Source organism: Rhizobium sp. BR 317 (assembly GCF_047445835.1).
In the GTDB taxonomy this organism is placed as follows: Bacteria; Pseudomonadota; Alphaproteobacteria; order Rhizobiales; family Rhizobiaceae; genus Rhizobium; species Rhizobium paranaense.
In genome coordinates this window covers 1-57,671 of the sequence record NZ_JARWLB010000027.1, presented here as the reverse complement: position 1 = coordinate 57,671, position 57,671 = coordinate 1, and the positions used below count along the sequence as shown (strand labels likewise).

The following is a 57,671-nucleotide window of genomic DNA, read 5'->3' as shown; positions in this document are numbered from 1 at the left end:
AGGTGTTTGACCGGCAGGTGCCGTGGCGGAATTCTGTTGAGCACCCGCGTTGGCCGGCGCGGTCGCAACTGTCGCCGGCTGCTCTTGGGCCATGCCAGACGACGCATAAAGAGCGGATGACACCAGAATTGCGGATGCGAGATTCTTGGCGGAAAACACGTCATTCAAAACAACAAACGTCATGCGAAGCTTCCTAAAGGTCACAACTGCTCGATTGAGCAAGAGGCACTTGCTCACCGAAAAATCATCAAAATCATGAAAGAGCACCTAGACAGTGCGGCCGGTCATCGGCTTGACCTGTCCAATAGCAGACTTCATTCGACACACGGATAGTTAGAATTGCCGCAGCGTCGATTCGTGCTCGCTTTTGGTGAGCCGTGTGTATTTTTGCAACACAGACGCTTGTATTGGTTAACCAGCAGCATTCGAACGTGGCTACTTTTTCCTTACTCGCAAAAAATACACGTTATCATTGTCTTCCATATGGCTCTCGGCTAAGTTCGCGTCATTCGAGCAATGGCCATCAGAGCCTGGGGGAGGACGGAAATAGTCGACGATCAGTTTCAAAGGACGGTGACGTCGGGCGGGTTGCCCGCCAAAGTCACCATTGTCCTTTCTCCCGAGAACCGCGCGGATGCGGAAGTGATTGCGGAGAAATTCCGTCTCGAAACAGCGGAACCAAGCGGTCTGGTAACGTTCGGCCAGGAGGCCATCAGCGGCTTCGGCTCACGGCTGGACGAAATTCTGTCCCAGATAACGAACGCCCAGTCTCCCGTCCTTTTCGAATTGTTTCGAACGGTACGCGACGGGATCAACGACGCCGACCTGAAAACTCTCGAAAACAGCATCCGCGAAAAGCTCAAGGGCAGCTTTCTCGATAGAATATTGATCGCCATTGGATTGCGGGATCCGGCCAATAGATTGAAGCGCGTCACCGACGAGGTGCGCGGCATTCTGCAGAGCAAGACCAAATCTCTGAGCGACCTCATCAAGCCTATGGAAGCCCGGGTCAATCAGGAGAGCTCAAAGCTGGTCACCGACGTGTCACGCATGAGCCAGCTCGCCAATGGTTATCGGGATTCGATCGTGTCCCTCGGCAAGTTCGTCGAGGCTGGGCGGCTGATAATCGCAGAGGCCGAAGGCGATCTGATGCGACTTAAGGAAGAGGCCGCCGCCGGGGATCCACTGCGTATCCAGACGGCGCGTGAATTCGCACAGAAGCTGGATATTTTCCAGAACCGGGTTTTGGTGCTTGAAACGATCTATGCCAAGGCGCCGGCCAATCTCGACTCTATCGGCATCGCCCGCGGTGCCGCGCTTGCGACGCTTGCGGAAACGGTTTCGTCTGCAAACGCCGAGTTCAACGACATCAAATCGATCCTTATTCGACTACATGTGTTGTTCCAGATGCAGTCGATTCAGCAGATGAACGAAATGCGCCGGGAGCTTCGCTCTTCGCTCCAGCGGTATGGACTGCAGGTGTTGGAGGACGTGTCCGTGAACGCGGCGAAGGCTTCGGGCGAGACGCGCCTGGCGGATGCGGACCTGGTGCTTGAAACAGCGCAGCGCCTGCGCTCGATCGCCGACAAGGTGCTCGCCGAAGGCGAGCAGAACAAGCAGCGCTACTCCGCCGCCCGCGTAAAGCTGGAGCAGGCCCGGCAGCTCGTCACCGACCGCCCGATTTAAGACATGGAGTGAAGAACGCATGGCGACATTCAAGCTTGCGAAGGGTCAGTCGTTTCAGATTCACAAGGAGATGGAACTCGTCCATTCCGGACTTGTGTGGGATCCACCAGAAGGCTCCGGCCCGGCATTTGATCTCGACGTTCACTGCTTCGCGCTTATTCATCCGGGCGGCGACGCCAACCGTGCCCGGCTCTATAATGACGGTTCGCATGCGCTCTGCTACGCCTTCGTGCGCAGCCCCGGCAACCCCGAGGGCTCTCTCTTCAAGAATCCCGACGGCTCGTTCCAGACCGACGACGGCTCCATGTGGCACGAGCGCGACGACCGCACCGGTCGCGGTGGGCCTGTGCGGGCCGACGACGATGATGACAAGGAAGGCGGACACCACGGCGAAGGCTTCAGGGAGGAATTCAAGATCGTCCTCGCCAAGCTGCCGACCGACGTCGCCGAACTGGCGGTCTGGGCGACCATTCATGACGCCGAACGCAAACGCCAGGATTTCGGGAAGGTGAAGAACGCCTACATCGAGGTCTGCGACGCCATGGACGACGAACTCTGCCGATATCAGCTCACGGCCGAATTCGCGGGAAAGACGACAATACAGGTCGCGTCCTTTCTTAAACAATCAGACGGCTCGTGGAAGTTCCACGCCGTCGGTGCGGGGTCGAATGCCGGCCTGGGTGAAGTCATCAACGCCTATTTGGGATGAAGGAGCCGGATGCCGTGGGACCGGGGGACGACGACGGCGACCGGCATCGCAAAACGTCTCCCAAAATTCTCTTTGGGGAGCGCACGCCGACTGAGGAAGCAGGCCTCGAAAACTCGGGTGGAAAACCGCGCGTGCTCTTCGGCTCTCCTCATCAACCGGCGGCTAAGGGTACTTTCCCTCGCATCGTCGCGGATGGTGAGATACGTCGGCGCATCGAATGCACCATATCAGGATTGCGAGAGATCGAGCCGGACGCCGCGGAGGCAGTGCTTCGCAGCGCGATGCAGCTCATCGATGCGACGAACCTCGACGATCATCATTTCGACGATGTCGTGCGGTTCGGCGCATCGCTTCAGGAAAGGCACGGGAGACTCGCCGACGAACAACTCGCCCTCGCGGACGACGATACGCTCGCGACGGTCAAACGTCTCAGCGGCGATCTTCTGCAGCATCTCGACCAGCTCGACCCGGCACTCGTATTTGCGCAACAACGCGGCGTTGGCGGCATTCTGCGTGCCATCATGCGAGAAGACCCCGAGAGGCTCCTTGCGCGCCGCTATGGAGAAATGACGGAGATCACCAAGGGACTTAAGGCCCGGCTGCCGGAGATTTCAAGGCTGGCCGGCACGATCAATGCGCTGAGAAACAAGTACACATCCTTGGAAAACGGCCTCGCAGCTCATGTTGTCGCAGCACGCTTTCTTATGCGGCACATAGCTACGCATACCTATGAGGACAGTGTGACCGAGAAACATTACACATCCCAGGCCGATGCCCTTGAAGCACGAATTACCGCACTTTCGATGACGGCGGCGTCCGTTGCGGTCGGGCATCGAATGATTGAATCCATTCACACAATCGTTGCGGGGACCGAACGCTTTGCCTCCGACCTCGTCAATGAAGAACTGCCGGCTTGGAAAACCGCCTATTCGGCCGCGTTGATGGCGCGCGCATCAGATGCCCATGCCGCGGCCGACGGCCTCCCTCGCCTCAAGCAGCTCCACACCCGCTTACGAAACACACTCATAATGGAAGGATGACCCATGACGACATTCAGACTGCAAAAGCCCGAGGAGGAAGTCCGCCGGGTTGGCTTTGTGCTCCAGAAACAAGGCATCCACGAACGCATCCCGGCGCAGGTGGGACTGAACATCGACGTGTCAGGCTCCATGGCGGAGTTATTCTCATCCGGCATCGTGCAATCGGCGCTCGAGCGGGTGCTCCCGGTTGCCTTGTACTTCGACGATGACGGCCGTATCGACACATGGGTCTTTTCCGACACCGATAGAATCGCATCTATTACTCCGGCAACGGCTAACAATTATGCCGACTATGTCGAGCGCGAAATCACCGGCAACCCGCTGCTGAAACGCATCCTCTGGGGAGGCACGGACTATGCTCCGGTCATTCGCTCCAACCTGATGACCTACGGATTGCTCGAAGAGCATAACGCCGGCGGCCTTCTCGCAATGATCTTCGGCATGAAGCGCGACTCGCTTGGCGAGGAAACGCGCTCGGGCGTTCCAGCCATCAACTACTTCCTGACGGACGGGCAGAACTCGGACCACGAAGCCGCATGGCGTCTTCTTAGCGATGCCGAGCACGCGCAGTCGCAGATCTACTATGTCATGGTCGGGATCGGAGACGACGAGTTCAGCTTCCTCCGTGCGGCTGCAAAGGAATTTCCGAACGTGGGCTTTGTGAGCGCCAGGAACCTGGGCGCGTTTGTCGGCAGCGACGACGCTTACGAGAAGCTGCTGCCTGCCGAACTCTGCTCATGGCTGAAGCACGAGCACGAGGGAGATGACGATCATCACTAAGGCGCTTCGCGAACGCTTCCGGACAGAAGCAGTGGCGCCCCGTGCCCTGCGTCGTCAGCTTCGCTTCCCCGCCGGTCAGATGAGAGATTCAGTCTCTAAGTTCGATCCAGACCGGGGCGTGGTCGCTTGCATGAGGCAAAGCGCGGATCGACTTATCGACACCTGCCCGTAATAGATCGTCCGCCAATGGAGGACTGAGCAGGAGATGGTCTATGCGCAAACCCGCATTGCGGGCAAAGGCGTTGCGGAAATACTTCCAAAATGTGTAGACGCGCTGATCCGGGAATAGATGACGCAATGCATCGGTCCATCCTTGAGAGACGAGATCACGGTAGGCGGCTCGCACTTCCGGCCGAAACAGTGCATCATCGCGCCAGCGCTCAGGCGCATAGACATCGAGGTCGGTCGGCATGACGTTGAAGTCGCCGACGAGCGCGACAGGTATTTCCAACGCGAGCAGCTCTTCGGCATAAGCGGTGAGGCGCTGGAACCAGCGCAGCTTGTAATCGAACTTTGGCCCGGGCGCCGGATTGCCGTTCGGGAGATAAAGACAGCCGACAAGTATGCCGTTGACCGCTGCCTCGATGTAGCGGCTGTGCGTATCATCCAAATCGCCCGGAAGTCCGCGTCGCGTCTCTATCGGATCGTGTCCCCTTGCCAAAACGGCAACGCCGTTCCAGCTTTTCTGGCCATGCCAGATGGCACCATATCCAGCCTTTTCGATTGCGCGCCAAGGAAACTTCTCGTCGGGCGCCTTCAGTTCCTGAAGGCAGACCACATCCGGCGAGGCCTGCGCCAACCACCGGAGGAGAATGTCGAGGCGACCGTTGATGCCGTTGACGTTGAAACTTGCGAGCTTCAACGACGTCAGCGCCTCGAATTGCGGGCGCCGCGATCGCCTTCGCCAGGCTTGGCTCCGCACTTGGCCCGATAGAGACAATCTGGTGGAAGCGTCGGACCGATATCGGCACTCTGCTCGAATTGAGCCTTTTCGTTTCGGCGAACGTAGCGATTGTCGGCGCCGATATCGATGAGTTCACGCTTGCTCATGAGATGCGTCCTTCCAGCTTGCTTCGTCTGCAGAACGCAGGCGCAGGAAAAAAGATGCAGGTGCCGGAAGGTCCGTGTTAAGAGCGTCGGCAGGTCACACACTCCCAGCTTCGCGACTACCCATTGCTATCCGGCTAGAGGCGATTCTTGAGCATTTCCGCCGTGACGTTTCGGCCGCGCCGGAAAACACCCAGGTCCGTCACTTGGTCGCCTTCGACGATGAACGCGATAGACGCGCTGCGGCGGTAACCGGCAATCCCGCCACCGGCCCGTCGCGGACGGTCCCGGGCTCTGGAAGCGTCCTGAACCCGTCGATAAGTTCATAAATGCCACCGACATAGTTGCCGGCGATAATCGGCCCAGCCTCGGCGGTGATATCGTCAAAAATCTTGTCAAGCTCGGCCTCGGCCAGCTCGTGTAGTCGGACACGGTAATCCATCCGCTACTTGGCTTTTGCCAGCGCGTCCCGGTGCTTGTTTTCGAAGCGGGCTCGGGCATCCTCGAACGAAACCGCCTTGGACGGATGGCGCTGCAGCTCTGCGTACCGGCCCGGGATCTCGTCGTGGACCCAGCGCTCAAGACCATCTTCGAACTCTTCGAGCATGCGCAAGCCGGCATGGATGGCTTCATTGCGGTCATGGTAACGACCGGATTCGAGCTGACGCTGAATGAACCGCTCGTCATGCTCAGGTAGGTTTTGGCGGTTGCGCATCATGATCTCCTTGGCCTAATTATGGGGTGGCTGTAGACTTTCCGCAATGGCTTTGTCCGTGTTGCAAGGTCACAAGCGGTGAGAGCAATTCGGGCTTTCCGAGCAATACCGTTCATCCTAGTAGCGGTGTGGGCAAAATGCAGGTCATATCCGGCGCAACACCCATACGGCCAAAAGGTCGGGGATGTTAAGCCAAGTGACACCCTTGGTCTCACCTCATCATTCTTGCCTGCGACAGATGCTCCCCTATGTTGACGAGAATGGATGTACAGGAGAACAAAGTCTCGGCGAGTTCTATGGACGCGCCCACACAGATGCCACTCCAGGCGCCAAACCCTGTTATCATGGCCGAGGTAGAACTCTTTCTGAGAGGGCGAACCCGCGATATCAGGCTAAAAGGTGAGCTTTATCGCCTCTTTCAAGAACGCTCCTGGTTTCGAACGGCTAAGATCATTCGTTCCTGGATGATCTGGGTCGCGCTGATAGATGTGCTGACATTGGGCCTCAACGCCATCCTGCTTCCAAAGGCGATCGTGCTGTCGATGCTTGCGCCGGCCTGCATCCTCCCTCCGGCCGCTCTGGCCACTGCCTTCATCTGGAAAATCCCGCGCGCTTTTGAGCTCCAAAGGATCGTCTTGATTGTCGGTATGTTCTTTATCCTCCTCTCCGTAGCGCTCGTGGGCGTGAATGCGGGAGGTGAGTTCTACGAACGGCATTTGACCATCATGCTGTTCGTGGCCATTACCGCGATCATCATTTTTGCCATACCGCTGGTGTGGACGACGATGATCGCAGTCATGGCGCTTGGTCTCTATTTGTTTTTCCAGATGTACAACCCGAATGTCGAATTGGGAAGCTCGGAGGCCGCAACGCTGTTCTTCGCCAGCGGCATCGTCGCAACGGTGGTTGCCCGGCGCACCATGACGATTTTAGCCCAGAAGACCTTCCTTCTTGAACTGCGCGACAAGAGCCGAGTGGCGGAATTGGCGGATGCGAATGCTCGGCTCGAACTTCTTGCGAGAACGGATCCCCTGACCGGCATCGCCAACCGAAGGTGGATGATGGAAATGCTCAATCGTCTCTGGAGTGGGGATAGCCAACCTACAGAGGGGATTGCCATGCTGATGTGCGACATCGATCATTTCAAGCTGCTGAACGACAGTCTCGGCCATGGCGAGGGAGACCGTTGCCTTGTAAAAGTTGCCGGCATTATTCAAAGCAGCATGAGAGGAAATCGCGACCGTGTGTCACGCTATGGCGGCGAAGAGTTTCTGATTGTGCTTCCCGGTGTGAACGAGGAAGAGGCAATCGCTGTCGCCGAAAGAATTCGAGAAGGTGTAGAAACTGCCTCCCTTCCGAATCCTGCATCTGGAATGTCGTCGTGCGTCACCGTCAGCATCGGGGTCGTTTACATACCGCACATCAATACCGCCTCGCCGGAGCAGCTTCAGAACCGGGCTGACAAGGCCCTCTACATTGCCAAGCAGTCTGGCCGAAACCGTGTGGTGCTTTACAAGGCAAGCTCGCCGAACGCATAAGCTTTCGTTGCTTGCATCAACAGTCCGCGGCCAGACGGCTGGTGACGGCAGCCGCGTCGATCCGAGAGACGGTGCCAAACACGTCAATTCAAAGGTTTGATGGGCGCCGCAGCGAACGAGTCGATGCCTTCGAGTTCGACCGTCTGGAGGAATTGTTCAAACGCCTCCACGTCCGTGTCGAACACATCCATCCACACCGTGATATCGAGCCCTTCATCGATCACCTGAAGATTCCATCCACGGCTCTCACCGAACGGTCGAAAAATTTCGACGACCACACTTGTTCCCTCGGTAATATACGGCCGAGACAAGGGAGAATATTCAAAGTGCGGATTGCAATCACTATCCGCACTGGCTATCGCGTCCGCCATACATTTTCTCCCGACTAATGCCACGCCCGTAAATAGAGCAACTTGCGGAGCTGGCTTTGCTTGGTCACACCGATCTGAAACCAATGGACAAGCTCTCGCGCCGCCTCCTGGGCTTCCGCGCCCGCTTTCTCGCAACACCGATCCTCGCAGTAATCTCTCAGAAGAGCCTGCATCATCATAACGTCTTCCGGATAAAGCGGCGGCATCCAGCCGCCAGATGCCTGGAACATCCCGTCCTCCTATCAGAGGTCAAACTCCTTCATCAGACAGTAGGCAAAAAATCCGGCGCGCCAATTAACTTTGACATAGGGACCGCGATTTTCGCAAGGAGGACGCTTACTGCGACCGAACGAGCTGTTTCGAAATCGCGTTCCGTCAAAGGCAAAACGCAGACTAACGCTTGCACCGGAAAAATTCTGTTCCTGCACGCCACACCCCGCACCTGTGAGGCCAGGGAACCGTGAGCCGCCAGCCGAGTTTTGTTCTCATCGCAAGGAATACAGCAATGCATCTCACGGACACCAAGGAGAGAAAATCATGCCTGACAACTCGAAGACATCTCCCGCAGTGGTATCCATGAGGCGGGAACAGGCTGCACAGCGGCGAAAGGCCAATAAGGGTGAGCTCGATGTGGGCCTCGAAAATACCTTCCCGGCATCGGACCCAGTGTCCGTGACCCGCAGCGACATTCCTTCAGGACGCGCGGATGCGGAGGAGGCCCAACGGGTGAAACGTCAGGCTAGTCCCTCGGCCAACACGGGCGCTCGGCTGATCAGCGATCGTGTCGCCTTTGAGCGAGGTCGAGGTGACGATGGGCAGCGTGATGTAGAGGCTGCGGGGTTTTCGGACTCTCCATCGACGGCGAGAAGCATGCTTGCTGATTTTCGGGAGCGCGTGAGGGAACGGCCCCTTCTGGCTGTCGGCGCCGCGGCAATGGCGGCGTATATTTATGCGCTGATATCTCATCGGGAATGAACGAAAGGCGGGGATAGGTGTCGGTCCCCACGTACCTCTGAATAGGCACTTTCTGATTCCATTGAGATCGACCTACATCGCTCACACGAACAGCGATCGCTTCATGGCTAAGGACACAATTTAGAGTGCGAGCGATGTCGTCGATGTCACTGGGACGCTCGGTGAGTCCCATGACGCGTGTCTGGAGAATGAAGTGTCGCGGAGAAACAAAGGCGGCAAAAACAGCGATCGCGGTGAAGACGTCAGCCTGACGTTCAGCCGTCCTTTCTCTCCGGGTCCGGGCGATCAGGCCGCACATCGCTTTGAGGGCGTCCGACACCACCAGAAGCTCCGCCGCCACCATCGTTTTCATCGTTGTCGCGAGCAAAATCGACTGCCCTGGGCAAACGCAGACGGATACCGTTGCGGTCCCCTTCCTCCGGCCTCAAGAAGGCGTTGGTCTTTTTGAGAACATCCATCGTCTGATCAAGGTTCGACCAATGGAAGCTGTGGACGTACCTCTGGCCGAAGTCCAAAGTCCTAATGAGAGTGTCCGGGTCACCGTGGGTGGACATCAGGCTCAGCCCTTCCAGGCAATTCGAGCGATATATCGTTGGGATGATAATGCGTGACTCGTTCGCGACAGCAAGCTCGGCGTTCATCATAATTCGTGCCGATCTTCCGTTGCCGTCCGAAAATGGATGAACCACGGCTATCATGAACATCATAAAGACGGCTCGATCAAACGGAGTATCGAGACGACTGTAAATTTCGAAGCCTTTTTCCAAGGTGCCGATGACTTCGTCGGGTCTGACGAATGTCGTCACCCCTGCCCGGTTCGACTTGGACTTGAACTCTCCCGGCATGGTCTCCGACCTGCCGCCCAACATAAGCGCATGCCTCTGTTTTAGGAGACCGAGCAGTTCTTCGAATTTTTTTGGCGTCTTAGCCATCTCCTCACGGCTAGAAACGATGTCGAAAGTCCCACGAATATCATGGGCATCCGCAGGTCGGTCATTGTGGATGCGCCCTCCAAAAATGATATCCTCCGCTTCTCCAATCTCAAACTCTGTTCCTTCATTGAAGTTGGAGAAATAGGCTTCGAAGAAGGCGGCGTGAAGCGTAACCGGTGTCCCGCTCCCACGTTGTCCTCGCCGCGCTGATCTGTGATCCGCTTTCCATGGGTGAGCAAAGGGAGTTTCTCCATGGAGAGTACACTGGAGTTTCTCACGACCAGGAAGTCTGGACGTGAGCCGCATCGGCATTGGCCAGACGAGGTGAAGGCGCAGATCGTTTCGGAGAGCCTTCGGCCGGGAGCGCTGGTGAATGAAGTTGCAGAACGCCACGGCCTAAAGCCAAACCACCTCTCGACTTGGCKAACGATGGCACGGCAGGGCAAGCTGGTTCTGCCAGCACCTCAGGATGCGGTGGAGTTCGCGGCGACCAGCGCCGCCAGCCCGTCGTGACCTTTGCGGAAGTCGACGGGCTTGGTCGCCGCCATTGTCAACAGCCACAAGCAGAGTCAGATCGACGACCTGCTACCGTGGAGCACCCGATCTACGTCTCGGACCGACGGCCAAATGCGGTGAGCAAAACCGCACCGATCAAGCCCGATGTCAGTGAACCCAGCAGAATACCGATTTTCACGTGATCCTGCACGTTCGGATCGTTGAATGCCAGCAATCCGATAAACAGAGACATGGTGAAGCCGATACCGCACAAGAGAGCTACCCCGACCATCTGTCCCCAGCTCGCTTTTGCAGGAAGCTCGGCGAGTTTAAGGTTTACAAGGATTGCCACGGTGCCGAGAACACCGACCAGTTTCCCGAATAGCAGCCCTGCGGCGACACCCATGGTCAGGGGCTCGGTAAAGACCGACATGGAGACCCCAGCAAACGAGACGCCCGCATTCGCAAACCCAAAGATCGGCACGATGGCAAACGCAACGGGCTTGTGCAGATAGTGCTCCAATTTATGGAGAGGAGATTCTGCGTGCGTGGCTTCCGGAGTGCCCGGCGTGAGTTTCAAAGGGATCGTCAGCGCTAATACGACACCCGCCAGCGTAGCATGGACACCGGATGAGAACACCAAAACCCAGAGCACCGCACCCAGCACCAAGTAGGGCCACAGTGCTTTCACGCCCATCCGGTTAAAGATGATTAGGTTACCGACGACAATAGCCGCACCGGAAAGTGCCAGCAGGTTGAGGTCGGCGGTATAGAACAGTGCAATTACGATGACTGCCCCGAGATCATCAATGATTGCCAACGCGGCTAGAAAGATTTTCAGCGATGCCGGGACACGTTTCCCGAACAGCGACAGCACGCCGAGCGCAAAAGCGATGTCGGTCGCCGTCGGAATGGCCCATCCCCTGAGCGCGGACGCATCGGTCCAGTTGAAGTAGATGTAGAACAGCGCCGGAAACACCATCCCTCCGGCGGCGGCGGCTCCTGGAAGGATACGTCTGCTCCAGGTCGATAGCTGGCCGTCTAGCATCTCTCGCTTTATTTCCAGTCCCACCAGCAAGAAGAAGACCGCCATCAGTGCGTCATTGATCCAGTGCTGGATGCTGAGCGGCCCGATATAGACATGCAGGATATCGAAATACGCGTCCGCCATCGGCGAATTTGCTGTCGCGATTGCCAGTGCGGCAACAAACATCAGGATGATACCGCCTGATGCCTCGTTATCGAGAAAGTGGCGGAGAGTGGATTGAATGCGGCCCTTGGACATCGTCGAAGACATGGGTTCGCGCTCCTTGTGAGAGGTTGATCGTAGTCTCCGTGGATTTCGGGGGAACCCGCAGCACCGCAGCACGCGCTGTGGGAAATATCTAGCGACTATCCGTCCTGATTTCTACAAAATTCGACCCGCATGAGCCAGATATGGGCCATCAAGTAATCAAGCGTGATCCTTGCAAAATACCCGCGCCGCATTTGCATGTTGATAGAGGTGCGAATTCAATGTGCCAGCGGCACACCGCTTACCGTGAAGCAATCCTTGATCCTGTTCCCTCGTGAGGCGAGGTGCGGCCGGTGCTCGACCACGCAATACGTCGTGCAGCGTGTTGAACAGGTTAACACGCTTGCTGTCATAAGGCGTTCCGAGTTTGTGAGAAATTGCCAATGGCGACGTAAGCTCGACATCTTTTGTGCCGAGCAATGTTCCGATCATTCCGTCTAGTTCAGTTGCATTGGATTCTAGGTTCAGCGCTTTGCCGACTGCCTTGATCCGGTCCCGTAGAACACCCAAACCGTCAAGACCCGTTTCCCTGTCGTTACGCAGGCGTTGAAGAAGAAACCCTTCCACTTCCTGACGTGATACCGTTCGAGCCACGCCATTTCTCGCTCGTGACTGCACCATATTCTCGACGAGCATTCGAGCCTGCGACGAGATGTAAAGCCCAGACCTCATCGGTTGATCATCTTCCGGCAAAGGCTGACCCTTGCGCACCTTCAACGTAACTCCGGGTAATTCGATCTCTCGGTTTGTTGGGCCAACCAAAAAAACAGAACCGTCGGCCGCAGGCTTTCGCTCGAAAGCTATCCTGTCAACGATCACTGAGTTCGGCACCGAAACAGCTACGATGTCCCAAAGCTTTCGTTTCACAAGCTGCTCAGGGTCGTCGCGCATGTTAGTCGTGTACAAGCGGCCGCCGAGCCCACGGAGCTGTTTTGCTTCCACACCCCTCGCAATTGTTTTGGAAGTCGCCGTTGTGGAGAGAACGAATTCAGCAAACACAGGCAATTTATCACCTTAAAACGCTTCAAGAACCGATTTTTGGTAATTTTTACGACTTAACAACGTGACACCGACAGTATGTGTCAATTTTTACCACTTAAGAGCATTAATCCGTCAAGTTTTGCTGTTTAATGGCCGAATTCATCCGTCTCAACGAGCGTTCAATGTCCGTTTTCGCGAGTTTGGTCGAAAAAATTCACCGTCGCCTTGGCGTCTTCTCAATCAACGACACCAACGCCTCTTCCAACCGGGCAATTGACCGATCCTCGTCGACAACGAACAAGTCGATCGTGTCCAACTTCGCAGCGTCGCGCTTCCCCTCAAAATTCAGCATGCGTTTCCCAGGATCATAGGTAACGAGAAACGCGATATTGGCGGCATTCTAGCGGTAGATTGTATTGACCGAACGGAACTCCTTCTTCGGACGTCGGGATAAGATGGGATCGAAGCCGTTCTCCGCCATGACTGCAATCATCTCATCGAGACTGACGCCATGCTCAAGAATTCGCTGGCAGTCCTGTGCTCGGCGGCAAACTGCAGAACCGAGCCCTTGTCGAGCATCCGGCTGCGCCGTCACCGTTGCGTCGTTTCAGATGACCCTCCTCAATCAATCGGACAAGGGTCTCGCGCGTTACGTTCAGCTCGACCCGACCTGAGCATTTTCCTCCGGACGCTTGAGCACGCCCGGCCGCCTGCGGGACGATTTGATTGGCTCGCAGAGGATCACGAGAGCTTCAAAGCCCACTTTTGACGGCGAGCCAGGTGCGACCTTAAGCTCAGATGCTGCTCATGTCCGGATATTGAAGGCACAATCAACAAGTACATACTTACTGATTGAAAACTCCGCCGAGACCACCGCGACGTTTCAATCGAACTGCTACCGTGACTTTTCATCAGGCCAACCAATGATCAGTGGTATCGCCATGCTTGCGACCCTTCCGAGCGGCAATCGCTTGAACAGTCGGACACAGATAAAAGTCGTTGCCATCGCGCCCGCCAGTTTTGCCCATGGATAGCGGCCGAGCTGGGCGTGCGCGCTCGCGTCTGCCCAATCGAGGTTCGATTTGACGACGGTTGTTGTCTGCTGCGCAACGGCACCTAATCGAACTCGCAGATTTTCGATCTCATCTCTGAGGTTGGCGATCTCACTTTTGAGATGGTCAAGGCGCTGTCGTTCGGCGCCCATGTCGTCAATGGAGCTTTGAACGCCTTCTTCCGCCGGTGCATCAGCCTCGAGCGCGGCGAGATGAGCCTGCAACTCGGCATGGGTGCGAAAGCCATCCGGCCGGTTAGAAGTGTTCATGGCTGCCTCCCTGATGGGGAAACAAGTCGCAGTTGTCGTTTCCGGAAGCGGTGCGCTCGCGCGTGAACATCCCATCTCTCCTACGGTCGCTGGATCACAGGAGAACGCGTCAGGAGTCAAAAGGATGCATAACGCGCATTTGCATGGCCTCTATGCGAGCCCTTTGAAGTAGGCGCGGTTTCCCGCGCAAGGATCAGGCGGGATAACGGCGATCATGCCGCCCACGGGGCCTATCGCGGGAACATAGCTCCTCGTCATTCATTTATTAGTGCGGTCTCCAAGGCCGCAGCTCAGGTGTTCACGCGGGTCACCGGAGCTTGAGCCCGCCTTGCTTATCGCGCGGCGGGCTCAGACATTTCACAGGCTATATCGCCCAGGCACTTAAGACGCCATCGCATAGTGGCGATGCGCAGATTGCGCCGCATGCCGCGTTCTGAACCGTTGTACCAGATCGGCGAGGTTCTCGGTTTCCTGGGTCAAGCTCTGGGCGGCTGCCGTGGTTTCTTCCACCATGGCGGCATTTTGCTGGGTCACCTTGTCCATTTGGTCGCCGGCAGCCGAGACTTCTCGCAGGCTTGCTGCCTGTTCACGAGCCGCAACGGCGATCTGGGCAACAGTCGAACTCATGGCGATGACCTGCTCGACAATTTGTTCGAGCGAAATGCCGGATTCGCCGACAAGCTGCACACCGGTCGTAACTTKGGCGGAGGAGGTGGAGATCAGCTCCTTGATTTCCCTGGCGGCACTCGCAGAGCGCTGTGCGAGTTCACGCACCTCCTGGGCGACGACGGCAAAGCCCTTGCCTGCCTCTCCCGCGCGCGCCGCTTCCACGCCGGCGTTGAGGGCGAGCAGGTTGGTCTGGAAGGCGATTTCGTCGATAACGCCGATGATGTTGCCGATCTTGGACGAAGAATTTTGAATCTCCGTCATCGCGGCAATCGCGCGGGAGACAATCGCGCCGCCATTCTCCGCAGTGGCGCGTGCGGTCGCCACGGCGCTCTGAGCATGACTTGCTCCTTCCGCCGTGCCGTTGACACCCCGCGTGACATCGCCGAGCGCTGCGACCGTTTCCTCGAGCGAAGTGGCTTGCTGTTCGGTACGACGGGCAAGATCGTGGGATGCGGAGGAGATTTCCGTGAGGCCGGATCTGATCGTGCCGACGGCACGGATGACGGAGCMCATGGCCTCTTCCAGGCTGGAAACCGCGCTGTTGAAATGATCCCGAATGCGGATGTAGCGGCCGTCAACCTCACCGACACGCACGGTAAGGTCACCCTTTGCGAGCGCATCGAGACCACGGGAAATCTGCTGGAAGGCGTGTTCCATGATCTGGGCATCGGAAAGTCGCTCTGCTTCCTGGCGCAAGCGCTCTTCCTCGGCGGCAAGGCGAGCGCGCTCGGCATTGGCCTCTGCGATGATCTTGGCGTGTCCCGTCTCCTGGAAGACCTTCAGCGAACGTGCCATGGCGCCGAGCTCGTGACGATGTTCGGTGCCGTCGATCGCCATCGTGTCGTCACCGCGGGCAAGGCGCTCCATTGTCCGTGCCATTCTTCGGACAGCAGAGGAAATCAACTGACCGATGAAATAGGCAAGCACGAGACCGATCACGATCAGAAGTCCGCTGATCACCAGCGTCGAGCGGGTCGCGGACGCAACCGTCGTATCGACCGAACCGTCGAGAGCCTTCTGTGCATCCATGACCGTCGCCTGCAGATCTTGGAAGCCAGTGGCGATTTTCGGCGCCAGAACATTAAGTTCGCTATCGCGGATCTTGTTGGTCGCCAGCATCACGTCTCTCACGTCGCCAAGGCGGCCTGTGTAGTTCTGCATGAGCCGACCGGCACCGAGAATACGTTTGTGCTGCAATTCATCCTTTGCAGCTTTGGCGGCCGCGTCGTTCAAGGCCATGGCATCGTTCAGCGCCGCCTGTGCGGTATCGTAGGATGCCAAATCACCGGAGTGGATAAAACGCTCGGAGAAATAGAGGCTGCGGTTCAAGGCTTCGAGTGTTGCCCCGGTCATATGCAGCAGCGTCACATCGTTCTGCCTCCATGCACTGCGCATCACGTCATTGAGCGCAATGCTGGTCCAAGGACCGAACTCTGTGACCTTGGCGATCAGAGCCTCGCGCCGGGCGTGGAGGGTTACGACCTGCTCGAAAGCCTTGCCATAGGCGTCAACATCCTGACGGATGGTCGCCATGCCCGTCTCCAGAGAACTGTTGCCGGCAAAGCGTTGGTCCTCGGCGGCAAATGCCTGAACCCCTGCACGGAAACGGTCGACGATTTCCTGTGTCGGGTTGGATCTGAAAGCTTCCACCGACATCTGGATTTCGTGGAGCTGGTTGCTGTGGTCGGAAATGGCAAGGCTCTGGCCCGCGGTACCGCGATAAGAGGAGAAGATGGACGAAAGTCCGCCCATACCGGAAATCGCGTTGACCGACAGCAAGCTCATGAGCAGGATCAGCGGCAGGAAACCGGCCGTAATCTGTGCGCGGATGCCGAGTTTATTCCAAAAGCGCAACATCATAATCCTCTTTTGCTCACTGGCTCTTCGGCAGGTATTGGGCGATATTCTGGGGCGTGACGAGTTCGAACGGCACGTTGTTGACGCGCGGCACTTGCTGGCCATTGATGAGCTTGATTGCCGCATCGACTGCCGTCGCGCCCTGTCCGACCGCGCTCTGAAGAATGGTCACATCGAGATCGCCGGCCTCCATTGCCGCGAGCGCGTCGTCGGTTGCATMGACGCCGGCGACAACGACGTCTTTCATCGACATGCCATTACGCTTCATGGCCCGGATTGCACCCAGCGCCATCTCGTCGTTATTGGCGATAACCGCGTCGAACTTCACCCCGGCCGTTAGCCATTCCTGCATCTGCTGATCGGCATAATCCCGCGACCAATAGGCGGCTTGTCGCTCGACGACCTGCAGGCCTTTGCATTCGGGCGTGGCAATGACGTTGTCGATATCCTGAGTGCGGGCGCGGGCGGCTTGGTGGAAGGGTTCGCCCATCAGCACCACGACACGTCCCTTACCCTGCAAGAGAGAGCAGACCTGCTTGGTTTCCAAGGTTCCCGATTCCGCTTCGTCGGACGCGACAACAACCTGGTTTTCCGGCAAGTCGGAGAGGTTGGAGGGAACGTTATTGATGTAGACCAGCGGAATATGGGCATCCGCCGCAAGCTTGGTCATCTGCGGTCCGAGGTCGCCGTCGGAGACTGCAATGATGATGGCGTCGACCTTGTCGGCGATCATCTGTTGGAGCTGTTTCTTCTGAAGCTCGGTGTCGCCCTTGGCATTTTGCTGGACCAGCTTCAGGCCGGAAATCGTTTTTCCATGCGAAAGGACGCCGTTCAGCACCATCGCCCGGAATTTATCCAGATCGGACATTAATACACCGATCGTTTGTGCGCTCGCAGTGGAGGCGCACATCGCCATCACGAAAGCAGCAAGTAAGGTTTTTCTCATTATTGACCCCAGGCGTTCACCGAACTGAGGACTTATAATGAGATTTTAGTTAAATTTTACTTTATGATAACCAATGCCCTTAAGCATATCTTTACGCACATGCGTGGCTTCTTGAATATATCTCCATGTAAGAGATTTCTTTATTTCGTTATCGCTAAATAATATCTCTTTACAAAAAAGACAGCATATAACTCGCCCACTTGAATGCCTTCAGCGTGGGAAAACCCTGCCATCGAACAGCTTTCGGGCAGTACGGATCGTGCCCGCTCCCTTTATCTCTCCCTGGCTGTCCAGATCCAGGAACACTTCCATGCTTCCCGTCGGATGCTCGATTTCGTAGCGGCCGTCTGAAGGCGCGTTTACCAGCTTTCCTGCTGGGCTATTCTTCAGGCGCGTGGCTGTTGCGACCGTCACCGCCGCGAGAACGCCGATGGACGCATGGACGCGGTGTGGAATGAAGCTGCGCGTGGAGATCGCTCCACCATTTGCAGGCGAAGAAATAAGGATCATTTTCGGAACGGATGCGGTCGTGACCTCGCCGAGTTGCATCATCGGTCCGCTCTTGATGCGGATGGCCTCGATCCGCGTTTTGACCGCGGCATTCGCCTCGAGGTCCTCGCGAATTTCCTTGCCGGTCAGGCCGAAGTCCGACGCCCGCATGATCACGCAGGGCATGCCGTTGTCGATAAGGGTCGCCTCGACGCCATCGATGATATCGACCTCGTTATCAGTCGGCAGCAGTGCGCCGCACATTGTTCCGGCAATGTTCGTGAATAGCAGCGGAACGGCGGCATTCGTGCCCGGCACGCCGGCGATCGAGGCCTCACCCGTATAGCTCACCCGCCCGTTCGGCGTCTCGACCTTGGCGACCGCGACCTCGCCCGAGTTGAGCATATGGATGCGAACTTCGGTGAGGTCTCCAGTCGGCTTCACCAGACCGCGCTCTATGGCGGCGGGGCCGACACCGGCCAGAATGTTGCCGCATCCCTGCGCATCGCTCACCAATGCCTGGTCAACGAAGACCTGCAGGAACAGGTAGTCCACGTCCGCGTCTTGGCGTGTGGAGGCAGAAAGCACGGCGACCTTTGACGTCAGCGGGTCCGCCCCGCCGATACCGTCTATCTGGCGCGGATCGGGCGAACCCATGATCCTCAGCAGCAGATCATCGCGTTCCACCTTATCGCTCGGCAAATGCTCGGTCAGGAAATAGGCGCCCTTCGACGTGCCGCCTCGCATCCACAGACAGGGGATGCCCTCCTCATACATATTTGAGCCCCTTTGCCGCCAACGCCTCGCGCATGCCGTAGATATCGAGGCCCAATTCCCCGGATGCCAAACGTCTGCGTTTGGCTTCTTCGTTGGCAAGCCGCTTCTCCGCCGCGGCCAGCACATCGGCCGCTTCGGCCCGCTTGACGACGCAGACGCCGTCGTCATCGGCAACGATGATATCTCCGGCCTCGATATGGGCGCCGGCGCAGACGACAGGGACATTCACCGAGCCGAGGGTTTCCTTGACGGTGCCCTGTGCGGAGACCGCCTTTGACCAGACGGGAAAACCCATCTGCGTCAGGTCCMGCACATCACGAACGCCGGCGTCGATGACGAGGCCGCAGCAGCCGCGCGCCATGGCCGATGTCGCGAGCAGGTCGCCGAAATAACCGTTGTCGCAAGGCGATGTCGGCGCAAGAACGAGAATGTCCCCTTTCCGGAGCTGCTCGATTGCCACATGAACCATCCAGTTATCGCCGGGCGGTGCTGAAATCGTCACTGCCGATCCGGCGACCTGCGTGCCGGAATAGATCGGCCGCATATAGCTCGCCAGCATTCCCTTGCGGCCCTGCGCCTCGTGAACGGTTGCGACGCCCGCCTTGGCAAGCCTTTCGATCAGGTCAGGTTCAGCGCGCGAAATGTTCTGAACGACGACTCCCATCAATGGTCTCCCTGCTTCTTTACGGGCGGTGTCCCGTGCGTATGGAAGGTTTCGATTGTCTTCAGACCCCAGGCCTGGCCCTTTTTTCGTTCCGTCTCGGTCCAGACGATGGGGTGCCAGTCGGGTGCGAGGATCAGCCGTGCACCCGAATTGGCAAGCTCGACACGATTGCCGGCAGGCTCCCAGACATAGAGGAAGAAAGTCCCCTGAATTGCGTGCTTATGCGGCCCTGTCTCGATGTGGATGCCGTTTTCGAGGAAAATGTCGGCCGCACGCAGGATTTCCTCCCGCGTGTCGGTCGCATAAGTTACATGGTGAAGGCGCCCATCGCCGCCGCCGTGTTCTTCTGTGCAGGCAAGGTCATAGGTCTTGTTGTTGACCGTGAACCAGCATCCGCCGAGGCGGCCATTGTCGAGCTGGATCATTTCGGTCACGCGCGATCCGAGACAGGTATGCATGAACCTGCGGAACTCGGATACGTCGGCTGCGAGCAGGTTCAGGTGATCGAGCCGGCGCGGATGGCAGCCCCGCGCATGATAGCGCTGGGCGAGATTCTTGAGCTTCGGCCTCTCTTCCGGCGGCGGATCGTAGCGAACCGTCTCCCAATAAATTTCGAAGATATGGCCGAAAGGATCCCGGAATCGGAACGCCTTGCCATGGCCCATATCGCCGTCGACCCAGCCGAGCACATCGTAACCGCTCGCCTCGATCGCCTTGACGCGCCGCTCAAGCGCTTCGGGCGAAGAAACCCTGTAGGCCACGTGGCCGATGCCGGTCGTCTCATGGCGCGTCAATTTCAGGGTATGGAACTCGTAGTCGTCCCAGCCTCGCAAATAAGCGGAGCTTTCGTCCTCGCCCGCCAAGGTCAATCCATAGACATTGACGAAGAAATCGAGGCTCTCGTCATATTTGTCGGTGAACATCTCGACATGAGCGAGGTGAGCGATATCGAAACATGGTTCCATTTTAAGCTCCTCCCGAGAGCGTCATCAAAGCTCGTCGACCGTACGCGGGAAAATCGACTGAAAGCCTTCCGCATATTGGGCCGCACGGCCGCCGGATTGGCCGCCGGAATTGCGTTGGAAGTGGTTGGCGCGGTTCTGGGCGACGCGGGTATAAAACTCCCAGAGATGCTCCTGCCCGTCCATGCATTCGATGGCGGCCCGCTTCTTATCCCATACGGAGGTGATGTCGAGGAACACGTCCGGTTTCCAGCCCATCTGCTCCGTCTGATGCGGCTCGAACAGGTAAAGCTGTGGCGCACCGAGGACGTTTTCGCCGGGATTGTGGCCCCAGGCCTGTGCGATCATGCGGGTTTCGAGCGCGACCTGCGTGGCATACATATGGTCGGTATTATAGGGATCGTATTGCGAGTGGCTCAGCATGAAGGAGGGTTGCACCTTGCGGATCACCTCGACGAGGCGATACTTGTCGTCATCTGTCATGCGTAGCGGATAGTCGCCGAGATCGAAGCAGATCAGGTCATGGACGCCGAGCGCCTGGGCAGCCTTTTCAGATTCGGCACGCCGCGCGGCCTTTACGCGGTCGAGCGTCATGTCCTTCTGTTTCCATAGCTTGGCGGACTCGCCTCGCTCGCCGAAGGACAAGCAGACGACGGTCACGTCATAACCTTTGTCGGCATGCAGCGCGATCGCACCCCCGCAGCGCCAGACGAAATCTGCGGCGTGGGCGCTGATCACCAACGCGGTTTTCTTGTCGGACATGGAAGCCTCCTGTTTTTCGAAACCGTATGTCGCTCCGAACGGCCGGCTTGCCAATTTTCTTTCGACGCCTTGCCCATAAGTTTTGGCTATAATGAGTGGCGACGCGACCGGTCTCGGTCTAAAGCGAGCATAGCTTCATTGAAGGGTCTGGGGATCGCGGACGATGAACCACTTAAAGATTGGCATGATCGGATTCGGCGAAGCAGCACGCGCATTTGCATCGGGCTGGACACGACCTGACGGCGCCGTCTTTTTCGCCTATGACATCAAGATCGCCGACCCGCGCAGTGCCAGCCAAATCGTCGCAGCATGCGATGAATTCGATGTCCGGCATGCCGATGAGGCCCGGCAAGCCCTCTCCGGCGCTGGGCTCATCTTCAGCGTCGTCACGGCCGATCAGGCTTTGCCAGCAGCAAGGAACGCCGCTAGCTGGCTGGAAGCCGGTGCGCTCTATTTCGACTGCAATTCCTGCTCTCCATCCGCCAAAATTATCGCAGCCGAGGCGATCGAAGCGGCAGGCGGCCGTTATGTCGACATCGCCGTCATGTCGCCCGTGCATCCGGCACGCCATCTCACGCCTCTTTTGGTTTCCGGTCCCCATGCCGAAGCCGCCATCGAGACGCTTGAACATCTCGGTATGAAGCCGAAATCCGCAGGCGAGAAAGTGGGGCAAGCATCATCGATCAAGATGCTGCGTTCCGTCATCATCAAGGGCATGGAGGCCCTGACGGCGGAATCGATGCTCGCCGCTCGCCGCGTCGGGGTGGAGAATGCCGTCATCGCCTCTCTGCAGGCCTCCGACCCGGGGATAGATTGGGCCAAGCGCTCGTCCTACAACCTCGAACGGATGATGGTGCATGGCGCGCGTCGGGCGGCCGAGATGCGGGAGGTCGCTGCCACTGTCCGCGATCTCGGACTTCCGGACAGAATGTCGGCAGCCATCGCCGACTGGCAGGACGAGATTGCCGCGCTCTCCGTGCCGGCGGATATCGATGACCTGGGAAGCCGCGCCGACAGCATCCTCGAACGGATGGATAAGGAAAGGGACAAGGGAGCCACGGCGATCCGATGAGGCAAAATCTGCGGCACCTACGCGTTTTTCTGGCCGTCGTGGAAACGGGCTCCGTCACGCGCGCCGCCGAGATTTGCCACGTATCCCAGCCGGCGGTCACGCAGGCCATATCAAAGATCGAAAAGACGCTCGGATATGCCTTGTTCTCGCGTTCGCCGCATGGCCTCTTCGTCAACGATGAGGGTAAGCTCCTGGTTCTGCGCGTGAGGCGCGCCTTCTCCTATCTTGATCCGGCGCTGGCGGAGCTTGCGCCCCGGCTCAAGGTCACCGCCACGTCGGCGCAACTGGAAGCCCTGGTCGCCGTCAGGGAGCTGGAGAATTTCACGCTTGCGGCGCGGCGGCTCGGGGTGGCGCAGCCGACCGTACATCGCGCCGTCAGCCAACTTGAAAAGGAGGCCGCGCGTCCCTTATTCGAGAGAACGTCCTACGGGACGGTTGCGACGCGCCTGGCGCAGAACCTGGCGCAGGCGACCCGCCTCGCCCTCGCCGAACTGCATCAGGCAGAGGCGGACCTTGCCGAAGCCCGCGCGCAGGAGGMTGGACTGATCATCGTGGGCGGCATGCCTCTGTCGCGCTCGTTCATCCTGCCGTCGGCCATCGCCCGGTTTCGCAAGAAGCGGCCGAAGCTGCCGATCAAGGTTGTCGAGGGTGTCTATGCCGAACTGCTCGGCGGCATGAGGCGCGGAGAGATCGATTTCCTGATCGGAGCGATGCGCAATCCGCTTCCCATCGACGACGTCGAGCAGGAAACGCTGTTCAATGACATCGTCGTGATCGTCGCCGGCAAGCACCATCCGCTCGTCGGGAAATCCCCGATATGCATAGATGATCTGGCCTCCTATCCCTGGGTGGTCGCAACGACCGGCACTCCAATCAGAACCCACTTCGACGCCTTATTCCAAGGGCAATCTCAGGGACCGAAAAGCGTGGTCGAATCCAGCTCGCTGATCCTGATGCGCGAACTGCTCGACCAGAGCGACCATCTCGGTTTCGTTTCGGGCGGCCAGGCGGCGGCGGAAATCGAGCGCGGCCTAATGACGTCCCTGCCATTCGATCTAGGCCATACCGAACGGCCGATCGGCATCACGAAACGCAAGGGGTGGCTGCCGACAGCCGCTCAAGCAGATTTTCTCGACGATATCCGCGCGGAAGCAAAAGCCACCCAAAGTCGCCGTCTATAGCCTTCCCTTAAGACTTCCTCCTCGAACGGATGCGAACACAGCATGTGCGCCGTGTGATGCCGGCGCCGCATGACCACGGCCTCTCGGAAGGCCAGACCATCCCTTTGGTCCTCAAGCTGCAGCACAATATTGCGAGCCGCTTGCGAGGCAGGCGCCCTATAGCCGCTCCTTATGCCGCGCACCTCTGATTGGATTGGAGGTTGTGGTGCAAGACGCGTACTGCTTGGCCCGTCAACGAAGCGCAGGGGTGGAGGAGGTTGGCGGCGAGCGTCGATCAAGTGCTTTCGCAAAGCTATTTTCCTCGAGCGGACCGACGCATGGGGAATCCGGAACGCTCAGCATCAAGCCTCCTGCGGACACGCGCAACAATCATGTCGGAGGAGCACATGACACAGCCAACCGTCCTGGAGATCAGGTCTTACATCAACAGCCGCCCGATGTCGCGAATGCAATGGACATTGACTGTCCTGTGCTTCCTCATCGTCTTCTGCGACGGCATGGACGTCGCCATTATGGGCTTTCTCGCTCCCGCTATCACGGGTGACTGGGGTATATCCAAGCCTGCCTTCGGTCTGGTAATGGCCGCGGCGCCGGTTGGCCTAGCCATCGGCGCGATCTTTGCAGGCTCGTCTTCCGATTGGTTCGGTCGGCGCCGGGTCCTGCTCGGCTCAGTCTTCGCCTTCGGTGTCTTAAGCCTGCTTACCGCGCTTGCTCAAAGCCCCATGGAGATGGCCGTGCTGCGTTTCCTGACGGGCCTCGGCCTCGGCGCGGCGATGCCCAACACGACAACGCTTTTGTCTGAATATGTGCCCGAGCAGAAGCGCTCCGTTCTTCTGGCGATCATGTTCACCGGCTTCAACTTCGGCTCGGCGATCATCGGCTTTGTCGCCGCATATCTGCTTCCGAAGTTCGGCTGGCATTCGGTGCTGGTGTTCGGCGGCATCGTGCCGCTCGCGCTTTCCGTGATCTTGTTTTTCGCGCTGCCGGAATCGGCCCGTTTCATGGTCGTCCGCGGGGCTCCGACCGATCGCATCCGACATCAGCTCGCCGGCGTGACTGGTCAGGATCTGAGAGCCGTATCCGAATTTACGCTGGAAGACGAACCGGTGACCGCGTCACAGCCGGTTGCGCTCCTCTTCACACCCACGTTCATCATACGCACGCTGTCGCTCTGGATGTGCTACTTCATGGGTCTGCTGGTCATCTATCTGACGACAAGCTGGCTGCCGACCATGATCAAGGATGCCGGAATGCCGATCGAAACCGCAGCCAATGTGACCGCCATGTTCCAGCTCGGCGGCACGATCGGCGCGGTTGTCGTGGGCTTTGCGATGCACCGCGTGGGATCGAAGAGCGCGATCTCGCTGTCCTATCTGCTCGGCGCGATAGCTCTGATCGCGCTCGCATTCACCGGCCTGACCTCCGCAGCCCTCGCGCTGATCGTCGGCATCGTCGGCTTCTTCATGAGCGGCGGCCAAACCGGTCTCAACGCCTACGCCCCCGGCCGCTATCCCACCTTTGCCCGCGCGACCGGCGTGAGCTGGATGCTGGGCGTCGGCCGGCTGGGCAGCATTCTGGGTTCCTCGATCGGCGGTGTATTGCTCGGCTTTGGCTGGGACTTCCGTGGCATCTTCTGCGCGCTTGCCGTTCCGGCGGCAATCGGGGCCGCCGCCATTCTCATGAACGAACTCCATGCCGCCCCGCGGACACAGGAAGCCACTCGATGAAACGCTTGCCGGCCCGACCAACGCAGCCTTAATTTTCGGGCCGGCGAACAGCCATATTATTCAAAAGATGATGTCAGACACGGCAGGGAACAGTGGGAAGGGCGCATGGCGAGTTCCCTGCCGCGTTTTATAGAAGGCTGCGTTGACACCGGAAGCGTTCCGTAAACAGTCTTCTGATGGCCGCTCTGGGAAACGGCGCGTTGGCGAGCCAAGGGAGTCGCTCACCGCGCATCGAACATTTGATCGCGTCCTTTGTTCCCGAGAACCGGACCTGACGGCAAATTTAGCCTTTGACTACGCGGCCGTTGCCTGGTCGCCGGCGGCCGCGATGCAATCCCGGCCTTTCGTCTTGGCATCATAAAGTGCCTGGTCGGCAGCCTCCACCAATTCGACTGCACTTGCGAATGTCGATCCATCGAACATGTTCGCCACTCCAATGCTGGTCGTCACGATCGATTTGCTACTTGCCCTGTGGGGTATTGCAAGTTGATGCAGTGCGGAGCGCAGAAGCTCGGCGAGGGCTAAGGCGCCGTCTCTATCCGTTCCAGGCAGAACGATCGCAAATTCTTCGCCTCCGAAACGAGCCGCGAGGTCGGACGTTCGCATGACCACGGAACGGAGCACGTCGCCGATAGCCTTGAGGCATTTATCTCCCTCAAGATGACCGTAGGTGTCGTTGTAGCTCTTGAAATGATCGATATCGATCAGCAGCAGACTAAGAGGAGAACCGTTGCGCCGTGCTCGGGTAAACTCCGTCAAGATCACTTCGTCGAATACCCGTCGATTTGCGATGCCGGTCAGCGCGTCGGTGTAGGCAAGCCCTGTCATCTTCTGAGCAAGCTGCTTCAATTGCTCCTCGGAATGCTTCATCGAGGTGATGTCMGAGACGACGACCAGCGCGGATCCATCGGACGCCAAGCGGGTGCGCAGGCTGAGCCAACGCCCGTCAAACAGAGGAATTTCCGTGTCTCGCGTGAGGAAAAGCTGCGCGGCGGAAGCCTGTATCCACTCCTCGCTGACATCCGGGCTGACATCGATCCTTTCCGCATTGCGCACCACGGCCCGGACAATATCCGAGATGTGGGCACCCGGTTGCCTGGCATATCCGGAGCGAGGAAATGCAGTACGGTACTGATCGTTGCAGAACACCAGCTTGCCGTCCGGACTGAACATGGCAAGCCCATCCGACATTTCGGCCATCGCCTGCGAAAGCACATTCTTGCTGTCGACGGCTTCCTGCGTCAGGCGCTTTTTGTCGGTGATATCACGCGTCACGCCGGCAAGCCCGATCAGATGGCCGTGGCGATCTCGCAAAGGGACCTTTGATGTCAGGAACCAGCGCTCTCGGCCACCCTCGATCACGTAGGGCTCCTCGAAATCCACCATCGGATCTCCCGTCGACATGATCTCCTGCTCGCGATCAAAAAAAGCTTGAGCCCTTTCGCGAGGATAGAGATCGAAATCGGTCAGACCGACCATCTCCGACGATTTCGTACGGCCATGATTTCGGGCGATGTTCAGGTTGGCGACCACGAAACGGCTCTTGTGGTCTTTGACATAATAAAGGTCGGGCGCTTGAGTGAGTGCGGCTCGCAGAATGTCTCGCTCGACCGTGAAGGCGTGGAAATAGGTTATCACCGAGGCCGCGACCAGGGTTGCAACAAACCCTATAATGGTGAAGCTGAGGAGTGTGATCGGGAAGTCTTCACCGCCATAGGCAAGGCCCATCGCCAGGGTGACCACGGGCACAGTGGATGCTGTGGCCACAATTCTTTTTAGGTTCATCGGCTGCCGGCGGAGCAGAAAATGCACCGACGACGCGAGGAGCGACACAACGATGATCGAGATCAGGCCCGTTTGAACTCCTGCTCCCCCCATTGCAGTTCTGTAGATGACCGTAAGCGAGCCCGTGACCAGGATAGCCAACGGACCGCCATAGACTGCCGATACGGCGAGCAAGGTCGAGCGTAGATCGAGATAGTAACCGCTATCGATCTCGATGGAGAGCACCATGGAAGTGATCGCTCCCAGCCCCATCATCAAACCAAAGGCGATTTTGGCTTGAACCTCGGAGAGCCGATAGAGTCGGTAGTGGAGGTGCATCCACACTGAAATGAGGAGTGAGACGGCAGCAACATTGCCGATCAAAACTTGCCAAGCCACGATCACTTATCCAAAATTTTAAAAGAAGTTAGCCTGGATTCTTTGATGAAGTCTGAATCTCGGCAGCAGTACCAGCTCTTCTAACCCTCTCGTGAAGACACTGGTAATGCGGCTCTTCTGAGGAATCTTCGCCACCACTGTTAGGAGCGCGACATAGGCGACGAATCGCAGACGTTTCTCAAGCGCTCACTTCCGTCCGGGCCAAAGCCAGGACAAACAAAAAGAAGACAATTTTTGTAATGAATTTTTGCTAAGGAGGTCATAGCAAACTTCGTTCGCAACAATCTTGCGCGAAGAAACACTCGGAAACGTAGAGACGTATGCCGTTTATATGAGCCGACTAGCCTTGCGTCAGTGAATTGAAGCAGATTCAAGGGCACTGATCATGAGGCATTTGCGTATTGTCGCAACTTTAATCTCAACGGCCATAAGCGGCATGAACGTTCCGGCTCTTGCCGAACAGCTGCCAATCCCGGCCGTCGAACAGGCCCCCGCCGGCGCTGAGAGGACGGAATCTCTGCCCGTAGGGATGGGGATGAAGCCAGGGCAATGCCCCGGTTTTGGTCGCGATCCCCGGTTTGGCAGCCATGGGATGGCGTTCGGGAACGGCTTGCCCCTCCCCCCGCCGCCACACGGGATGCCTGGCGATTTTCCTCCTCATCCGGATCCCACATTGGAACTCGCAAGCAGACTGTCGGCCATGGAAACTATGATCGGCATCCATGTCGCCCAGCTTGATGCCTGGAGGGACTATACCGCCGCACTGGCGGACTTTCTCGATGTTCCGCACCCTATGCCGCAAGGGCCTTTTTCAGCGCCGGAAACGAAACCGTCAGGTTCCGATACCGCTGCAGGGAAACCGTCCGGATTGTTCGGCGAAGAGATCGCCGATCACGTATTGAACCAGGCCGTCAAAGCTCGCGTGCTGAAAGACAAGGCGGCTGCGCTTCGCACCGTTCTGACGGCTTATCAGCTTCAGAAGCTTGAGGATGCCGAACGGTCGCTCGATCCAGGCCCTCCTCACGGGTTCCATTAAAAACCAAGGCTTTCCGCCTTTATGGATAATCCATTTTACCTCCTTCTCCATCCGACGAGGACCGGCCCCCCGGACGCGTTTCGTGCGATCCTTGTCGGTTGGATGGAGTGGCCCGTAAAACGGCCGAAAGGTCCGGGGCGCCCCGCCCGGCATCCCCGGACCAACCTCTTCACGGATATCTTCGCGCTTATGTCTGCGCCGCAGCGAAAACTGGTGCGGATGATCAGAAAACCAGAGATACCCACTTTGCAAATATGTTCGCATACCCACAAACGGCTTCCGAGCATTGCCGCTTCTATCGTGCTTTCCGCGACATTGACCAGTTGCGTGGTCGGGCCAGATTACCGTAAGCCAGATCTTACAATGCCGCCGCATTGGGGCAACAAGTCCTCGAGCCAACCCGCCAAGCCTGCGGAACTGTCGCAGTGGTGGAAACAGCTCAAGGACCCGACGCTCAATTTGTTGATCGAGGAGGCGGTCGCGGGGAACCTCGATGTCGCCTCGGCCAAGGCGAAGATCCGCGAAGCGCGTGCCAGCTACCGTGAACAGAAGGGTGCGCTGCTGCCCTCTGCCGAAGGAACGGCATCGGCTACGCGGACCAGGACAGCGGCCTCCGATACAAGTTCCGAGGCGACCGTCTATTCGCAATACCAGGCGGGCTTCGATGCAAGCTGGGAGCTCGATCTTTTCGGCGGCAACAAGCGCGCCGCAGAGGCCGCGAAATATGGTGTCGACTCTGCCGAGGAAGAGCTGCGCGATACGATGTTAACCCTCGTCGGCGACGTCGCTTCCTACTATGTTCAGGCCCGCGAATATCAGACGCTGCGCGATCTTGCGCGGCGCACCGCCGTCTCGCAGCGCAAGACCGCGGCTTTGACACAGGCCGAATACAAGGCCGGAAGCGCCACCGGCGTCGATACCGCCAAGGCCGACGCGCTGGCAAGCAGCACGGAAGCTGACATCCCGACCTATGAAATCTCCTATGCCACGGCGGTCCATCGATTGAGCGTGTTGCTCGGCAAGCCGCCGGCAGCGCTGGAGGAACGGTTGAAAACGGGCGGCCCGATCCCAAATCCGAGGATCGCGGTTTCGACCGGCATTCCCGCCGATATCCTGAACTCCCGGCCCGATGTCCGCCTCGCCGAGCGGCAGCTCGCTCAATACACAGCGAAGATCGGCCAGGCGGAAGCCAATCGCTATCCATCGATCTCGCTCACGGGCGATATCGCATCGTCCGCGACCAGCATTTCGGATCTCGGCAAGAAATCGACCATCGGCTGGTCGTTTGGGCCGTCGCTCACCGTGCCGATCTTTCAGGGCGGCCAGCTCAAGGCGGCGGTCGACGTCGCCAAGGCGCAACGCGACCAATATTACGTCGCCTACCAATCTGCCGTTCTCTCTGCCATGGAAGACGTCGAAAATGCAGTGGTATCGCTGACCCAGGAACGGCTAAAACACGGCAAGCTCGGTTCTTCGGCCGTCTCCTATCGCCGGGCAACGGACCTGTCCCGCACGCTCAATCAAGCCGGTGTAACCGATTTCCTTGATGTGCTCGATGCCGAGCGGTCACTTTACAGTGCGGAAGAAGCACTGATAGAGAGCCAGGCATCGATCGCAACCGATTATGTCGCCCTCAACAAGGCCCTCGGTGGAGGTTGGGAGGGCGAGGTCGATACCTCCGAACCCGCCGTGGTCGACACCGACAGTGGTCCGCACCTGACCGCAGCCAGATAATTCCATGCTGAACTTTCCAGACCCGATGAGGGCACGAACCGAACTGAAACAGGCTGATGGAACCGTGCTGCGTGTGCGGCCGCTGGGCACGTCGAAAAACAAGCGGTTTAGGCGTCCGGTACTAGCCTTGGCAGCGTTAGCCCTGCTCGCCTGCACCGGTGCCTTGCTGCTTCGCGGCGGTCTCTTTGCCCAGGAAAGCCCATCCGCCATCACCGCCATGGTAACACGGGGCGATGTCGAAGAAGCCGTGCTTGCCTCGGGCACATTCAAACCGAGTAAGCTCGTCGCCGTCGGCGCGCAGGTCTCCGGGCGGATCACCGCGCTGAACGTCAAGCTTGGCGATGAGATCAAGAAGGATAAGCTGATCGCCKAGATCGACTCCACGACACAAAACAACGATCTGAGGACAGCCCAGGCCTCGCTTGCCAACGTCAAAGCCCAGCGCGAGGAAAGCAAAGCCGATCTTGCCAATGCGCAACTGACGCTGACGCGGCAGCAGACCGTTTTTAGCAATCAAGCCGGCTCCAAGGCCGATCTCGATAGTGCGGAGGCCAGCGTCGAGAAGATCACCGCTCAGATCGCTGCGATCGACGCACAGATCATGGCTGCGGAGGTTGCGGTGGAGACGGCACAGGCCAATCTATCCTATACGCGCATCACCGCGCCGATGGACGGGACCGTGCTTGCCATCGTCAATCAGCAAGGCCAAACCGTCAATGCGGCCCAGTCGGCTCCTACGATCGTCATTCTCGGCGAGCTCGATACGATGATCGTCCGCACCGAGATATCGGAGGCCGACATCGTCAAGGTCAAGGTGAGCCAGCCGGTCTATTTCACCATCCTCGGCGATCCCTCCACCCGCTATGACGCCGTGCTGCAATCGATCGAGCCGGCGCCGGAATCGATCACCAGCGACAGCAGCGTCACGTCTTCCAGCACGACCTCATCCAGCAGCAGCACGACCTCTTCTTCATCGTCTTCGGCGATCTACTACAACGGCATCTTCGCCGTGCCGAACCAGAATAACCGCTTCCGCACCTATATGTCGGCCGAGGTCCATATCGTGCTCGGCGCCGCCAAACATGCGCTGATCATTCCGTCCTCGGCACTTGGCGCGAAGGATACTGACGGCTCCTATAGTGTGCAGGTGGTCGACGCAGACGGCAAACAGGCTTCCAGAAACATCACCATCGGCCTCAACAACAATGTCACCGCCGAGGTGCAATCGGGCCTTTCGGAAGGCGAACGCGTCGTTATCGGCGAAGCGAGCACGACCACCACCAAAAGCAGCATGGGCGGCGGACCGCCACCGCCTATGGGGTTCTGAGCGATGGCTGCCCCACTCATAGAGCTGAAGGGCGTCGGCCGGGAATACCAGTCCGGCGACAACATCATTGCGGTGCTGAAGGACATCGATCTATCGATTGCCGAGGGAGAGATGGTCGCCATTGTCGGCCCCTCCGGTTCCGGCAAATCGACGCTGATGAACATCATAGGCCTGCTCGATCGCCCCACCGCCGGCACCTATGAGATCGGCGGCTCGGAGACGCATCGGCTCAACAGCGATGCGCTTTCAAGGCTGCGGCGAGAGCATTTCGGCTTTATTTTCCAGCGTTATCATCTGCTCTCCGAACTGACCGCGCTTGGCAATGTCGAGGTTCCGGCAATCTATGCGGATCAGCCCAACCAGGCACGGCATGCCCGCGCCGCAGCACTTCTCCACCGTCTTGGCATGGGTGACAGGACCGGACACAAGCCGGGTCAGCTTTCCGGTGGCCAGCAGCAGCGTGTCTCCATCGCCCGTGCCTTGATGAACAATGGCAATGTCATCCTCGCTGACGAGCCGACCGGCGCGCTTGATCAGCAAAGCGGTGAGGAAGTGCTCGGCATTCTCTCCGAGCTGCATGCCGAAGGCCATACCATCGTGATCGTCACCCATGACATGAAGGTCGCCGCCCGCGCGCAACGCGTCATCGAAATCTCCGACGGCCGCATCGTCGCCGACAGGCGCTCAACCGGCGAAAACACTCGGGATTCCCGCAATCACCGCTCCGGGCCCAAGACGGATTCCCGCGGTGATTGGCGTGCGCTGGGCAACCGGCTGCGCGAGGCCTTTTTCATGGCGATCCTCGCCCTGAAAGCACATCGGCTGCGCACCTTCCTCACCATGCTCGGCATTATCATCGGTATCGCCTCGGTCGTCAGCGTCGTTGCGCTCGGGGAAGGATCGCAGCGCAAGGTGCTGGCCAATATCAATAGTCTCGGCACCAACACGCTGGAGATTTTTCCTGGCAAGAGCTTCGGAGATACCCGTTCGGGACGCATAAAGACCTTGGTGGTTGCCGATGCCGATGCCTTGGCCAAACTGACCTATATCGGTGCCGTCACGCCGACCGTTTCGACCAGCAGCACAGTCCGGTTCGGCGCGACGGAGGCCAACGCGCTGATCAACGGCGTTGGCGATGCCTATTTCTCGGTGAAGGGTTCGAAGCTTGTCGCCGGCCGGCTGTTCGACGCCGACGGCGTGCGACGGATGGTGCAGGATGCGGTGATCGATCAGAATACGGCGACAACCCTGTTTACGGATAAGGGCCTCAATCCCACCGGGCAGGTGATGTTCGTCGGCAAAGTGCCCATCCGTGTCATCGGCGTCATCGCCTCTCAGCAGGGTGGTTTCGGAGCCAGCGACAATCTCTCGATCTATCTTCCCTATACCAGCGTGCAGGCACGGTTCCTTGGCGACATGTCGCTGCGCAGCATCACCGTACGCGTCAATGACGATACCGAAAGTTCGACTGCCGAAGCCGCGGTGACGCAATTCCTGGAACGCCGTCACGGCACCAAGGATTTCTTTACCCTCAACACGGATGACATCCGGCAAACGATCACAAGCACGACGCGGACGATGACCTTGCTCGTCTCGGCAATTGCCGTCATCTCGCTGCTTGTTGGCGGCATCGGCGTCATGAACATCATGCTCGTCTCGGTGTCCGAACGCATCGCCGAGATCGGCGTTCGCATGGCCGTCGGCGCCCGTCGTCAGGATATATTGCAGCAATTCCTGATCGAGGCCGTGCTGGTCTGCCTCCTGGGCGGTGCGGTTGGAGTGACCCTTGCGCTCAGCTTCGGCCTTGCCTTCAATGGCTTGGCGTCAAACTTCGCCATGGTCTATTCGGGAAGCACCATCGCGCTCGCATTTACCTGTTCCTGCGCGATAGGCCTCACCTTCGGCTACCTGCCGGCGCGCAACGCCTCGAGACTCGATCCCGTGGCAGCCCTTTCAAGAGATTGATTGCGGGCTGATCAGAAGTCCGATCCCACAAGACAAGCCATCTGTTTTTTTGAGAAAAGAAGAACCGGCTCCGCCATTCATGTTGGGGGCGTCTGACGGAGCCGGCACGCGGGTGACCAGAGCAGAGCGCTCAGGACCGCATGCGAATTTACAGCAACTATCTCCGGAATTATTTCTGAACATTGCCGAAAAGGGGCGTTTTCGGGAAATTTCTTGTCCGGACATTTCTAATATAGCCGAACATCCCTGTATTTATCCAGTACAACTTTCGATATATTTATCTATACCCTGGCGTTTATTTATATCTCTTATGATTTTCGTAAGTACAACATTCGAGATTGGCAAAATTACATTCGGCATCACTAATTTTACTATTTACCTTCACTTAACGCAGGTCGCACCATGCTCCGTCTTACAAATCACGAAGCAACAATCAGGACGTAAAATGATCAGCGCAATTTCCGCATCTTCAACAGGATCCCTGATCAGCTCCACATCCACAAGCTCTTCAACCTCTGATGACGCCGCCAAGATCCAGGCACAGATCGCAGCCAAGAAGTCAGAGCTCGCCAATACCAAAGATCCAGACGAGGCTGAAACGCTGCAAAAGGAACTTGCCGCGCTGGAGGCAAAACTGACCAAGCTGGAAAAATCCGCCAATGGCCAATCCACTTCAAACAGTCAATCCAGCGCATCCGGTCAATCCGCCAAGTCCGACGCAACCGGTCAATCGACCAAGTCCAACGCGGCATCTGTCTCGCAGGTCGGGCAATCGACCTCCTCGAAGAGCAAGCAGCAATCATCGCTTTCGGGCGAAAGTGATCGCATCGGGTCAACGAATTTCGATGGGGATACCGCGTTCGGGGAACGGACGGCCTATGTTTGACAATCGGCGCCCACACTGAAACCGTCGCCCGATGTTGAATAAAGACAGCTCTTAACCGGCGAGTTTATCGCCGCGGCTCTTGAAAGACACTACTTGCTCCAGCCCCCTGGGATACCGATTGCGCACGGTGATCTCTCCCTCGAACCTGGAAACGATTTCCTTGGCGATGGCCATTCCAAGCCCGGCTCCGGGGAAAGACCGCTGCCGCGCGATATCGATCCGAAAGAAAGGTTCGAAGACCTGGCTCAAGCGGTCTTCGGGAATGCCTGGCCCCGTGTCGACAATTGTGACCACAACCTTATCGCCGGGATGCGTGACGCTCACGATTGCCGATTGGCCATGCGTGGCAGCGTTGATCAAGAGGTTGCGCAGAGCCCTGGTAATCGCCAAACGCCCCGCAGAAATTGTCGCAGGCTGCAGCTCGCCGGTTCTGATATCCATGTCCATCGACGTCAGCTCCGTCACGATGTCTGCGACGATGGTATCGAGCCTTATGCACTGCAGGCTGTCCCTGGAGATTTCTTCCCGCACCAATCCGATGGCGCTGTCGGCGATCGTATCGAGTTCTTCGAGATCGGCGAGCCATTTCTGCCGATCTTCATCATCCTTGATGAATTCAGCCCGCAATCGCATGCGCGTCATGGGTGTTCTAAGATCATGTCCGGCGGCCGCAACCAGCCGCATCCGGCTCTCCGTTGCAGCCTTCACCCTTGCCGATAGTTCGTTGAGCGCCCGTGCCGTGACGCGAATTTCACCCGGACCGGTTTCCGGAACATGCGGGAGCGTCCCATCCGGACCAATCTCAGTCGAGGCCCGTTCAAGCAGGCGAAGCGGCTTCATGATCTTTGACGCGGCAAATATGGAAACCAGCACGCTTCCCGTGATGATGAGGCCGAGCCATCCCGCAAGAATCTTCCATCCTCCTGGAGGCGGGCCGAGTTCCGAGATCTGCATCACCATCCAATTGCCATCCGGAAGCCTGACCGAAGCAGTCGTGGCGCCTCTCGGGTGGCGGGATACGATGGCTTCCCGCACGTCGCCGGTTCGCTGCAGACTTTCCCTTAGAAAATCGGAAAGCCCATCATCGCGGGGCTCGCTCGCGGGGACAGGAGCTATAACCACGCCGGCAGAGATCGCCGCAGCCCTGTCTGTCTCGGCAAATTTCGCGAGTATGGATAGCTGGCGGGCCATCGGCTCCATGGTAATTTCCGGCCGCGGCCCTCGCATCACAAGGCTCGCCACAAAAGACGACGTGATAACCACCAGAACAATGGCCGTCAGCAAGAGAAGCGCCAGGCGGGCGCCCAGGGATTTCATGGATCGGCCTTGACAGCCGTTACCGGGACAACGAGCTGATATCCGCCGTTACGGATCGTCCTGAACACCGGCTCTTCGGCCGTTTCCCCGAGCTTGCGACGCAATCGGCTCATCAGCACGTCGATCGAGCGATCGGCCGGATCGCGATCACGCCCCTGCGTCAAGTCGAGCAGTTGGTCTCGGGACAGCAGCCGACCGGCTCGCTCGATAAAGGCTTTGAGTAGATCGAATTCGGCTCCGGTCAGCGAAATAACCTCACCATTGTCCCGCGTCACGCGACGAAGCTGCGGATCGAGCGTCATCTCGGCAAAATGAAAACGGCGCTGCTCCGGCTCGGAAGACGTATCCTCATTGATCCGGCGCAGGACCGCCCGAATGCGCGCTGCCAGCTCGCGCGGGTTGAACGGCTTGCCGAGATAGTCGTCTGCACCGATCTCAAGCCCCAGGATCCGATCGATGTCTTCCTTGAGAGCGGTCAGGAGAATGATGGGGACACGGGGACGGCGGTTCCGCAGATCGCGGCAAAGATCAAGGCCCGATCCATCGGGCAGCATGACGTCCAAAACGAGGAGATCCGGAGTGCGCCGATTGAGCGCGTCATTGCAGCCGCGAAGGTCGCTTGCCGTCGAGACGCGAAAACCCTGCTCCTCGAGATAGCGGCTCAGAAGCGTGCGGATTTCGTGGTCGTCATCGACAATCAAGATGTCGGACGCGGCGGTCACAGTCATAGCCATTATTCCAGTTCTTCAGACTTTTATACCAACTCCTCTCCAAAAGAAGGTTTTTCGCAGGCGAAACCAGCGAAAACTCACGCCGGAAACATTGGTTTACAAAAATGTTGGCGCCGGAAATGTTGAGCAAAAGACGGGGCCGTGAACCCATAAATCTGCCGGGCGGACGGTTTGCCAGAGCCCGCTATGCGCCGATAGCAGCCAAATTCTGCAGCGCAGCTGAATGACGCGAAGGGCCAGGAGCTGAAGTCGAGGCCTCACGTTTGGAATGCTCGCGCATCAGATTGCGAATATCTTTCCGACGGCCAAGGGTGCCACGGTGCTGTCACCATAGGCGTTCGCGAGGGCATTCACCGCCCGCCAACCCGTGCAATGGCCCGGCGCGATCAAGGTAAGACCGAACGTTCCGATGTCGCGCACGGATTCGGCAATGATCTTTTCGTTGCCGCCCGCCAAGTGGAAGCCGCCAGCAACAGCATAGAGCGGGATTGCCGGGAAACTGGATTGCGCATGTTTGAGAACGTTGATGATACCTGCGTGCGAGCAGGCCGTGAACACGACAATGCCTTTGCCGCCCACGTGAACGGCCAGAAAGCGCTCGTCCATGATGAGTGGATCATCTTCCCAAGATTTTCCGTCCTCGCTCCGCCGCTTGTGGCCTGGGAACCCCTTCTCGTAGCTCGTCATGCGGGGAATCTCGCCGCTGACTAGAAACATATCGTCGAGCAGGACTTGCGCCTCTGTCGTGACGACCGGGACGGCTCCCTTCGCAACGAGATCGTCCGGCGAGGGGATCTCGCGGATGGGAAGTAATCCGCCGCCCGTGAGCGGCAAGGCGCGCTGGCGAAACATGCCGGGGTGCAAATAGCACGGAATCGCGCGGCCACCGTTTGCTTTGGTGATGAGGTCAAACGCAATTGGCAGCCCGCCGGCGTGGTCCCAGTGCCCGTGCGAGAGCACCACAGCATTGATGCTGGCGAAGTCGATGCCCAGCCGGGTTCCATTGTATTCGACCGCGAACTCCACTGGACCGGCATCGAACAGAACAACGCGGCTCGCCTCGCCGCGAAACGCTTTGACGACGACTGCCAAGCCGTGATTCGCACAACATTGGCAGCGGCCGGACAATTGTCGCATGCCCGCCCGCATAAGTGCTGTCCACTCAAGTGTGACATTCGACGGGGCCGTGGACAAGCTATCGGTCAGATTGTCGATCAGGATCTGAAATTCCAACCGATCCACGGGCTGCAAAGTGGGCATGGGCGGTTTCCCTCGTTCGGCCGCACGACACCCTCTTCCGAGCCATGCGTCCTCAGGCCGAGGATAGAGTCTACCACATTAGCGAGCGGAAACGGTGCTCCACATGGGAACAAGCTTCCAATGTCGGAGTCGGGTCATTCGCGACCGGGTCGCGCCAAGTCCGGCCAAGTCAACCAATTACAGCCAACCTGCCGGCATCGATCGTCGCTTGCTATCGATCCTGATCATCGCTCACTATGCGCAGGAATTCTTAGCCGACCTGACCGCCAAGATCGCATGGATCGCCGAGGTGGACTTCACCGGATCTCCCCGCGATCATATTTCGGAGGGCCTGCGCGGCCTGCTCTACCGGAACCACTGCATCTATTATCGCTGCTGGCGCGAGCAAGGCGGCGGTCGCTCGTGATCTGAAAATTTCCAGGATGACCATCTATCGCGCTTTGGAAGGTCAGGACGCGTCTTCAGAAACTATTTGATTGTGCGTTCACTGTCCGTTTTTCGAGTTGGCCAAAATCAGCTGCGGGTCGACTGGGCCTATTCATTTCGGGTTCAGAGGACGCATGCACAAATACAAGCGTCCTCTGAGACACCCCCTAACTTTCGGAGCCAATACATGAAAATCACCTATGCTCTCGCTCTCGCCGGCATGATGGCGTTCTCCGGTTCGGCTTTCGCAGCGTCTTCGACCGCCGCAACCACCGACACCACCGTCAAGCCGGCTGCAACCGCAACGACGAAGCCGGCGGCCACTGCGACCACGGTGGCAAAACCGGCTGCCGGCGACGCGCAGAAGCAGACCATTTCCAAAAAATGTTCGGCTGATGCCGACGCCAAGGGTCTGCACGGCAAGGATCGCAAGAAGTTCCGCGAGGAGTGCAAGGCTGCTGCATTGAAGAAGAACTKACTTTCCTAGCCGGCGCACAATCGCATCCACCGCGCAACCTTCCGGATCGATAAACGCTCTGAGAAACGCCAATCGCTCATTGCCGAAAGCGAACCGGAAGGGTCAAACACGGTCTCAACGGAAATATCCGACTCTTACGTCCGCCAACTGCCGTGATAGCAGGATCTAACTGAAGCTTTGAACCGGGAGAAGACGTCAGATGGGGCTTGGAAAGCTTATTGAAGAAGTCGCTGGTGCCGTCGCCGCGGAAGACGCGCTGAACGCCATCGATCCGAACGCCGGTTTCCTCGCCAAAACAGCAGCCGCCATCGCAGGATTTGAAGGTGTGAACAAGCTGAGCGACCTGATCAATGAAAAGGAAAGGGCCCAGCCTGCCGACGACGGCGGAGACCAGAACGGCTAAGTTGCGAGTATCTGGATCTGGGTGTGCTGCGATGCACAAAGGGGTCGGAGGGCAGTCTCCGGCCCCGAAAAATGACTATGTTTGCAAGCGGCATACAGCTATGCCCTTGACGCTCGACCTGGCCAATTTCACGACTTCGAGCCGGCCGGGCCTACTTCGTTGAGCAGCAGGGCGTCCGCTGATGGGACTATGATCCAAGCTCCAAGCTCCAAGCTCCAAGCTCAGAGGGGATTTTGGAAAGATCACTCTCAAGGACGACCTCAGCGTCAGCTACAGGATTGACGGCAAAATGGCCCATCGGGATCATTGAAAGGCCGCTGACCAAAATGGAAATTTGCAACAGCCCAATGGCTTGCCGGTCCATCTCGCGCTTACACCTGGTGAGGCGCACGACAATCGGTTGTGTTCGGTTCTCCTCAGTGCCTTGCTTCCACAAACGATGTTACTCGCGGATCGCGGATACGACGTGGATTGGATCAGCGAGCTTGCCCGCCAGCAAGGAGCATGGGCGAATATTCCGCCGAAACGAAATCGCAAAGACGCKACCTGCTTCAGCCCGTATCTGTATCGCGCGCAACTTGATCGAACGGTTCTTCAACAAGATCAAGCAATGTGGGCGCGTTGCAACCCGATATGACAAACTCGCAGCCAACCATCTGGCGTTCGTCAAGCTCGCGTCAATCCGAATTTGGCCGCGTGCTAATGAGTCCGCGCTCGAGTCCGGTTGGCAACGGCCTCAAGCGCGATTTCGATCGTTTGACAAAGGACCACTGTTGCCGGATCGTGAGTGCGAGACGCCTGGAACAGCAGACGTCTCTTGAGCCGGCCGCGGGAACACAGTCGGGAGTTCGAAGTTAAACATAATCTGCACGAAACTGGGAGGATAACGTGAGCGATCATGTCTATAAGAAAGTGGAACTTATCGGCAGTTCCAAGACCTCGGTGACCGACGCGATTGAAACGGCGATTTCCCGAGCCTCGAAGACCATGAGAAATCTCGACTGGTTCGAGGTGGAGCAAATCCGAGGGCACATCAAGGATGGCGCGGTCGCGCATTACCAGGTGGTGATGAAGGTCGGATTTCGCATTGACGATTGACGCGTAACGCTTCGCTCTTCCTGCGCACGCATTAGTTCCCGAGGGCCCGTAGTCGTCCCCGGAGGCGCGCGCTTGTGGATTTCAAGTACCACGATTGTCCCTACCGCAACTGTCCCCCGACAATAGCTGCCGCCGTCGGGCATGACGCGACGTGCTCAAAATAGGATGTGGCTGCCATAGCTATCGACCGCCGTTGACAAGCACGATAGAAACGCGCCGAACGGCAAAAAAGGTATTTTTGGAAATGTCCTCACCCAGATCGGTTTATCGTTTCAACTCCGCCATCGTTCGGGAGCCATCGCGCTCTGTTGTTGACGGCCTGCGTGCCGGGGAGCATGCCAGCCCGACCTATGAGGGCGTGAAGGCGGAGCATGATGACTACATCGCCGCCATGCGCGACGCGGGGGTCAAGGTGACCGTCTTGCCGGCGCTGGAGACGTTTCCCGATTCCATCTTCGTCGAGGACCCGGCGCTGGTGTTCACGGAAGGCGCGATCCTGCTTCGTCCGGGCGCTGTAAGCCGCCTCGGCGAGCCCGAGGCAATCGCACCCACCTTGCGTCACATGTTCKACACCGTCCTTGATCTCCCGGGCAACGGATACGTCGACGGCGGCGATGTGTTGACGACGCCGAAGGGTGTCATGATCGGCCTTTCGGCGCGAACCGACAAGGCGGGTGCGGAAGCTCTCGCCGTCTGTATCGACAAGCTCGGCCGCAAAGCGGAGCTGGTTGCCACGCCGGAAGGCGTGCTGCATTTCAAGACCGACTGCTCGTTGCTGGACGAGGAAACCGTGCTCTCGACCGCCCGCCTTGCGCGCTCCGGCGTTTTCAAGGATTTCAGGCAGATCATCATTCCGGAAGGCGAAGAGGCGGCTGCGAACGCACTGCGCGTCAACGACGTTCTCATGGTCCCTGCCGATCATCCGCGTACGCTCGAAATGCTCGACAAGCTTGACTACCGGATTGTGCCGATGAAGACCGCCGAAATCGGCAAGATCGATGCAGGTCTCTCCTGCCTGTCGCTGCGCTGGTATCGTGAGGCCGAATAGTCTCGATGGGAGTTCGAGCGCTCCCATGATCGCCTTGATCTCCCGTACCCGCTAGGCTTATCGGGTTCACTCATCGACGGACTTTGACGAAATTTCGATCAAAGCCTTCTGAACCGCGCCCACCAGGGATGTCATTGAATAGGGTTTCTGGAGCCAAGCAAGCGGGCACGCGGGATCCGCGCGCTGGATGATCTCGTGGTCGGCGTGGGCCGTCGCGAAAATACAGCGAATGCCGTGATCTCTAAAGAGCTCCAGCGCGGCATCCACGCCATCGCGTTTGCCCGCAAGCCTGATGTCCATGATTACCAGCGCCGGTCGAGACGAAACGGCCAGGTGGATCGCCTCCTCAGCGGAGGCGGCGATCCCGGCCAGCGAATATCCGGCAGCGATGAGCGTAGCTTCAACGTCCATGGCGATAAAAAAATCATCCTCGACAATCAGAATGGTCTCATTGCTCAAGTCAGCCCTGCCCTCTCCGCCATTCGCGAAAACGCGACACTGCAGCGCGTCGTCGAGCCTGAGCTTACGGTGAAGGTGGCGCCGAGTTGTCGGGCAAGGCCTTCCACCAACCGAAGGCCCGATGATCTTTGACGCACGGAATTCAGTTCAAAACCCGGTCCGTCATCCTCGACGGAGAGAACGTCGCCGCCCTCCTCCTGGAGCAGTGAGACCCGGACGTTGAACTCATCCTCTCCGGTGCCGCCATGCTTGAAGGCATTGGTGACCAGTTCGTTGATAATCAGCGCAAGTGGCATTGCGGCGTCATTGGGAAGCTCGCCGGCATCGGCTTTGCGGGTGATTTTTGCATAGGATGGAAGGGTCTGCTCCACCGCAGCACAGACGGCATCGAGAAACTGCGGCAGGCTGAATTTTGTCGCGTCGATCGTGTCATACAAGACGCGTTGCGCAGCAGCCATCGCGCTAATCCGGCCGGTTGCATCCTCGAGGATCTGGCGCGCCTCCTCGCTCTTGCTACGCCTTGCGGCGCTTGAAAGCAAAGACTGCAGCATCTGCATGTTGTTCTTGACCCGATGGTTGAGTTCGTTGAGCAGCATTCGCTGTTGCGTCTCGGCTTGCTTGCGCTCGCTGATATCCACCAACATGTTGATGCCGCCGACAATGTTGCCATCCGCGTCGCATATCGGTGTTGGATGGGGAATGAACGGAATACGCGTGCCATCGGGCCGTTCCGCCACGACTTCCACACCGCGCACTGTCCTCTTCTCCTTCAGCGCCATCGCCATGGGACATTTGTCGCGCGGCAGTGGCGTTCCATCCGGCCAATAGAGCTTCGGGCTTACACACCACCTGTCGCTGCCGAGCACCGGAACTCGGCCGGCGAAGTCCACCGCCGCCTGATTGAAATATGTGATCTTGCCGCGAGCGTCAGTCGTGTAGATCGCTGCCGGAATGGCTGCCAGAAGGTTCTGAAGCTGTTGTTCGCTCGTGCGAATCCTGGTCTCGGCTTCCTTACGCTCAGTAATGTCGCGGGCGATCTTAGAAGCTCCGACAATCCGCCCCTTGGCATCACGGACGGGTGAAATGGTCAGCGAAATATCCACTAGGCTACCGTCCTTGCGCCGTCTTACGGTTTCGAGGTGGTCGATCATCTCGCCGGTGCGGATGCACCTTAGAATTTCCGTCTCCTCATCCATCCGGTCCGGCGGAATTATGATGGCGATCGATTTGCCGATCACCTCTTTGGCGGCATAGCCGAAAAGTCGTTCGGCACTGCGATTCCAGGTCGTGATTATGCCATCGAGACTCTTGCTCACGATCGCGTCATGCGAAGATTCGACGATCGAAACCAAATGTTGGGCTGCCTTCTGCGCCCGCATGCGCTCGATGCCGAACCCAAGCTGATGCGCCAGCGCCAAGGCGACGTCGGTCTCTCCATCCGTAAAAACGTGCGGCTGATCAAAATATGCCATGAACTTGCCGAGCAGCCTTCCGCTATCCAGCACGGGAATGAAGGCCATGGCTCCTATCCCCTCATCGAGTATGGTTTGCTTCAGCGATTCGGGAAGAGCGGCCTGCCCGATGTCCGCGATGTAGATGGGCTGAGGATTTTCCTCATTCGCTTTCCAAGGCGAATGGCCCTCGACGGCCGCGCGATAGGCGTCGGACAGCTCTCTCCAAGCCACGAATTGCAAAATAGAGGCGCTGTCATACAAAAGGATCGATGAGCGCTGGCAACGCAGCGCCTCTTGAATGGCATCTAGAGCCAGTTCGTAGACATCACCCAGCGATCGGGCATGTTGCAACCTATCCGTAAGGCGATAAAGCGCAGCCTGCTCCTCGATACGGGCATCGAGTTCTTCCTGCACCTGTTTGCGCTCGGTTATGTCGTGCTGGACGCGTACGGCATAGAGAAAGCGACCGTCTGGGTCGCGGACGCTCGATGACGTGACCGAGGTCCAGAAAAAGCTGCCGTCCTTTCGGGAAACCCGTTTCTCGATGGAGTATCGATCGATTAGGCCGGCAATCTGACGCTGGAACTGTTCACGATCGTACTCAACATCCTCGGAAAACGTCTCATCAAAGATCGAATGGCCGACGAGCTGGTCGGCGGGCATATCCATCAGTTCACAAAGCCGCAGATTGACGCGCAACAATCTTCCGTCAGCATCGATCTCTGCGATGCCGCTGCCGGCATGCTCATACGTGGTGGCAAGCCTGCGCTCCTGCTCGTGCAGCCGGGCCTCGGCGTCGGCCCGATCGGTGACGTCGATCGTAAAGCAGCGCGTGCCGATCGTTCCCCGATCGCGTGCGCGGCCATTCGACGTTATCAAGACATGACGAACCGAACCGTCCTTTGCCTGTAGTCTCGCAGGATAGCGGCTGATCGGCTGATGAGCGCGCAGGCGATCGAGAATGTCAGAGATGACCGACTGGTCGAGATGATAGTCATTGATGTTATGGCCAACATACTCACTTGCGGCATAGCCGAGCATTGCGAGTTCAGCCTGGTTGGCCTGCAATATAGTTCCGTTGTCCGCTACGACATGCAGGCTGACGGCACCATTCTCGAAAAATTCGGAGAGATCTTCCTTGGCGTTATGGAGGGCTGTGGTTTCGTGAAAGCAGTTGATGGCCCCGATCAACTTTCCTGTTTCGTCTTCCACCGGATCGATGTGAACCATGGCCCAGATCGAGGAGCCGTCCGGCCGTTCGACCCTGGCTTCGGCCCCATGCACCGGAGTGCGGGTGAGCAACACCGTTGCCATGGGTGTTTCATCCCGGCGAATTCGCCGGCCGTCAGTGTAGAGGCGGTATGAGCCGCAATATTTCTCGCTGTCATCACCGATGAGAGGCGAACGGCCCCATAAAGTCGCGGCAAGGGAATTGAACCAAAGGATACGACCGTCGGCATCGCAAGCATAGATTGCCACGGGCAGCCTTTCGACGAAGTCTTGGCTGACCTGCAACGACGTTGCATTCCCGACGAAGGATAGGAAATTTGCCGAGGTTGGCGCTGATTTCGGTTCGATGCTCATCGCCATTCCCCCGCATAGGCAGAATAAAGACGATAATGCCGGTAGCGTTGAAAGGTTCCATTTGGCCGGACGGTCGTCGCAGAAGCAAAATCTTCAACACGGCAATGGAGTTAGGACCACATCAGGAGGACAGCCTCCGACCATCTTTTGATCGTCGAAGCATTTGATCGAGATAATCGTCCGCTGCTCAGCCTCATGCCCCGGAAGACGTGATTTGATTCTCCCTGCCCATTCGCATGTCGCGGGCACGACGCAGGGCTTCGGCAACCTGTTTATCGCTGAACGGCTTTGGAATAATCGCGAAGGCGCCGCCGAATCCCTGCCGGATCGCCTCGGGTATTCCGGTCACGAAAATAACCGTCGTATGAAAACGGTCGATAAGCCGGCGAGCGAGCTGAGGGCCGCTTTTTCCCTCCGAAAGGCCGACATCGACCAAAGCGATCTCGGCACGCCTGGCGCAGGCAAGCGCCTGCTCGACGCCAGATGCTGGGCCAAGGACCGAGAACCCTGCATCAGCGGCTATTTTCTTGAGTTGCAACGCGACGAGTCCCTCGTCTTCGACAATCAACACGTTCATAGTGAATTCTCCTCCTCCATAATTTATCTAGGCGTTGCTCGCCTTTTTCCATTTGTGGAAGCACTCATCGGTCAGGGCGGTTCCGCTGCGCCGGTTCACGCCAAACGGTGCCGTTGCGGATGTTACCGCCGGCTGAGGTAAATCTCTGTGCTTGTATTTTTCAGATGGCAGAGACGCCGAATTGCCGGTCGACCGGGCGCACTTCAGGCATAATGCCACCTTTGTATCGTCACGGGGAGGGCTATCTTTGCACAGTGTCCAAAGGTGGCTTCCATCAGGCGAAGGCGAGCGACTTTGCTTCAGGCCTGTTGGCGTCCTTGCGGCAGCGGACAGGTAAGACCGCATCCGCCGATATCCGGAAGGCAGTAGCGCAGACAACAGACTTTGCGACGTTTGAATTGAAGCCCGCTCTCGTCCGTCATACTGCGAAGGGTGCCGCACAAGGGGTTCTTCTCACCGTCGGGAAAGACAGGATCGGAAAACAACGGCGCCCCTTCCTCCGCCAATGCGGGAGCGCTTTGACGGCCCGTTTCATCGACGATCCAGTCGAGATAACCAGCCGCATTTCCCCAAAGCAGCTTGGCGCTCAGGTGCGCATGATCGGAAATCGCGTCGGTCAAGGGGGCTATGTGCTGCCGCACGAGGGGCGTCATCGCTGCGTGGATATCGAGCTCGCGCACCTGTCCGAGATCAGGCAAAAGAAACGACACCGGCGTTGCCGTTTCCCGGTCGAGACATAGCGAGATTTCGTTGAGCGAGACGGGCAGAACGCGCCGCAGCTCGAGCCAAGCGAGCGCGGTGTTGATGGTCAAGGTACTGAAATAATAAAGGGTCCACAGGGAGACGATGGCGCGACGATCGGCCGGCAAGAACGCCGCCCCGTAGCGGTCGATGATGCTATTGAAGCGATCCGCTTCGCAAAGCGCGGAGCACGCGATGACATCGCAGCCCGCCGGCGCGTCCAGCAAGAATTTTCCGCGGCAGAAGCCGTATTTCTCCCCGCCGTGGCGAACCAACAGCGCTCCGAGATCGCGTTCGCCGTCCGCATTCTCTGGCGCGGACGGCATCGGTTGTTTTGGCGCAGCTTGGGTCAATCGCTCACCCAATATCTCACCACGTATACTTCAGCGTTCCAACGACCTTGCGTCGGTCGCCGTAATATTCGGTGCCGTAGTAGCTGCTTGCGACATACTTGCGGTCGAAGAGATTAGTTGCATTGACTGCAAGCTTGACGTTCTTGGTCACGTTGTAGCTGACCGCCGCATCGAACACGGTATATCCGCCGACTGAAACCGTGTTGGCATCGTCGCCATAGGTCTGCCCGATGTAACGCACCCCGCCGCCGAGTGTCAGATCGCCACGCTGCCCCTCTCCCGGGATCGTGTAGTCGAGCCAAGCCGAGGCGAGATGCCTCGGGACGCGCTGCGGCCTGTTGCCGAGATTTCCGCCCATTCCATCCTCACGGATCTCGGCATCCCAGTAGGAATAAGCAAGCGTCAGGTTGATACGATCGTTAAGTACCGCTTTGCCCTCCAATTCGAGACCGCGCACGCCCACTTTGCCGATCTGCTGCTGAATGAGCGGCGTCACATAGGTCGGCACGTTTGTCTGCGTCAGATCGAACAGGGCGGCGCTGAACAATCCGTCGAAATTGTCGGGTTGATACTTCAAGCCGACTTCGTATTGCTCGCCCTTCTGAGCCTTGAGCGAACCGCTCAAGGCATAGCCATTAGCGGAGGGGGTCACGAGCGGCTGGAAGCTTTCCGAATAATTCACATAGGCAGCAAGGTTGGAATTGATCTTATAGGTCAGTCCGACGCGCTTGGTGAAGGCGGATTCGGTATTGTCGTCCCTGGTGCCGAGATCGACATAATCAGCGGTCGTATGGACATGGTCCCAGCGGCCGCCCAGTGTCGCGATCCAACGATCGTCGAAGGTCAGTTGCTCCTGTGCATAGAGCCCGACGGACTGCTGCTTGACGCGCCAGTTTACGAAGGGGTTGAGATTGATGCAGGAGAGACCGCAATAGACGGGATTGTAGATGTCGATCGGCCCGGCTGTGCCATACTGGATGTTTTCGCGAGTATTGTCGTTGGCGTAGTCGATGCCCACAAGCGTCTTGCTGTCGAAGTCCTTCCACCCCGTATCGTATTGAAGCTGGTTGTCGATCGCATAGCGGTTCGACAGGCCATCCACCGAGAAAGCCTGACGGTCGGCTGTTGGATCGAAAGAGGCTCCGTAAACCTCGGCATAATCGAGGCTGAGATGCGTATAGCGGGCGTTCGAGCGGAAGGTCAGGCCGTCGCTGATTTCATGCTCGAACTGATAGCCGATATCGCTTTCACGGGTGTTGAAGCGATTGAAATCAGGCTCGCCCAGGAATGTATTGATATTCAGATTGGCACCGGCCGGAAACCCGCGGGCACCTGTACCATTCCGCTTATAGTAGTCGGTGAGAATGGTGAGCGACGTTCCTTCCTCGGGCTTGATGGTCAGAGCCGGCGCGATATAGAGACGATCGTCCTTGGAATATTCCCAGCCGAGGTCTCCGTCCTTGGCGAGCGCCGTAAACCGATAGCTCCACACACCGTCAGCATCGAGCGGCCCGCCGAAGTCGGTACCGACCTCTTTGGTGCCATCGCCGAAGGATGTGTAGACCTCGCCCTGCTTTTCCTCCGGCGGCCGCTTCGTGATCGCATTGATGAGACCACCTGGAGCATTCAGACCAAAAAGCGTCGACGTCGATCCCTTCAGCACTTCCACCCGCTGCAGCCCGTAGGGCTCGAGGCGGCTTGCCGTGTACCAGGCCGGAACGCGGGCCGCGAGACCATCGCGATAGGTGCCGAGCGCCGTCTGATCGAAGCCGCGAATACGAAAATAGTCGTAACGATCGTCATTGCCGAACTCGTCGGAGAAGACACCGGCGGTGTAGGCGACTGCCTGCTGCAGATTGTCKACGTGACGCTCTTCGAGTTCCTTTTCCGTCACGACCGAAACGGCGGCCGGGATATCGATGATGGGGGTATCCGTCTTGGTGCCGGTGGTTGTTTCCTTGGCGACGATGGTCGCATCAGGGCCGATTGCCCGGTCGGACTTGCCGACCACGACGATCTTCGGAAGTTCGGTCGCGGAATCCTGCGCCCAAGCCGCCGGCGCCAAGGCCAGGGACACAGCCGTCAAAGCACTGCTGGCGATCAGAGGCCTCGTCATACGACGCCGGTCCGCGCAATTTAGGGACGCGCGAAATCCTGCCTGCCGCATGATCACCATGCAAAGCCACTCCTGTCTGTCATTTTTTGGTCACGCGGCGGAGCAGCGGTCCCCGGCGATCCGCCTGCGTTGGGCGCAAAATATAAACATAACCAAAAGAGTCAACTTAAAAAATCCAATGTCCATACACGGCTGAAAGAGCCCGCGAGATGGGATAAGCTGATGACCGACGTGGATTTTCGCGCTCGTCAGGCATGAGACGGCAGAGCCGTCGCTGGCGGCTTGAGCGAGGATTGCAGAGACAGAAAATAATACTTGATAACATTAGTCATCTTTAGTACCGACAGGCACCTTGCCGCGAGGGACGACACGTGGAAAATCGTAACGACATAGCTGGCGCAACTGCCTCGACCGAGGCGTTCGCGACGCATCATATTCGGCTTTCGATCGACGGAACCGACATCCTGAGCGATATCGATCTTTCGTTTCCGAAAGGCGAGTTCGTCGCGCTAGTCGGTCATAATGGTTCGGGAAAATCGAGCCTGCTGAAAATCATCGGCCGACAGCTCCTGCCGACAGCGGGTTCGGCCCGCTATGCCGGGCGGGATGTCAGCTCATTTCCGGAACGCGCMTTTGCGCGCTCGGTTGCCTATCTGCCGCAGGATGTGAGCACCAGCACCGACATGACCGTTCGGGAGCTGGTGCGCTGCGGGCGCTATCCTTGGCACGGCCCGCTCGGGCGCTTCACCAGGACAGATGGGGAAAAGGTAGAGGAAGCGCTTGCCCTGACGCATCTGGAACCACTGGCGGACCGCATCGTAGCGACGCTTTCCGGCGGTGAAAGGCAGCGGGCATGGCTTGCTATGCTCGTCGCGCAGGATACCGAATGCCTGCTGCTGGATGAGCCGACCGCGGCCCTCGATATTGCGCATCAGATCGAGGTCCTGTCTCTGATACGCAGGCTATCCCATGAAAAAGCCCTGAGTGTGGTCATCGTCCTCCATGATATCAACATGGCTGCCCGCTTCTGCGACCGCATCTGCGCGCTGAAACGTGGTCGCATCGTCGCCAATGGACGGCCGGATGAGATCCTGACGCGTGAGCGACTGCAGGAGATCTACGGTATCGACATGGATGTCATCGCCGCGCCGAAGACCGGCTATCCGCTCGCCTATGCCTGCTAATCCCGTTCCTTTTTCCGCACTGTCACGCCGGGCCCTGTTGCGAACGATCGCCGCCGCGGTGGTGGCGGGCAATGCTCCGGCTTTTGCACAATCCGCACCGCGGATCGTCAGCCTCGACTACGGTCTCGCATCGACGCTTCTCTCGCTCGGCATCGTTCCGGTGGCGGTATCCGATCTGGCCGATTGGGATAAATGGGTGGTCGAGCCGGCAATGCCGCAGTCCGTCGTCAACCTTGGCAGCTCATGGGAGGTCAATTTCGAACTCCTTGTTGCCCTCAAGCCGGATATCATTCTGACGACACCCTATCTCGACGAACTGCTGCCGAAGCTAAAGCAGGTTGCGAAGGTCGTCCGCCTCGAGATTTACGCGCCCGGTATCGGCCCCATATTGCCTGCGGCCATCGCGGCCACACGAAAACTGGCGGCGGCGATCGACCGCGAGGCGGAGGCGGAAGGTTTTCTCCAGCGAGCGGACGCCTTCTTCGCCGAATGCCGCACCCGTCTTGCCGCAAAATCCCCTCCCTCCGTGGCGCTCATCAACTTCATGGACGCGCGCCACGCCAGGATCTATGCGAGCCCAGGCCTCTATCATAACGTTCTGGAGCGCATCGGCGTGCGAAACGCCTGGACCGAGGAATCGAACTACTGGGGCTTCCAAACGATCGCCCTCGAGGATCTCTCCCGTGTCGCCGATCCCGATGCGCGCCTGATCGCCTTCGAGCCTGTACCAGCGGATGTCCTGCCCAAAATCATGCAAAGCCCGCTTTGGCAAAGTCTCCCCTTCGCCCGGCCGGGGCATCTTTCAATTCTTCCCCCTGCTTTGATGTTCGGCATGGTCAACGAGGCGCTGCGGTTCGGCCGCCTTCTGACCGACCTTTTGGATCCCAAGGAATGAACAGGATTTTTAGAAGGTTCACCTTCGGACCCGCAGTCGTCGCGCTGGTGCTCCTCAGTGCCGGCTGCCTCCTGTCGTGGTTCCTCGTCGCGCCCTTGTTCGAAGCCATGAGCCAGACGGGCTATGACGTGCCGAGAATGGTGCTTTTCTATTCGGCGCTCCCTCGCCTCGCGACGGCCCTGCTCGCCGGGGCCGCGCTTTCGCTGGCCGGTGCGCTCCTTCAGCAGGTTCTGCGCAATCCCCTTGCCGATCCGACGACGCTCGGAATTTCCGCTGGTGCCAATCTGGCGCTGGTCGTCACGACCTTGTTTTTCCCGGGCTTGCTGGGGCTGGGCCGGGATATGGTCGCACTCGCAGGAAGCGCAGTGGTCGCCTGCATCGTCATGAGCCTCGGGGCACGACGCGGCTTTTCACCCTTTTCGCTGGTTTTGTCGGGCCTGGTCATCAGCCTGTGGTGCGGCGCCCTGTCGGCAATCCTCACCCTTCTCAATGAGCGCTACCTCGTCAGCCTCTTCATCTGGGGCGCGGGATCGCTTGCGCAGCAGAGCTGGGTCATTCCACTGTCGCTCCTCTGGAAGACGGCGGCCATCGCGATCATCTGCGCGCTCGTCATGCGGCCGCTTTCTCTCCTCGATCTCGGTGAAGGCACAGCATCGGCGCTCGGAGTTCGCCTTACCCGGCTGCGCTTCATCGTCGTCGGCGGCGCGGTAGCGCTTGCCGCTGTTGTGACCAGCGCGGTCGGGGTTATCGGCTTCATCGGTCTGGTTGCGCCGACAATCGCCCGGCTTTCCGGGGCGCGGCGGCCGCAGCAATTGCTGTTGTGGTCGCCCGTGATCGGCGCTGGGTTGTTGCTGATCGCGGATACTGCCATTCAATTGGTTGCGGGCAAATTGGGGGAATTCCTGCCCACGGGCGCGGTGACGGCGATCTTCGGTTCGCCCTTGCTTCTGCTGCTGCTTCCCAGGTTGAAAGTCCGGCATCGAGCGCTGCAGATGAAAGAGAGAGTTCGCTCGTGGAAGGCGGCGGGAACGAACGTGCTGGTCGTCGCGCTCGTCGTTTTGCTTCTCGCGCTCGCCGTCGGTGTGTTCGTCGGACGCGGTATCGATGGAAGCTGGGGCTTTCCGCACGGGGCGCTCTTCGGCGAAATCATTCCCATGCGGCTGCCCAAGGTTTTTGCCGCATTATCCTCCGGCGCGATGCTCGCCGTCGCAGGCGTCATCCTGCAGAGAATCACCGGCAATGAGATGGCGAGCCCAGAGTTGCTCGGTGTCAGCGCGGGCGCGACCTCCGGCGTGGCAATCGCCGTCTTCGTCATCGTTCCCGGGCCTTTCGGGCAAATGGCCTTCGCGGCCATAGGCGCGCTTCTTGTGCTCGCCATGATCCTGCTCAGTTCCATGCGCACGGGACTGGCGCCGGAGCGTGTCCTGCTTGCCGGCATCTCCTTGAGTGCCCTGGTCGATGCCATTGTCGGTGTCCTCAGTTCCACCGGCGATCCGCGCGCCGTCCTGCTGATGCGCTGGATGAGCGGCTCGACCTACGGCGTCGATGCCCGGACCGCCGTAGCCGTTACTATTGCCGCCGCGATTCTGACCGCCGCTGCCTTCCTCGCCCGGCGATGGCTGGACATCCTGCCGCTCGGTCCATCGCAGGCCGCCGCCATCGGCATTCCGGTGCGCAAGTCCCGTTTCGCGCTCTTCGGGCTTGCCGGCCTGATGAGCGCTGCGGCCACATTGAGCGTCGGTCCGCTGACATTCATCGGTCTGATGGGGCCTCATCTGGCAAGGGAAGCCGGGCTCGTCCGTGCGCTGCCGCAAATGGCGGGAGCGGCCGCCATCGGGGGCGCGTTGATGGTGTTTGCAGACTTCATCGGCCGGACCATCGTCTGGCCATATCAGATACCGGCCGGCCTCGTCTCGGCGATCGTCGGCGCACCCTTCCTCATGATGATGCTGCGAAGAAAGGGCTGACCAATCCGGGCGACGATGCCGTTGGCGGACGGATCGTTCGGCGCCTTTTTCAGGCCTTAAACACTTCATAACGCGGCCGGGGATTGCCGGCGAAACGATGGGCACCGGTGTGGCTGAGTTTGCTGCCGGTATCGAGCCAAATCTCTCCGCCAAGCGCTCGCCAGCGGTGACAGAAGGCAAAGTCCTCGCTGAGATAGATGCCGGTCTCTTCCTCGATAAGACACTCGAAGAGCGCATATTGCGTGGCTGGCGTGCGTTTGGTGCCGGGATAGGCGTGGATCGCGTCGTAGCGCAGGTTGGGATAGGCGGCGATCATCTTTTCGATGACGGCGCGCTTGATGAGAAGCATGCCGGTGCCCGCATAGATCGCAGTGACGAAATCGCCGTCCCGTTCAGTACCCGGACCGGTCAGCGGCGTGCCCACATAGTGTAATGCCGCTTCCGCCAGAGTTTCAGCGCTCCGTGAGGGTACCTTTGCGGCGTTGCCCCAATCATAATCCTTGATGGGATACATGGCGGCGGCGACATCCTTGTCGGCATTCAGCAGCCGCATCACCTGCTCCGGTTCGAAGCTGATATCCGCATCGATGAACAGCATATGGGTCGCCGCGGTGTCATTGAGAAAATGCGAGACGAGCGTATTGCGGCTGCGGGTGATCAGCGCATCGTTGCCGAGCAACGCCAGCGTCAATTGCACACCGAACTGCCCACCGACCTGCATCAGGGAAATGATGGATTGCATGTAATCCTTGGCGACCATGCCGCCAAAACAAGGGGTGGCTATGAAGACAAGCCGATTTTCCATCATTCGCCAGATATCCCTTTTCCGCTACGGGCGCCCCGCCGGAATCTAGGGAGATTCGTTGTTTCTGTGTGTGCCGAATTATTGAATTTTGTTTCTGGCGAGCCCGGCTTGGCACATTGATGTGACGCATGCCTCTCATCGGCCGCGACGCGTCCGGCAACGGAGCGGGAAACGAATGTGCCTGGGGAACTTTACAAGGTTCGCGCAAGCTTTCCTGTGCAAGGTCAGGCCGTTGGGGAGTACCAGATCGAGAATGCGGACCGCCGATAACGCCATGATGGCGGCAACTGTCATGGCCTATCTTTTCATCCGTCTTCCGGTTGCGCATCGGCGCAAGCGAGGATCCGGACCAAGCTTGGCCTCCAGTTTTCGGTAAATCTATCCGTCTGCATTGATCTCGAAAGATGCACTGCCGCGTTCATCGCGGCATAGCAAGCGTAGAGTCATGTAAGCGTAAAAACCGGAGTCCGTGCCAACGCTCGCATCTGGAGGCCCCCTTGACGAGCATTTCATCCGTTTTATCCAATAATTATTATCAATATCAAAGATCAGGCTCGACCTCGTCCTCATCCGAGGAATCCGTATCGTCCATTCTCGGCAGCAGTTCGTCCAGCAAAAGCTCGTCTTCGTCGTCCTCTTCGTCTTCTTCGACGGATGATCAGTCCTTGATATCGACGGCCGAGCAGCTCGTTTCGCAGCTCATGAACATCATGCTCAATCTGCAGGCCAACGCTTCGGGCGACGATTCCAGCTCGGATTCGGATGACAGCTCCAGCAGCACATCGTCTACTCAACAGTCTGGCGGTCAGGGCGGCAGCCAGAGCAACATGATCGCTGCGATGGATACGAATGGTGACGGCAGCATCACCGAAGCGGAATTCGTCGCCGCGCGTCCCTCCGATGTGAGCGAGGATCAGGCGACTGCGCTGTTTAAAAGCTTCGATACGAGCAATAGCGGATCGTTGACGACGGACCAGTTGGCAAGTGCGATGCAGTCCAATGGACAGCCGCCGGCACCGCCTTCTGGGGAAACGCCGGACGACAGCCAGATCTCCAGCATGTTCACTGCAATGGATGCGGATGGTGACGGCAGCGTCAGCGAAGCCGAATTCGTCGCCGCGCGTCCGTCCGACGTGAGCGAGGACCAAGCKACCAATATGTTCGATAGCCTCGATACGTCAGGTTCGGGTTCCCTGACGGAGAGCCAGTTCGAGACCGCGATGAAGGCTGGACCGCCGCCGGCTCCGGATTTCAGCTCGCTGTTCAGCTCGAACTACCAGGATGATACGACGACGAGCGACCTGCTTACCGTCTGATTGGAAATGACGGCAGCAGTTTAAACTCGGTAGTTTCTATCTGTCGGCAAACTTGAGCCAGAAAGGTCATCACCTTCGCGCGCAAGTTTGCCGGCCGTTCTTTTATGGACACTTGTCTGCCATTTGCCCGGCAGCTCGACGTCCATCATCTTCGCCCACGACAATTTKGGCGAAGCGGCGATTAGGAAATATTCTAGTCAGTTCTCTCAGAACTTGTAGCTTGCACCGATGGTAATCTTTTGCTGATCGGCCGAGACTTTTCCGATTCCGTCGCCAAAGTCCTTATTCCCGAAATCGGAGTAGCGATATTCGCCACGGATGAGGATATTTTTGGTGAGCGCGTGCTCGATGCCGCCGCCTGCCGTCCAGCCGATCAGGATATCGTCTTTTTTGCCGACTGCGGGAACGTCGACCTTGCCGCCTGCTGCCGCAAGACCCGCCGTCGCAAAGATCAGATTTTGATCCAGCGCGTAGCCGACGCGAGCGCGGCCGGAGGCGTCCCACTTGAGATTTGCTTCGTTGCCTTTTTCGAAGTTGTAGTTGAAGTCGTTCTCAATGCCGTAAACGATACTTCCGGTTTGAAAATTATAGCCGGCATGAACGCCAGCCGATCCGCTGTTGAGGTTTTGGTCCAGGCCCAAATAGGTCGCTTTGTTCCAGGTGTATCCGCCCTGGGCACCAAGATAGAAGCCAGACCAGTCAAAGGCTGAATAGTTCTGTTGCTCCGGTTGCGGTGCAGACTGCGAAATTAAGTCTGCAGCCATAGCCGGCGTGGCCAGCGAGAGAACGAAGGCGCCGAAAGCGAATATTCTGAAATGCATGGAGATGCCCCATCGTGTTTTGCAAGGGAGAGGGCGAGACAAAACACTCGACCCGCTCGTGACGATGCACCATGCGCCAGGCCCAGATTGCGGAGTGTCTTTTGATGTTAAGTTATGTTGCGAAGACGTTTGCGAATGCTGTCCCACGGCGGAACCTGGCCGCGATTTTCCTGCGCGCCTCTCTCGTTTAGCGCCGAGACTCCGCCGGCTCCGCAACATATCTCAACATTTCCAAACACAGCGCCACGAATTCCTTTGCTATCTTTATGACTTCCAGTCATCGGAGTTGTTGGCGTGACCTACCCGCATGCAAACGTAATCATTGCTGAAACCACGGAGGTTCGAGGGGCTCACTCGAACCACGGAAAGGCACTTGAAATGGCGCTCTACGAGCAATCCAATATCCTCATCGTCGAAGACGACGCCGATATCGCGGCCATGCTGGTTGAGCTTCTGACAGACAATGGCATCACTGCCCAATCCGTCGCCAATGGCGCCGAGATGGACCGGCTGCTCCGTTTTCATAAGTTCGACCTGATCGTTCTCGACGGCATGCTGCCCGGCGAAGATGGTTTCAGCATTTGCATGCGCCTGAGGGCCACGCGCTCCATCCCCATTTTGATGTTGACTGCACGGCGGGAGGATATTGATCGCGTCCTGGGGCTCGAGCTGGGTGCCGACGATTACGTCACCAAGCCATTCAACTCCCGTGAACTGCTCGCCCGCATCAAAAGCATTCTGCGACGGGCATCATATTCCCGGCGTGAGGAAGAGGTATCCGGGCCACTGACTTTTGCGGGATGGCGCATTGATCCCAACAGCCGGCAGCTCTTCGACGCCGAAGGTGATGAAGTGTCGATGACGACTGCCGAGTTCGATCTTCTCTGGGCCTTCTGCACCAATCCGAACAAGGTGCTCACCCGCGACCAGCTTCTCTCCATGACGCATGCCGGATCGGCTGGACCGGTCGAACGCAGCATCGACGTCCATATCAGCCGGATAAGGCAGAAGATCGAACCGAACCTCAAGGACCCGGCCTTCATCAAGACGGTCCGGCTGGGGGGCTACCTGTTCGCGGCGACAGTGGAGAAATTGCCGTGAAAAGCCTCCGCAAGGCCTCCATCCGCACACAGATCCTCGTGCTGGCGTTCTTGCTGATCGTTCTCGTGTCCGTGGTCGCTGCGACCACCGAGCCGTTTATCTACGGCCGTCACGACAAGGGCCTGGCGATCGGTTTGCTGGCGGGACGGATCGAGCGCGTGGCCGACCAGTTCCGAGATGCGCGCTCTCCTGAAGAGGAGGCGGCAGCCCTAAGTTTGGCCGCGAGATTGCAAATCTCGGTGGAGACACTGCCGGCAAGCCAGATCTCTCCGCGTGACGAGGCGGAGGCGTCATCGGCCGACATTCTTCAGAGAACGCGACGCGCTCTGGAAGACGACTTCTTCGACGGCCTGCGCCATCTTTTTGATAAGGAAGCGACATCCGTTCCCCTCATCGTGAAGGTCGACAAGGAACGAGCTCTTGTTTTCCATATGCCCGTATTTTCCCGGTCCTTGTGGTTCTTCCCCGCGGTCGCCAGCGGAATTCTGAAGATTGTCATTCCGCTGATCGTGCTCGCCTATGTCAGCAGTTGGCTGATCACCAGGCCGATGGGCCGCTTTGCCGCGGCGGCGGTGCGCGCCAGTACCGACGACAGTCTGGAAAAGCCATTCGTGGCGGAAGGCAGCTCCGAGATCCGAAGCCTCGCCGCATCGCTCAACACGATGCGCAGCCGCATATTGCAAATGGCGGAAAGTCGGACGCGAATGCTGAGTTCGATCCGCCACGATCTCAGGACACCTTTGACGCGATTGCGCATGCGCGTGGAGCGCTGCGAGCAGCCGGAGCTTCAGGGCAAGATGCTCCACGATCTGACAGTGCTCGATGGCATGATCAATGAGAGTCTGGCGTTTCTCACAAATGCGGGCCACAACGTGCCGTCTCGGAAAGTGGACCTTTCGAGCCTGCTGCAAACGATTGCGACGGATTTCTCGGAAACCGGCATCGATGTCCGGTTTTCCGGGCCTCGACGGCTAAAGTATCTGTGCAAATCCGAGGCGATTACGAGAGCGATATCCAATCTGGTTGAAAACGCTTCCCGCTACGCGACCCAGATCGATATCGAATTGCAGGATGCTGGCGACGAAGGGATACTCATTAGGGTGAGCGACAATGGTCCGGGCTTGACGGATGAGCTCAAGACCCGGGTGCTGGAACCCTTTTTCAAAGCGGATGAGGCTCGCACGACGGGAGTGGGAGGCGGCTTTGGCCTCGGCCTCCCGACAGCGGAGGGCATCATTAGAAAAGGTCATGGCGGAAAACTGACCTTGCTGGATCGGACGCCGAATGGGTCGGCCGTGAAGTATCAGCAGGTTGTTGATATTCCTGGTATATTGGAGGCTCTCGAATACTCGATATCGCAAGAAAGGTCCGGTTTTCGGTCTGTTTTCTTGCGATTTCAGATTTCGGTTTCGTGATGGGCCGAAGCATGATTCAAT

At 58.3% G+C, this 57,671-nt stretch carries 55 protein-coding genes and 1 pseudogene (1 of these 56 running past the window's edge); 28 read left to right on the top strand and 28 right to left on the bottom strand.

What is annotated here, in order from left to right; translation table 11 throughout:
* On the bottom strand, nt 1–183 hold the start of the coding sequence (locus QD357_RS28570; RefSeq protein ID WP_414125553.1) for an invasion associated locus B family protein. The gene continues 519 nt to the left of window position 1, outside the view; the window shows 183 of its 702 coding nt (coding positions 1–183); the start codon lies at nt 181–183; its stop codon lies beyond the left edge, outside the window.
* A 333-nt stretch (nt 184–516) separates the two neighbouring features.
* Here QD357_RS28570 and QD357_RS28565 point away from each other — a divergent pair, with 333 nt between their 5' ends.
* From QD357_RS28565 to QD357_RS28550, 4 genes are read left to right on the top strand one after another with little or no spacing between them, the layout of a single operon-like run.
* The gene (locus QD357_RS28565; RefSeq protein ID WP_414125552.1) at nt 517–1,686 is read left to right on the top strand and encodes a toxic anion resistance protein; all 1,170 of its coding nucleotides are present in this window, start codon (nt 517–519) and stop codon (nt 1,684–1,686) included.
* Between the two features lie 19 nt (nt 1,687–1,705).
* Nucleotides 1,706–2,395: a TerD family protein gene (locus QD357_RS28560; RefSeq protein WP_414125551.1), complete on the top strand. Its 690-nt coding sequence runs from the start codon at nt 1,706–1,708 to the stop codon at nt 2,393–2,395.
* 14 nt (nt 2,396–2,409) lie between these two features.
* Entirely contained in the window at nt 2,410–3,435 is a 1,026-nt protein-coding gene (locus QD357_RS28555) for a hypothetical protein (RefSeq protein ID WP_414125550.1), read from the top strand.
* Nucleotides 3,436–3,438: 3 nt separating this feature from the next.
* A complete protein-coding gene (locus QD357_RS28550; RefSeq protein WP_414125549.1) occupies nt 3,439–4,215 on the top strand; it encodes a VWA domain-containing protein in 777 nt (258 codons plus the stop codon).
* An 88-nt stretch (nt 4,216–4,303) separates the two neighbouring features.
* Here the strand turns inward: QD357_RS28550 and xth are convergent, their stop codons facing one another.
* From xth to QD357_RS28530, 4 genes are all read right to left on the bottom strand, one after another.
* Complete coding sequence (xth, locus tag QD357_RS28545) at nt 4,304–5,077, bottom strand: exodeoxyribonuclease III (RefSeq protein WP_183938614.1); 774 nt, start codon at nt 5,075–5,077, stop codon at nt 4,304–4,306.
* A 5-nt stretch (nt 5,078–5,082) separates the two neighbouring features.
* Nucleotides 5,083–5,265, bottom strand: coding sequence for a hypothetical protein (locus QD357_RS28540; RefSeq protein ID WP_183938613.1), 183 nt, complete (start codon nt 5,263–5,265; stop codon nt 5,083–5,085).
* 199 nt (nt 5,266–5,464) lie between these two features.
* Complete coding sequence (locus QD357_RS28535) at nt 5,465–5,704, bottom strand: type II toxin-antitoxin system RelE/ParE family toxin (RefSeq protein ID WP_246451283.1); 240 nt, start codon at nt 5,702–5,704, stop codon at nt 5,465–5,467.
* Between the two features lie 3 nt (nt 5,705–5,707).
* Nucleotides 5,708–5,980 (bottom strand): type II toxin-antitoxin system ParD family antitoxin, encoded by a 273-nt coding sequence (locus tag QD357_RS28530; protein ID WP_414125548.1) that lies wholly within the window; start codon nt 5,978–5,980, stop codon nt 5,708–5,710.
* Between the two features lie 257 nt (nt 5,981–6,237).
* Between QD357_RS28530 and QD357_RS28525 the strand changes: the two genes are divergently transcribed.
* The gene (locus QD357_RS28525; RefSeq protein ID WP_183938654.1) at nt 6,238–7,515 is read left to right on the top strand and encodes a GGDEF domain-containing protein; all 1,278 of its coding nucleotides are present in this window, start codon (nt 6,238–6,240) and stop codon (nt 7,513–7,515) included.
* An 83-nt stretch (nt 7,516–7,598) separates the two neighbouring features.
* Here QD357_RS28525 and QD357_RS28520 read toward each other — a convergent pair whose 3' ends face one another.
* Nucleotides 7,599–7,886, bottom strand: coding sequence for a hypothetical protein (locus QD357_RS28520; RefSeq protein WP_414125547.1), 288 nt, complete (start codon nt 7,884–7,886; stop codon nt 7,599–7,601).
* A gap of 14 nt (nt 7,887–7,900) precedes the next feature.
* Nucleotides 7,901–8,116 carry a hypothetical protein gene (locus tag QD357_RS28515; RefSeq protein WP_183938610.1) on the bottom strand — a complete coding sequence of 72 codons (216 nt, stop codon included), beginning with the start codon at nt 8,114–8,116 and terminating at the stop codon, nt 7,901–7,903.
* Between the two features lie 307 nt (nt 8,117–8,423).
* On the opposite strand from QD357_RS28515, the gene QD357_RS28510 reads away from it, so the two are divergent.
* Nucleotides 8,424–8,861, top strand: a complete 438-nt coding sequence (locus tag QD357_RS28510) for a hypothetical protein (protein ID WP_183938609.1) — start codon at nt 8,424–8,426, stop codon at nt 8,859–8,861.
* Between the two features lie 254 nt (nt 8,862–9,115).
* On the opposite strand, the gene QD357_RS28505 is transcribed toward QD357_RS28510, so the two are convergent.
* A complete protein-coding gene (locus tag QD357_RS28505) occupies nt 9,116–10,099 on the bottom strand; it encodes a Fic family protein (protein ID WP_414125546.1) in 984 nt (327 codons plus the stop codon).
* Here QD357_RS28505 and QD357_RS28500 point away from each other — a divergent pair.
* Nucleotides 10,046–10,306 (top strand): transposase, encoded by a 261-nt coding sequence (locus tag QD357_RS28500; protein WP_414125545.1) that lies wholly within the window; start codon nt 10,046–10,048, stop codon nt 10,304–10,306. The genes QD357_RS28505 and QD357_RS28500 overlap by 54 nt on opposite strands.
* A 91-nt stretch (nt 10,307–10,397) precedes the next feature.
* Here the strand turns inward: QD357_RS28500 and nhaA are convergent, their stop codons facing one another.
* The 9 genes from nhaA to QD357_RS28455 all read right to left on the bottom strand — a co-directional run bounded on the left by nhaA (nt 10,398) and on the right by QD357_RS28455 (nt 21,010).
* Nucleotides 10,398–11,585 carry a Na+/H+ antiporter NhaA gene (gene nhaA / locus QD357_RS28495; protein ID WP_414125544.1) on the bottom strand — a complete coding sequence of 396 codons (1,188 nt, stop codon included), beginning with the start codon at nt 11,583–11,585 and terminating at the stop codon, nt 10,398–10,400.
* Nucleotides 11,586–11,741: 156 nt separating this feature from the next.
* Nucleotides 11,742–12,581, bottom strand: coding sequence for a hypothetical protein (locus QD357_RS28490; RefSeq protein WP_414125543.1), 840 nt, complete (start codon nt 12,579–12,581; stop codon nt 11,742–11,744).
* Between the two features lie 877 nt (nt 12,582–13,458).
* Nucleotides 13,459–13,884: a hypothetical protein gene (locus QD357_RS28485; RefSeq protein ID WP_183938604.1), complete on the bottom strand. Its 426-nt coding sequence runs from the start codon at nt 13,882–13,884 to the stop codon at nt 13,459–13,461.
* A 381-nt stretch (nt 13,885–14,265) separates the two neighbouring features.
* Nucleotides 14,266–16,410, bottom strand: a complete 2,145-nt coding sequence (locus QD357_RS28480) for a methyl-accepting chemotaxis protein (RefSeq protein WP_414125542.1) — start codon at nt 16,408–16,410, stop codon at nt 14,266–14,268.
* Between the two features lie 16 nt (nt 16,411–16,426).
* The gene (locus QD357_RS28475) at nt 16,427–17,356 is read right to left on the bottom strand and encodes a substrate-binding domain-containing protein (RefSeq protein ID WP_414125541.1); all 930 of its coding nucleotides are present in this window, start codon (nt 17,354–17,356) and stop codon (nt 16,427–16,429) included.
* A 210-nt stretch (nt 17,357–17,566) separates the two neighbouring features.
* On the bottom strand, nt 17,567–18,622 hold the full coding sequence (locus QD357_RS28470) for a 4-oxalomesaconate tautomerase (RefSeq protein WP_414125540.1): 1,056 nt from the start codon (nt 18,620–18,622) through the stop codon (nt 17,567–17,569).
* Nucleotides 18,615–19,286 (bottom strand): 4-carboxy-4-hydroxy-2-oxoadipate aldolase/oxaloacetate decarboxylase, encoded by a 672-nt coding sequence (locus QD357_RS28465; protein ID WP_414125539.1) that lies wholly within the window; start codon nt 19,284–19,286, stop codon nt 18,615–18,617. The genes QD357_RS28470 and QD357_RS28465 overlap by 8 nt, the downstream gene beginning before the upstream one ends.
* The gene (locus tag QD357_RS28460) at nt 19,286–20,251 is read right to left on the bottom strand and encodes a VOC family protein (RefSeq protein WP_183938599.1); all 966 of its coding nucleotides are present in this window, start codon (nt 20,249–20,251) and stop codon (nt 19,286–19,288) included. Before QD357_RS28460 ends, QD357_RS28465 begins: the two co-directional genes overlap by 1 nt.
* Nucleotides 20,252–20,275: 24 nt before the next feature.
* Nucleotides 20,276–21,010 carry a PIG-L deacetylase family protein gene (locus tag QD357_RS28455; RefSeq protein ID WP_414125538.1) on the bottom strand — a complete coding sequence of 245 codons (735 nt, stop codon included), beginning with the start codon at nt 21,008–21,010 and terminating at the stop codon, nt 20,276–20,278.
* 163 nt (nt 21,011–21,173) lie between these two features.
* Here QD357_RS28455 and QD357_RS28450 point away from each other — a divergent pair, with 163 nt between their 5' ends.
* The 3 genes from QD357_RS28450 (at nt 21,174) to QD357_RS28440 (ending at nt 24,990) form a co-directional block, all read left to right on the top strand.
* Nucleotides 21,174–22,082, top strand: a complete 909-nt coding sequence (locus tag QD357_RS28450; protein WP_414125537.1) for a DUF1932 domain-containing protein — start codon at nt 21,174–21,176, stop codon at nt 22,080–22,082.
* Nucleotides 22,079–23,263: a LysR family transcriptional regulator gene (locus tag QD357_RS28445; protein WP_414125536.1), complete on the top strand. Its 1,185-nt coding sequence runs from the start codon at nt 22,079–22,081 to the stop codon at nt 23,261–23,263. Before QD357_RS28450 ends, QD357_RS28445 begins: the two co-directional genes overlap by 4 nt.
* 386 nt (nt 23,264–23,649) lie before the next feature.
* Nucleotides 23,650–24,990 carry an MFS transporter gene (locus tag QD357_RS28440; RefSeq protein WP_183938595.1) on the top strand — a complete coding sequence of 447 codons (1,341 nt, stop codon included), beginning with the start codon at nt 23,650–23,652 and terminating at the stop codon, nt 24,988–24,990.
* 294 nt (nt 24,991–25,284) lie between these two features.
* On the opposite strand, the gene QD357_RS28435 is transcribed toward QD357_RS28440, so the two are convergent.
* A complete protein-coding gene (locus QD357_RS28435) occupies nt 25,285–27,153 on the bottom strand; it encodes a diguanylate cyclase (RefSeq protein WP_183938594.1) in 1,869 nt (622 codons plus the stop codon).
* Between the two features lie 700 nt (nt 27,154–27,853).
* On the opposite strand from QD357_RS28435, the gene QD357_RS28430 reads away from it, so the two are divergent.
* The 5 genes from QD357_RS28430 to QD357_RS28410 all read left to right on the top strand — a co-directional run bounded on the left by QD357_RS28430 (nt 27,854) and on the right by QD357_RS28410 (nt 34,101).
* Nucleotides 27,854–28,189 (top strand): hypothetical protein, encoded by a 336-nt coding sequence (locus QD357_RS28430; protein WP_414125535.1) that lies wholly within the window; start codon nt 27,854–27,856, stop codon nt 28,187–28,189.
* 219 nt (nt 28,190–28,408) lie between these two features.
* A complete protein-coding gene (locus QD357_RS28425; RefSeq protein ID WP_414125558.1) occupies nt 28,409–29,923 on the top strand; it encodes an efflux transporter outer membrane subunit in 1,515 nt (504 codons plus the stop codon).
* Nucleotides 29,924–29,927: 4 nt separating this feature from the next.
* Nucleotides 29,928–31,250 carry an efflux RND transporter periplasmic adaptor subunit gene (locus QD357_RS28420; RefSeq protein WP_414125534.1) on the top strand — a complete coding sequence of 441 codons (1,323 nt, stop codon included), beginning with the start codon at nt 29,928–29,930 and terminating at the stop codon, nt 31,248–31,250.
* A 3-nt stretch (nt 31,251–31,253) separates the two neighbouring features.
* A complete protein-coding gene (locus QD357_RS28415; RefSeq protein ID WP_414125533.1) occupies nt 31,254–33,215 on the top strand; it encodes a MacB family efflux pump subunit in 1,962 nt (653 codons plus the stop codon).
* 445 nt (nt 33,216–33,660) lie between these two features.
* Nucleotides 33,661–34,101, top strand: a complete 441-nt coding sequence (locus QD357_RS28410; RefSeq protein ID WP_414125532.1) for a hypothetical protein — start codon at nt 33,661–33,663, stop codon at nt 34,099–34,101.
* Between the two features lie 51 nt (nt 34,102–34,152).
* Here the strand turns inward: QD357_RS28410 and QD357_RS28405 are convergent, their stop codons facing one another.
* The 3 genes from QD357_RS28405 to QD357_RS28395 form a co-directional block, all read right to left on the bottom strand.
* The gene (locus QD357_RS28405; RefSeq protein ID WP_414125531.1) at nt 34,153–35,418 is read right to left on the bottom strand and encodes an ATP-binding protein; all 1,266 of its coding nucleotides are present in this window, start codon (nt 35,416–35,418) and stop codon (nt 34,153–34,155) included.
* Entirely contained in the window at nt 35,415–36,146 is a 732-nt protein-coding gene (locus tag QD357_RS28400; protein ID WP_183938588.1) for a response regulator, read from the bottom strand. Before QD357_RS28400 ends, QD357_RS28405 begins: the two co-directional genes overlap by 4 nt.
* Before the next feature lie 282 nt (nt 36,147–36,428).
* Nucleotides 36,429–37,409, bottom strand: coding sequence for an MBL fold metallo-hydrolase (locus QD357_RS28395; RefSeq protein WP_183938587.1), 981 nt, complete (start codon nt 37,407–37,409; stop codon nt 36,429–36,431).
* A 103-nt stretch (nt 37,410–37,512) separates the two neighbouring features.
* Between QD357_RS28395 and QD357_RS28390 the strand changes: the two genes are divergently transcribed.
* The 7 genes and pseudogenes from QD357_RS28390 to QD357_RS28360 all read left to right on the top strand — a co-directional run bounded on the left by QD357_RS28390 (nt 37,513) and on the right by QD357_RS28360 (nt 40,862).
* Nucleotides 37,513–37,815, top strand: a complete 303-nt coding sequence (locus QD357_RS28390; protein ID WP_414125530.1) for a hypothetical protein — start codon at nt 37,513–37,515, stop codon at nt 37,813–37,815.
* Entirely contained in the window at nt 37,775–37,885 is a 111-nt protein-coding gene (locus QD357_RS28385) for a helix-turn-helix domain-containing protein (RefSeq protein ID WP_414125557.1), read from the top strand. The genes QD357_RS28390 and QD357_RS28385 overlap by 41 nt, the downstream gene beginning before the upstream one ends.
* 137 nt (nt 37,886–38,022) lie before the next feature.
* Complete coding sequence (locus QD357_RS28380) at nt 38,023–38,322, top strand: PsiF family protein (RefSeq protein ID WP_414125529.1); 300 nt, start codon at nt 38,023–38,025, stop codon at nt 38,320–38,322.
* Nucleotides 38,323–38,512: 190 nt separating this feature from the next.
* Complete coding sequence (locus tag QD357_RS28375; RefSeq protein ID WP_183938586.1) at nt 38,513–38,716, top strand: hypothetical protein; 204 nt, start codon at nt 38,513–38,515, stop codon at nt 38,714–38,716.
* Between the two features lie 346 nt (nt 38,717–39,062).
* Nucleotides 39,063–39,429 (top strand): annotated as a pseudogene (locus QD357_RS28370) (IS5 family transposase); the annotation flags it as partial.
* Between the two features lie 175 nt (nt 39,430–39,604).
* A complete protein-coding gene (locus tag QD357_RS28365; RefSeq protein ID WP_183938585.1) occupies nt 39,605–39,814 on the top strand; it encodes a dodecin in 210 nt (69 codons plus the stop codon).
* Nucleotides 39,815–40,058: 244 nt separating this feature from the next.
* Nucleotides 40,059–40,862 (top strand): dimethylarginine dimethylaminohydrolase family protein, encoded by an 804-nt coding sequence (locus tag QD357_RS28360; RefSeq protein ID WP_414125528.1) that lies wholly within the window; start codon nt 40,059–40,061, stop codon nt 40,860–40,862.
* 66 nt (nt 40,863–40,928) lie between these two features.
* On the opposite strand, the gene QD357_RS28355 is transcribed toward QD357_RS28360, so the two are convergent.
* From QD357_RS28355 to QD357_RS28335, 5 genes are all read right to left on the bottom strand, one after another.
* Nucleotides 40,929–41,321, bottom strand: coding sequence for a response regulator (locus QD357_RS28355; protein ID WP_246451272.1), 393 nt, complete (start codon nt 41,319–41,321; stop codon nt 40,929–40,931).
* The gene (locus QD357_RS28350) at nt 41,318–44,359 is read right to left on the bottom strand and encodes a PAS domain S-box protein (RefSeq protein WP_414125527.1); all 3,042 of its coding nucleotides are present in this window, start codon (nt 44,357–44,359) and stop codon (nt 41,318–41,320) included. The genes QD357_RS28355 and QD357_RS28350 overlap by 4 nt, the downstream gene beginning before the upstream one ends.
* 193 nt (nt 44,360–44,552) lie before the next feature.
* Nucleotides 44,553–44,936: a response regulator gene (locus QD357_RS28345; RefSeq protein ID WP_414125526.1), complete on the bottom strand. Its 384-nt coding sequence runs from the start codon at nt 44,934–44,936 to the stop codon at nt 44,553–44,555.
* A gap of 299 nt (nt 44,937–45,235) precedes the next feature.
* Nucleotides 45,236–46,003, bottom strand: coding sequence for a siderophore-iron reductase FhuF (fhuF, locus tag QD357_RS28340; protein WP_414125525.1), 768 nt, complete (start codon nt 46,001–46,003; stop codon nt 45,236–45,238).
* Nucleotides 46,004–46,046: 43 nt separating this feature from the next.
* Entirely contained in the window at nt 46,047–48,146 is a 2,100-nt protein-coding gene (locus QD357_RS28335; RefSeq protein WP_414125524.1) for a TonB-dependent siderophore receptor, read from the bottom strand.
* Between the two features lie 389 nt (nt 48,147–48,535).
* Between QD357_RS28335 and QD357_RS28330 the strand changes: the two genes are divergently transcribed.
* From QD357_RS28330 to fhuB, 3 genes are read left to right on the top strand one after another with little or no spacing between them, the layout of a single operon-like run.
* The gene (locus QD357_RS28330) at nt 48,536–49,330 is read left to right on the top strand and encodes an ABC transporter ATP-binding protein (protein WP_183938649.1); all 795 of its coding nucleotides are present in this window, start codon (nt 48,536–48,538) and stop codon (nt 49,328–49,330) included.
* Complete coding sequence (locus tag QD357_RS28325; protein WP_183938580.1) at nt 49,320–50,225, top strand: iron-siderophore ABC transporter substrate-binding protein; 906 nt, start codon at nt 49,320–49,322, stop codon at nt 50,223–50,225. The genes QD357_RS28330 and QD357_RS28325 overlap by 11 nt, the downstream gene beginning before the upstream one ends.
* Nucleotides 50,222–52,192, top strand: a complete 1,971-nt coding sequence (fhuB, locus tag QD357_RS28320) for a Fe(3+)-hydroxamate ABC transporter permease FhuB (protein ID WP_183938579.1) — start codon at nt 50,222–50,224, stop codon at nt 52,190–52,192. Before QD357_RS28325 ends, fhuB begins: the two co-directional genes overlap by 4 nt.
* Nucleotides 52,193–52,241: 49 nt before the next feature.
* Here fhuB and QD357_RS28315 read toward each other — a convergent pair whose 3' ends face one another.
* Nucleotides 52,242–53,000, bottom strand: coding sequence for a hypothetical protein (locus tag QD357_RS28315; protein ID WP_183938578.1), 759 nt, complete (start codon nt 52,998–53,000; stop codon nt 52,242–52,244).
* A 662-nt stretch (nt 53,001–53,662) separates the two neighbouring features.
* Between QD357_RS28315 and QD357_RS28310 the strand changes: the two genes are divergently transcribed.
* On the top strand, nt 53,663–54,313 hold the full coding sequence (locus QD357_RS28310) for an EF-hand domain-containing protein (RefSeq protein ID WP_414125523.1): 651 nt from the start codon (nt 53,663–53,665) through the stop codon (nt 54,311–54,313).
* A gap of 206 nt (nt 54,314–54,519) precedes the next feature.
* On the opposite strand, the gene QD357_RS28305 is transcribed toward QD357_RS28310, so the two are convergent.
* The gene (locus tag QD357_RS28305; protein WP_414125556.1) at nt 54,520–55,134 is read right to left on the bottom strand and encodes an outer membrane protein; all 615 of its coding nucleotides are present in this window, start codon (nt 55,132–55,134) and stop codon (nt 54,520–54,522) included.
* A gap of 378 nt (nt 55,135–55,512) precedes the next feature.
* Between QD357_RS28305 and QD357_RS28300 the strand changes: the two genes are divergently transcribed.
* Nucleotides 55,513–56,235, top strand: coding sequence for a response regulator (locus tag QD357_RS28300; RefSeq protein WP_414125555.1), 723 nt, complete (start codon nt 55,513–55,515; stop codon nt 56,233–56,235).
* On the top strand, nt 56,232–57,650 hold the full coding sequence (locus QD357_RS28295; RefSeq protein WP_414125522.1) for an ATP-binding protein: 1,419 nt from the start codon (nt 56,232–56,234) through the stop codon (nt 57,648–57,650). Before QD357_RS28300 ends, QD357_RS28295 begins: the two co-directional genes overlap by 4 nt.
* Nucleotides 57,651–57,671 lie beyond the last annotated feature (21 nt).

Excerpts from the sequence above, each read along its gene's own strand:
- QD357_RS28565 (WP_414125552.1), top strand. The coding sequence starts at position 517 with ATGGCCATCAGAGCCTGGGGGAGGACGGAAATAGTCGACGATCAGTTT.
- QD357_RS28560 (WP_414125551.1), top strand. The coding sequence starts at position 1,706 with ATGGCGACATTCAAGCTTGCGAAGGGTCAGTCGTTTCAGATTCACAAG.
- QD357_RS28550 (WP_414125549.1), top strand. The coding sequence starts at position 3,439 with ATGACGACATTCAGACTGCAAAAGCCCGAGGAGGAAGTCCGCCGGGTT.
- QD357_RS28540 (WP_183938613.1), bottom strand. The coding sequence starts at position 5,265 with ATGAGCAAGCGTGAACTCATCGATATCGGCGCCGACAATCGCTACGTT.
- QD357_RS28535 (WP_246451283.1), bottom strand. The coding sequence starts at position 5,704 with ATGGATTACCGTGTCCGACTACACGAGCTGGCCGAGGCCGAGCTTGAC.
- QD357_RS28530 (WP_414125548.1), bottom strand. The coding sequence starts at position 5,980 with ATGATGCGCAACCGCCAAAACCTACCTGAGCATGACGAGCGGTTCATT.
- QD357_RS28525 (WP_183938654.1), top strand. The coding sequence starts at position 6,238 with ATGGATGTACAGGAGAACAAAGTCTCGGCGAGTTCTATGGACGCGCCC.
- QD357_RS28520 (WP_414125547.1), bottom strand. The coding sequence starts at position 7,886 with ATGGCGGACGCGATAGCCAGTGCGGATAGTGATTGCAATCCGCACTTT.
- QD357_RS28515 (WP_183938610.1), bottom strand. The coding sequence starts at position 8,116 with ATGTTCCAGGCATCTGGCGGCTGGATGCCGCCGCTTTATCCGGAAGAC.
- QD357_RS28510 (WP_183938609.1), top strand. The coding sequence starts at position 8,424 with ATGCCTGACAACTCGAAGACATCTCCCGCAGTGGTATCCATGAGGCGG.
- QD357_RS28505 (WP_414125546.1), bottom strand. The coding sequence starts at position 10,099 with ATGCGGCTCACGTCCAGACTTCCTGGTCGTGAGAAACTCCAGTGTACT.
- nhaA (WP_414125544.1), bottom strand. The coding sequence starts at position 11,585 with ATGTCTTCGACGATGTCCAAGGGCCGCATTCAATCCACTCTCCGCCAC.
- QD357_RS28485 (WP_183938604.1), bottom strand. The coding sequence starts at position 13,884 with ATGAACACTTCTAACCGGCCGGATGGCTTTCGCACCCATGCCGAGTTG.
- QD357_RS28470 (WP_414125540.1), bottom strand. The coding sequence starts at position 18,622 with ATGTATGAGGAGGGCATCCCCTGTCTGTGGATGCGAGGCGGCACGTCG.
- QD357_RS28460 (WP_183938599.1), bottom strand. The coding sequence starts at position 20,251 with ATGGAACCATGTTTCGATATCGCTCACCTCGCTCATGTCGAGATGTTC.
- QD357_RS28455 (WP_414125538.1), bottom strand. The coding sequence starts at position 21,010 with ATGTCCGACAAGAAAACCGCGTTGGTGATCAGCGCCCACGCCGCAGAT.
- QD357_RS28450 (WP_414125537.1), top strand. The coding sequence starts at position 21,174 with ATGAACCACTTAAAGATTGGCATGATCGGATTCGGCGAAGCAGCACGC.
- QD357_RS28440 (WP_183938595.1), top strand. The coding sequence starts at position 23,650 with ATGACACAGCCAACCGTCCTGGAGATCAGGTCTTACATCAACAGCCGC.
- QD357_RS28430 (WP_414125535.1), top strand. The coding sequence starts at position 27,854 with ATGGAAACTATGATCGGCATCCATGTCGCCCAGCTTGATGCCTGGAGG.
- QD357_RS28425 (WP_414125558.1), top strand. The coding sequence starts at position 28,409 with ATGATCAGAAAACCAGAGATACCCACTTTGCAAATATGTTCGCATACC.
- QD357_RS28415 (WP_414125533.1), top strand. The coding sequence starts at position 31,254 with ATGGCTGCCCCACTCATAGAGCTGAAGGGCGTCGGCCGGGAATACCAG.
- QD357_RS28410 (WP_414125532.1), top strand. The coding sequence starts at position 33,661 with ATGATCAGCGCAATTTCCGCATCTTCAACAGGATCCCTGATCAGCTCC.
- QD357_RS28405 (WP_414125531.1), bottom strand. The coding sequence starts at position 35,418 with ATGAAATCCCTGGGCGCCCGCCTGGCGCTTCTCTTGCTGACGGCCATT.
- QD357_RS28400 (WP_183938588.1), bottom strand. The coding sequence starts at position 36,146 with ATGACTGTGACCGCCGCGTCCGACATCTTGATTGTCGATGACGACCAC.
- QD357_RS28395 (WP_183938587.1), bottom strand. The coding sequence starts at position 37,409 with ATGCCCACTTTGCAGCCCGTGGATCGGTTGGAATTTCAGATCCTGATC.
- QD357_RS28390 (WP_414125530.1), top strand. The coding sequence starts at position 37,513 with ATGGGAACAAGCTTCCAATGTCGGAGTCGGGTCATTCGCGACCGGGTC.
- QD357_RS28375 (WP_183938586.1), top strand. The coding sequence starts at position 38,513 with ATGGGGCTTGGAAAGCTTATTGAAGAAGTCGCTGGTGCCGTCGCCGCG.
- QD357_RS28350 (WP_414125527.1), bottom strand. The coding sequence starts at position 44,359 with ATGAGCATCGAACCGAAATCAGCGCCAACCTCGGCAAATTTCCTATCC.
- QD357_RS28345 (WP_414125526.1), bottom strand. The coding sequence starts at position 44,936 with ATGAACGTGTTGATTGTCGAAGACGAGGGACTCGTCGCGTTGCAACTC.
- fhuF (WP_414125525.1), bottom strand. The coding sequence starts at position 46,003 with ATGCCGTCCGCGCCAGAGAATGCGGACGGCGAACGCGATCTCGGAGCG.
- QD357_RS28325 (WP_183938580.1), top strand. The coding sequence starts at position 49,320 with ATGCCTGCTAATCCCGTTCCTTTTTCCGCACTGTCACGCCGGGCCCTG.
- fhuB (WP_183938579.1), top strand. The coding sequence starts at position 50,222 with ATGAACAGGATTTTTAGAAGGTTCACCTTCGGACCCGCAGTCGTCGCG.
- QD357_RS28315 (WP_183938578.1), bottom strand. The coding sequence starts at position 53,000 with ATGATGGAAAATCGGCTTGTCTTCATAGCCACCCCTTGTTTTGGCGGC.
- QD357_RS28305 (WP_414125556.1), bottom strand. The coding sequence starts at position 55,134 with ATGCATTTCAGAATATTCGCTTTCGGCGCCTTCGTTCTCTCGCTGGCC.
- QD357_RS28300 (WP_414125555.1), top strand. The coding sequence starts at position 55,513 with ATGGCGCTCTACGAGCAATCCAATATCCTCATCGTCGAAGACGACGCC.